The organism is Salegentibacter lacus (genome assembly GCF_020164555.1).
GTDB classification, from domain to species: domain Bacteria; phylum Bacteroidota; class Bacteroidia; order Flavobacteriales; family Flavobacteriaceae; genus Salegentibacter; species Salegentibacter lacus.
Genome location: NZ_JAIQZB010000007.1, coordinates 115,343 through 173,013, shown reverse-complemented (window position 1 = coordinate 173,013; position 57,671 = coordinate 115,343). Strand labels below are relative to the sequence as shown.

Here is a 57,671-nt window from a genome sequence, read left to right as displayed (position 1 = left end):
CTAATGCAGGCTACCCAGCTTATTTTTGTTACCGGCCTTGCCGGTATCTATTTAAAGCTTAACAATAATGCGGGTTTTAATGCGATCCTCTTTTTCATCTTTTTCTTTCTAGCCCAAATTAGCGGCTTCTTTTTTGATACCAATGGTTTGAGTCTTTTTTCACTCTTCTTTTATTTTGTTGCTTTTTTTGGATTAAGCCGGGAAGCCTTGCAACATACGCGAATGGAGACTGCCAGTAAAACGATACTGGTGTATTTTTTTCTTCTAATTTCGGTGAATACCTATTTACTGTTAACGCACGTGATTGAACTAGAAAGATTTATGAGTAGTGAGCTTGAATTTGATATTTACATAGCTTACTACAGTATTTTGCTAATTATGGGTATTATTTCTCTTATCTATTATTTGAATTCCTATTCTAAAAAATCAATTTATTTTGTGACGCTGGTACTTACATTTATATTTTCAGACGTTTTTAGAGATTCATCGCATTTTTATATGAAGGATTCTGCTATTTTAATTACCGGTAATTTGCTCTGGTATATCGGCTTAATCTCTAGTTTGCTTTTCTTCCTTACTCCAGAGCGAAAACTGCGCTTGCTTAACCTTCTTTAAAAGTCTAAAGATTTTCCTGTTTATTTTTTAACAGAAAAAACAAAGCTGTTAAATATGTGCTTTTCTTTTAAATACAGAAGTGAATTTTAGTCTCTGAAATTGGCAAAATCAATACATTTGTCGCCCGAAAATTTTGCATTTTTCAGTTTTAAGACGAAATAGCATAAATCTTTTCGATTATCATAAAAAATTAAAACAGAATGAAATCATTTATTGGTACCGGTGTGGCTTTGATAACTCCTTTTCAGGAAGATTTATCTGTAGATGTACAAGCACTGGAAAACCTGGTAGAGAACCAGATTGAAAATGGAGTAGATTACCTGGTGGTTTTGGGAACTACCGCCGAAAGCGCCAGCCTTAATAAAGAAGAAAAACAGCTTGTAATAGAGACTGTTGTAAAACAGAATAATAAACGCCTGCCCCTTGTTTTAGGAATGGGCGGAAATAATACCTACGCCCTTTGTGAAGAATTAAAAGTCACAGATCTTTCTGCTTTCGAAGCTATTCTTTCGGTCTCACCTTTTTATAATAAACCAACCCAGGAAGGGATTTATCAGCATTTTAAAGCCGTATCTGCCGCTTCACCGCTTCCTTTGATACTTTATAATGTACCGGGAAGAACTGCATCTAATATGCTTCCGGAAACAATAAACCGTATCGCGAGAGATTTCGATAATGTAATTGGAGTGAAAGAAGCTGCGGGAGATATGGTACAGGCAATGAAATTAATAAGCCTGGTACCAAAAAATTTCCTGGTAATTTCAGGAGACGATATGCTTACTTTGCCTATGGTCTTAGCGGGTGGAAGAGGAGTGATTTCGGTAATAGCGCAAGGATTCCCTGCGGAATTCTCTAAAATGGTTTCTCTGGGATTAGAAGGGAAAGCATCTGAAGCATACGCACTTCATTATAAATTGCAACGATCTATAGACTTGATTTTTGCTGAAGGAAATCCCGCCGGAATTAAAGCTTTACTTGCTTTAAAAGGAAGTATTCAAAATTACCTAAGATTACCATTGGTGAAAGCTACACCTGCACTTCAGCAGCAAATTGAAGATTTTCTGAAAAATTTTAAATAAACTAGTGGGGAGTATTTAAATCTCGAATATCGAGTGAATTTTAAAAACTAATTACAGAGACTGTCTGAAAAGTTTGGTTTCGTCAAGCTGAACTTGTTTCAGCTTCTAACATGTTTTGAATATCAACATTTTAGATTCTGAAATGAATTCAGAATGACGATTTAAATTCTTTTCAGACAGTCTTATTTTTTCAGCTTGGACCTTAATTTCCCCATTTTCAGTATAATAAAAAGGGAGTTAAAAGGTTATCTAAGGCGGTAACACAAAGTTTTTTTTATACTGAAGAAAAATGTACTTTTGCCAGATGTTTTTACAAATGATGAAGAAAGCAATTTTATTAGCAGCAGTTGTAATGTTAACTGTGTCCTGCGGGGAGTATCAAACCTTACTTAAAAGTGATGATGCCGGAGCGAAGTATACCTATGCTGAAGAGTTATACAACGAAGCCCAGGAAGAAAATAGCAAGAAAAAGTATCGCAAAGCCCTTAGGTTGTTTGAACAGATTGTTCCGCAGTATCGCGGTAAACCACAGGGAGAGAAACTTAGTTTCTTATTTGCTAATACCTATTACCAATTAGGTGATTATTACCTTTCTTCTTACGAGTTTGAGCGTTTTCAGCAATCTTATCCTAATAGTGATAAGGTGGAAGAAGCAGCTTTTAAAAAAGCAAGAAGTTTTTACGAACTTTCTCCAAGATACGATCTTGACCAAACCGATACTCATAAAGCAATTGCAGAACTTCAGGCTTATTTAAACACGTATCCTGAAGGCGAACACGCCGAGGAAGCCAACGATATGGCTGCCGAATTACGTATAAAATTGGAAAAGAAGGAGTATGAAATTGCTAAGCAATACCATTTAACAGGAGAAGCCCGTGCCGGTAACTACCAGGCCGCGATCACCTCGTTTACAAACTTCCTTTCTAATAATCCCGGGTCTCCTTTTAGGGAAGACGCTCATTATTATAGATTCGATTCGGCCTATCAATTGGCAGTGAACAGTTTTAGGGATCTAATGGAAGAGCGACTTAAACAAGCCCTGGAATATTACCAGGAATATAAAAAATATTACCCGGAAGGCGAATATACTGAAGCGATAGAAGCTTCAGCTGAAGACATAAAATCACGCTTACAAAATTTTTAATAGTAGAAGAAAGATGGATATTAAAAAGACAGACGCACCAATTAACACAGTTACCTTCGATAAGAACAAGGTAGACGCGCCAACAAGTAATATATACGAGGCTATTTCAGTGGTTGCGAAAAGAGCAAACCAAATCAATTCTGAGATCAAAAAAGAATTGTTGGAGAAGCTTGACGAATTTGCGACTTACAACGACAGTCTTGATGAGATTTTTGAAAATAAAGAGCAAATTGAGGTTTCTAAGTTTTACGAAAAACTTCCAAAACCACACGCTCTTGCTATCCAGGAATGGTTAGATGGTAAAATCTATTACCGTAACACTAAAGATTCTGAAGAAGCAGAAGCTTAATTAAGATGTCTGTACTAAAAGGCAAAAAAGTGCTTATGGGCATAAGCGGTGGTATCGCTGCTTACAAATCTGCATTTTTAGTACGATTATTTATTAAAGCCGGTGCACAGGTAAAAGTTGTGATGACGCCGGCTGCAAAAGAATTTGTTACTCCGCTTACGCTTTCTACCTTATCTAAAAATGAGGTTTTTTCTTCTTTTACCGAAGATGATGAAGATGAGCAATGGAACAATCACGTAGAACTCGGCCTTTGGGCCGATTTTATGGTTTTAGCCCCTGCTACAGCCAATACTTTATCCAAAATGGCATCGGGCAACAGCGACAACTTTTTGCTCGCAACATACCTATCGGCGAAATGCCCGGTTTTCTTTGCTCCGGCAATGGATTTAGATATGTATAAGCACCCTTCCACCAAAAAGAGTTTTGAAAGCCTAAAATCTTACGGAAACATTATGATTCCCGCCGGCACCGGTGAACTTGCCAGTGGATTAAAAGGCGAGGGGAGAATGGCAGAACCCGAAGAAATAATCAGTTTTCTTGAAACGCATTTTTTAGAGAATCTACCCTTGCAGGGAAAGAAAGTTTTAATTACTGCCGGCCCAACTTATGAAGCCATAGACCCTGTTCGCTTTATAGGAAATCATTCCAGCGGAAAAATGGGATTTGAACTCGCTAAAAAAGCGGCTGCGCTTGGAGCTGAGGTGATCCTGGTTTCAGGTCCTACACATTTGGAAATTGAAGATCCAAAAATCAATTTAATTAGAGTGGTTAGCGCACGTGAAATGTATCTTGCCGCACACGATTATTTTGAAAATGTTGATGTCGCTATTGCTGCTGCAGCGGTTTCAGATTATAAACCAAAGATCGTTGCCGCACAAAAAATTAAAAAGGCTGAAGAGAACTTAAGCCTGGAACTTACCAAAACCCAGGATATATTGTTGTCCATGGGCAAAAAGAAAACCCACCAGAAATTGATAGGTTTTGCTTTAGAAACAAATAATGAGCTGGCACACGCCAGGGAAAAACTCGTTAAGAAAAACCTCGATTTTATCGTGCTTAATTCTTTAAACGATCCCGGTGCAGGTTTTAAAAAAGACACCAATAAAATTACTTTGGTCTATAAGGATTCCGAAAAGGCTTTTGATTTAAAAACGAAGACCGAGGTCGCTACCGATATTTTAAACGAAATTGTACATTTGTTAGATGCGTAAATTACTGTTGATTATCCTTTTAGTTACCGGGATGCCTTTTGTGGCCGCCCAGGAACTCAGTTGTGAAATAGTAATTAATACCGATCAAACCGGGCAAAGCAACCTTTCAGTTTTTAGGACCTTAGAGAATTCGCTGCGCGAGTTTGTCAACCAAACTTCATGGACAAATAAGGAATTTAAGCCTCAAGAACGCATCAACTGTAGTATGTTTATCACTATAAACGATTTTGAAGGCGAATCTTTCAGTGGAACAATTCAGGTGCAATCTTCAAGGCCGGTTTACGGATCTAGTATGATTAGCCCGATATTAAATTTTAACGATGCGCAATTCAGCTTTAATTATCGCGAATACCAGCCTTTAAATTACAGCCAGAATTCCTTTTCAAATAACCTTGTTTCCGTAGTTTCATTTTATGTCTACACTATTTTAGGAATGGACGCCGATACTTTTGCTCCTGAAGGCGGCACAGAATATTACCAGGAAGCCAATCGTATAGTAAATACCGCACAACAAAGTGGCCGAACTGGCTGGAGTGGTGCCGATGGGCAAAGCTCACGTTTTCGATTAAATTCTGATCTACTCTCAAATATGTTTGCTGAATACCGTACTGCTTTATATGAATATCACCGGATGGGACTGGATGTAATGCATAAAGATCCTGAAGCCGGAAAATTGGCTATTGCTGATGCAATTGAGAATTTAACTACAATGAATTCCAGGAGGGCAAATTCTTTACTACTTAGAAGTTTTTTTGATGCTAAAGCTGATGAGGTAACCCAAATTTTTAGCGATGGCCCCGAAATTGATCGTCCGGGTTTAAGTGAGACTTTAAGCGGCCTGGCACCAAGATACGCTCGAAACTGGAGAAACCTGCAATAAAGAATTTTTACTCCATAATCGAGATTTAAATACGCTATCCTTCTATCCAGATGCCTCTAAATTCCAAATCTTTCCTTTTATTATTGTTTGTGTCTTTACGAAAGTTTATTGTTGATTAGGAGTAATTTCTCCCGTATATTTATCGCAAATTTAGTTCACATTGCTCACAGCTCTATCCATAAAAAATTACGCCTTAATTGAAGATATAAATATTAAACTTCAGGAAGGATTTACCATTATTACAGGAGAAACCGGTGCCGGAAAATCGATTATGTTGGGCGCACTCGGACTTCTCTTAGGTAACCGCGCCGACTACGGAAGCATTCGTGATGCTGACAAAAAATGCGTGATAGAAGGAAGTTTCAATATCTCTAATTATAAGCTGAAAGATTTCTTTGTTTCTGAAGATCTGGATTATGAAGAAAATACCATAATCAGGCGGGAAATTTTGGCTTCAGGGAAATCCCGCGCTTTTGTAAACGATACGCCGGTAAAACTCACTTCTTTGAATAAACTGGGAGAATATTTAATCGATATCCACAGTCAGCACGAAACTTTAAGTTTGGGAAATAACGATTACCAGTTTCAGGTAATTGATACTATTGCCAATAGCGAAACTTTGCTTTTAGAATATAAAACCGAACTAAAAGCCTATAAAAAGTTACAAAAGCGTCTTGTAGAATTAAAAGAAGAGCAGGCGCAGGCTACTAAAGAATACGATTACAATTTATTTTTACTGAACGAACTTGAAGAGGCACGTTTAGAAATCGGGATGCAGGAAGAACTCGAAACCCGTTATGAGGAGTTGAGTAATGTTGAAGAATTAACTGAGAATTTAAGTTCCGCTTTAAATTTACTGGAGCAGGAAGAAATTGGAAGTTTGGATAGCCTAAAACAGGCTCGTGCCTCTTTGTCCAGAATTGCCAATTTATCCTCAAATTATGAAAATCTACATCAGCGCATAGAAAGTGTGATTATAGAACTTGACGATCTTTCTTCAGAAGTAAGTGATGCGCTGGACAGGGTAGAAGCCAATCCTGAAGAACTTGAAGCCACAAATCAAAAACTTCAGTTGATTTATAATCTTCAGAAAAAACATTCCGCAGAAAATATTGAAGAATTACTGAAGATCAAGGACGAACTTCAGGAAAAAGTTTCGGTAAGTGAAAATGCCGAAAATACGCTTTCAGAATTAGAAAATGCAATTGTAAAGCAGGAAAGTAAATTGGGCGCTATTGCTACGAAATTACACGAAAAACGAAAAGCTATAGTCCCGGCCTTTATTAAAGAAGCCGAAAACTTACTGGGTGATTTAGGAATGCCTAACGCCCGATTAAAAATAGATTTAAAAAAAGCTCCAAATTTTCTCGCTAACGGTCAGGATGAATTAAACTGGTATTTGGCTGCGAATAAAGGCGGCGATTTTAAGGAAATTAAAAAAGCAGCTTCCGGTGGGGAACTTTCCAGAATTATGTTGGCTGTAAAAAGTATTCTTGCAGCGCAAAGCAAACTTCCTACCATTATTTTTGATGAAATTGATACGGGAGTTTCAGGAGATATTGCGCAGAAAATGGCGGGAATTTTACAACGAATGGGGAATGCGATGCAGGTAATTGCCATTACCCACCTTCCGCAAATTGCCGGGAAAGGAAACAGTCATTTCAAAATATTTAAAGAAGATTCGGCGAATGCCACCACCACCAAGATTGAGGAATTAAAAGACAGCGAGCGGGTAGAAGAGCTGGCGATGATGCTTGGAGGTAAGAATATAGGAGATTCGGCGCGGGCTCACGCACGTGCGCTACTGGATTAAAACTATGTCCCGAAAGTAATTTTGTTATATTTACTGCCTCAATAAACAACCAATAAAATTAGATCACTATGTCATATAACCTGTTAAAAGGAAAAAAAGGAATTATTTTTGGTGCTTTAGACGAAAATTCTATCGCCTGGAAAACTGCTGAGCGCGTTAAAGAAGAAGGCGGGGAGTTTGTACTTACCAACGCTCCAATCGCTTTAAGAATGGGAACTATTAAGGAACTGGCTGAAAAAACCGGGGCTGAAGTAATTCCTGCCGATGCCACAAAAATCGAAGACCTGGAAAACCTGGTTGAAAAGTCTATGGAGATCCTTGGCGGAAAAATTGATTTTGTACTTCACGCCATCGGAATGTCTGTAAACGTTAGAAAAGGGAATCATTATACTGATCAGAATTACGATTTCACCCATAAAGGCTGGGATATTTCTGCGGTTTCTTTTCATAAAACAATGCAGGTACTTTACAAAAAAGAAGCGATGAACGAGTGGGGAAGTATTGTAGCGCTTAGCTATATGGCCGCACAACGTGTATTTCCCGATTATAATGATATGGCAGATAACAAAGCGTTTTTAGAATCTATAGCGCGTAGTTTTGGTTATTTCTTTGGGAAAGATCATAAAGTGAGAGTGAATACCATTTCACAATCTCCAACCCCAACTACCGCAGGACAGGGTGTAAAAGGATTTGACGGCTTTATTGCTTACGCTGATAAAATGTCACCGCTTGGTAACGCTACTGCGTTAGAATGCGCTGATTACACTGTAAGCTTGTTCTCTGACCTTACCAAGAAAGTAACGCTTCAAAACCTTTTCCATGATGGTGGGTTCTCAAATATGGGAGTTAGCCAGGAAGTGATGGAGTCTTTCGTAAAAGGGCAGGAGAATAAATAATACATATTTAACCGCTTACTAAAAAGCCTTTGCCCAACTTTACTCTGAAATAGATTCAAGGTGAAGTTGGGTTTAATTATATTTAGTAATTAATTAAAAACTTCAGATTTTGAACCCGGAATATTCTTTTGTAATTCCTGTTTATAACCGGCCCGGGGAGGTTAGGGAATTGTTAGAAAGTATGCTTCAGCTAAAGTTTGATCGTGATTTCGAGATCGTGATTGTAGAAGACGGTTCCAGTATCTCTGCTGGGGGAATCGCAACAGAATTTCAGCAGAAACTCAATATAAGCTACTATTATAAAAAAAATACCGGACCCGGAGATTCTCGAAATTTCGGAATGCGAAAGGCCAAAGGTAATTACTTTCTTATCCTGGATTCTGATGTTTTATTACCTGAAAATTACTTGCAGGAAGTAGATAAATTTCTTCAGGAAGATTACTGTGATTGTTTTGGGGGACCGGATGCTTCCCATCCTTCTTTCAGCAAAACTCAAAAAGCCATAGATTACTCCATGACCTCCTTTTTCACTACCGGTGGGATTCGAGGTAAAAAGTCTTCTGTAAACGATTTTCAGCCCAGGAGTTTTAATATGGGGATTTCAAAAAAAGCCTTTGAGGCTTCCGGCGGCTTTGGGAAAATTCATCCCGGCGAAGATCCAGACCTTTCGCTTCGACTTAAAAAACTGGGTTATAAATTATGTTTAATTCCAGATGCCGTGGTGTTTCATAAGCGCCGCATAGACTGGTCAAAATTTTATACCCAGGTGCAAAAATTTGGGATGGTGAGGCCTATTTTAAACAAATGGCATCCGGGCTCAGGAAAGATCACATACTGGTTTCCGGCGGTTTTTAGTTTAGGATTTTTAATGGCTATTTTACTTTTAAAGCTTGGAATTTGGTGGTTATTCCTTTTATATGTACTATATTTTGTGATTATTGCCACAGATGCCACTATAAAAAACAAAAGTTTAGAAATTGGTTTCCTGGCCGTTTACGCCACTTTGGTACAATTTTTTGGGTATGGGTACGGTTTTATAAAATCCCTGTGGCATATTCATATATTAAAACAGGATCCGGAACACGAATTCCCAAATTTATTCTTTAAAAATGTTTAAAAACATAAGATTTAAACGAATTTCTATTAAAAAATCCAGCTTAAAAAGCTTTGGGTTCTTTTTGTTATTTTCTTCCTTCATCTGGTTTTTTGTTCAAATTTCTAAAGAATATACCCAGGTAATAGATATTCCCGTTTCTTATGTAAATGTTCCAATAGATAAAAGTATTTCTAAAGAGCGTCCCGGAAATTTACAAATGCGAATTCAGGATAAAGGCTTTGCTATTTGGTATTACCAGATCTTTAGACCCGAGGTAAAATTAGATCTCAGCAAAGCTTCAGAAAAAGATGGCGAATTGGTTTATAATTTTGAAGCTAACCGCGAAGTATTGGAAGAGCAGGTAAATATCAATTTCGAAAAAGCTCGTTTTATTCAGGAAAGCCTTGCGATAGAATTTCAACCCAAGAAAAATAAATGGGTAAAAGTTACGCCTAGTATAGATTTAGGCTATGCAGTGGGTTATTCGGCCAGTGAGCCAGTAAGTCTGCAACCGGACTCTGTGCAGGTTAGCGGTCCCGAAGATATTATTGACACCCTGCAAAATTTAAATACAGTTTATTTAAAGATTAACGACATTAATACCAATGTTTCCGGTAGGGTGAAAATCGATACTTCTAACCTTGGAATGTTGAGCTTCTATAATAATGAGGTAACCTATAGCCAGGAAGTAGAGAAGTTTACTGAAGGTAGTGTAAAGGTGCCGGTAGAAATTTTAAATTTACCCGAAGACACCAATATTTCTATATTTCCGAAGGAAGTATTAGTGTATTTCCAGGTGAATTTAAAGCAATATGAAATGGTGAAAGCCGATAATTTTAGAGTGGTTTGCGATTTTAACGATATAGATGACGGCGACGACTTTATTATAGCCAGTATAGCAGAATCACCTTCGTTTGTTAGAAACCTTCGGCTAAACGAACGTAAGATTCAATTTGTAATAAAACGATGATGATAGTTGGACTTACCGGAGGCATAGGCAGTGGCAAAACCACCGTAGCGGGCTTTTTTAAAGAAAAAGGCATTCCGGTTTATATAGCCGACGATGCAGGTAAACGCCTTTTAGAAACTTCAGCAGAAATCAGGGGAAAAGTAGTAGCTTTAATTGGCGAGAAAGCTTATTCTGGTAACACTCCCAACCGCAAACATATCGCTTCCGTAGTATTTGACGAATCAGATAAATTGGAAGCCCTTAATAGCATAATTCACCCGGCCGTAGCTAAAGATTTTGAAACCTGGAAAAACGAACAAAATTCGGTTTACGTACTTTACGAAGCTGCAATTCTTTTTGAAGCCGGTGGTTATAAAAAATGCGATGTGAATATTTTAGTTACTGCAAGTAGGGATGAAAAACTAAGAAGATTACAGCAACGCGACAATAGTTCTCTTGAAGAAATTGAAGCCCGAATGGCTAAACAATGGAGTGACGAACAAAAGAAAAAACTAGCCGATTTTGAAATTGAAAATCACGATTTAGCCCTTACAAAATCTCGGGTTGACGAATTACACGAGATTCTCTTAAAACGAGGTAAAAATAAGTAGAAGTTTTGTTAACATTTGGTTAAACGCTTCAAGCCCTAAATGTTAAAATCTTACTTTTGGGCACATGAATAAAAAGCTTTTTTTACTACTCGTTATCTTGATGAGTCTCTCCCTTATCGGTATTATTTTCGTACAGGGATACTGGATTAAGAGCACCGTAGATGATAAAGAAGCACAGTTTACCTACGATGTAAAACAGGTACTCTTAAGAGTGGTTAATGAAATTGAAAACCAGGAGATTGAAGATTACTGGATGAAATTTAAAGATGCCGACAGTACTAACAGTCGGTTGGAATCTGCTACAATTACCGAATATTCTTACGTAAACGAAAACAAGTTAAGAAACCAAACCTTGTTTCATTCTGATGCCATTCTGGAAGAGGATTACAAGGTTTCTTCCGGTTTTATAGAATCGGCCCGCGATAGTATCCCGTTCACCAAGCTCATCAATAAAAAGGTGACCAGTATTGTGAATAACCGCGATAATATAGACGGCAGTGGCCTTAGTTCTCAGCAGCAAATAGAGCGTATTATTCGTATGGATGAATACGAGAAGAATTTGCTTAAAGAATATATTGCCGAGCATACCAGTAGGCTTCCGCTGCACCAAAGAGTGAACGAAGCTACTATAGAAAGACTTTTAGCCCAGGAATTGAGCAATCGCGATATCAATTCAAATTTTGAATATGGCGTTTATAGCAATAGTATTTCTACAAATCTACACAGCGATAATTTTTCCCTAAGTCACCCCGCCACTTATGGGGTTCCGCTTTTTGCAGACGATATGGGCAATAGTAATTACCAGTTGCTGGTTAATTTTACCGAGAAGAAAAAGGTAGTGCTCTCGTCTATTACTTTAATGGCGTCATTATCGATTATCTTTACTCTTATTATTGTAATTGCATATTCCAGCGCATTATCTCAATTAATAAAACAACGGCAGATCTCACAGATCAAAACCGATTTTATTAATAATATGACCCACGAGTTTAAAACACCCATTGCCACTATAAACCTGGCTTTAGATGCAATTAAAAACCCGAAGGTTAGCAGCGACGAAGAAAAGAAAAAGCGCTATCTTAAGATGATTCGTGACGAAAATAAAAGAATGCACGCCCAGGTAGAGAATGTATTACGAATTTCTAAACTGGAACGAAACGAGCTGGACCTTAAAAAAGAAAGAATTCAGCTACATGAGTTGGTAGAAGATGCCATTGCCCACGTAGAACTTATTGTAGAAGATCGCGGCGGTTACGTAACCACACATTTTGGAGCATTGCGTTCTTCAATTTTAGCAAACCAGGATCACTTTACCAATGTAGTGGTGAATATGCTGGACAATGCGGTGAAATACTCACCCGAGGAGCCTAAAATTGATATTTATACTGAAAATGTAAAGAACTACATCATTCTTAAAATTCGCGACCAGGGCGCGGGAATGACCAAGTTGGTTCAAAAGAAAATATTTGAAAAATTTTATCGCGAACATACCGGCGATATCCATAACGTGAAAGGACACGGCTTAGGTTTGGCTTATGCCAAGCGAATTATAGAAGACCATCACGGGCAGGTTTCGGTAGAAAGCGAAAAAGGAAAAGGAAGCACATTTATAATTAAATTACCTCTAATATCTTAAATATATGGAAACTGAAGACAAGAAAATTTTGTTAGTAGAAGACGATCCAAACTTTGGAACAGTCTTAAAAGATTATTTGGCGATGAACGATTACGAAGTAACGCACGCCAAAAATGGAATGGAAGGATTTGAAAAGTTTAAAAAAGACGATTTCGATCTTTGTATCCTTGATGTTATGATGCCTTACAAAGACGGCTTTACGCTGGCTAAGGAGATAAGGGAGAAGAATGAAGAAATCCCAATTATCTTCCTTACCGCCAAAGCGATGAAAGAAGACGTGCTTAAAGGCTATAAAGTTGGGGCAGACGATTACCTTAACAAACCTTTTGACAGCGAAGTATTGCTTATGAAGATTAAAGCGATTATGCAGCGTAAAGCTACAGATAGCGTGGCAGATTCTAAGCAATTTGAGTTCGAGATTGGTGGTTTTCACCTTAACTCTAAACTAAGGTTCTTAACCTTTAAAGAAGAGGAGCCGCAAAAACTTTCTCCAAAAGAGAACGAGTTGTTGCGTTTACTTGCCCTGCACGAAAACGATTTGATGCCAAGAGAGCTGGCGCTTACTAAAATTTGGAGAGACGATAACTATTTTACCTCCAGAAGTATGGATGTATATATCGCCAAACTGCGTAAATACCTTAAGAAAGACGAGAATGTTGAGATTTTAAACATTCACGGTGAAGGATTTAGATTGGTGGTAAAGAATAACGAAAATGCCGAAGCATAAAGCAAGGTAATTTCAGTTTCCGGGAATAATGAGAGTGACTAATATTTAATTTAGTCTCTTTACTGTTTACCTTCATCCTGAACTTGTTTCAGGATCTAGGTTGTAAAGAACTTAGATGATGAAATACCCCGAAGCTTCGGGGCAGCACGTAGCGAAGAGACTTTAATATCCAAAAAGTCATTCTCATTGTTTTCCTACCCGGAATTTTTTTAACAAATCTCTCTCGATCACTAATTGGTCTGGTATTTTTATGCCTTGTTTTAATTACGGAAATCCGTATAATTAACGTAATTTTTAAATCTTTCACGCCACAATATTTATCTTTACTGCCGGAGGCGCTAATATCCGGCTATGAAGCATTGTTACTCAACACATCCCGGTTTTATTTTTCGGCTACAGCCGTTTGGTGCTACTACTGCGTTTTTTCTACTCTTTTTTTTACTGAATTTTTCTTTTGGGTTTGGGCAAGGAATTACTATTTCCAGTAATGGAGATGAAGGGCCTGTTTTCACTCAGCAACAAACTATTCCCTTAACTTTTGAATTTGAAGAACCAATTACTGGTTTTGAGGAATCTGACATTAATGTGGATAATGGAACCCTTTCTGATTTTTTTGTAACAACTCCCGAATTTGAATGGATAGAGAGTTATGATGTTGATGATTTTGAGGTGAATCTGGCAGATGCGCCAAATATTGAAGCTAAGACTGATCGAGTAATACTTTCAGTTGCTACTAATAGTATAGGAGAAATATTCGTACTTACTTTTGGAAATGGAATAATTAAATATGATTTAGATGGAAATAGAAGCACTTTTAATAACGGTGATGATTTAGAGAGTCCGTTAGATATTGCATTTGATAGTGAGGATTATTTATACGTAGCAGACAACGGTCAAGCGCGCCAAATAAAAGTTTATTCTCCCGACGGAAATTTTTTACCAAGTAGAACAATTGGAAGCGGTAATGCCGGAAGTAGTGAAAATAACTTCTATGGTCCAATAGGATTAGCATTTGATTCTGAAGATAATTTATATGTGACAGATGCTTACAATGGACCTTCACAAGATGAATTCGACAGATATTCGGTTAAAATTTATTATTCGAATGGTGATTATGTCCGATTCATTGGGGATAACGGATATGAATTCAATAATCCCTACCGAATTGCTGTAGATGATGATTTGAATGTATATGTTAGTGATGCTGGAGGTGATAACGGTAGAGTTTTAGTGTTTGATTCAGAGCAAAATTTTATTGATATCCTAGAAGGTGCAGATGATAATTTAGGATCACCAGGAAGTATTGTAATAGACAATAATTCAGGATTTATTTATATAGCCGATTTGGGCGAAGAAATAAGTATTGGACAATTTTTACTTGCTCAACAAAACCCCGAGAATTTATTAGATGTTTTCCCGGATATAGTTGAGGGAATCGAAAATGATGAATACGAGATAAAAGTATTCGATGAATCCAGAAATTATATTGAATCAATTTCTAATAACATAGATTTACCTATAGATTTAGCTTTAGATTCTTGTGGTAAATTATTAGTGTTGAATGCATACTTTTCAGGAGAAATATTTGATACAATATTTGGTCCTATACCTGATATTTATCTTGATTTTGATATTGAATTTTACAACCGTTTACCGAATATTTTTACTGCAAATTTAGAAATTGATGAAGAATGTTTAGTATCAGAAGTTAGTGTCGCAGCAAATGTTGGCGAAGATGCCGAATGCAATAATACCCCGGCCAGCGGAGATACTTTTATTTCCACCTGGGATCAAACTAAACCGGTTAGAGATATTTGTGTGGAAGATGATATTACAGTTCCAAGCGGTTTTGTTGTTCCAGACTATATTGACAATGGTCAAGTCAGTTTTAGTGATAATTGCGGTGTAGAAAGTCTAACATATTCACAAACTCCTGAGGAATCAGAAACCATAACCCAAAATACAACGGTTACCATAACTGCTACCGATAAAGCGGGAAATGTTTCTGATGTTTGTTCTTTTGATTTGGTGGTAACCCAGCAAAACAGCCCTCCTGATGCTGAAGATGATATTTACGAAGTAGATCAGGGTGGAATACTTACGATATCTGCACCGGGTGTGCTATTAAATGATAATGATCCTGACGGGGATAACCTCACCGCACATTTAAGGCTAACTGTTGCAAATGGGGATTTTAGTTTTGCTTCCAATGGTTCATTTACTTACGAACCAGATCCAGGTTTTGCTGGAGTAGATGTTTTCACTTATGAGGCATATGATGGCGAAGAATTTTCGGGTGAAGTAACAGTTACCATTACAGTTAATTCAGTCAATTCTGCACCCTTAGCCGATGATGATAATTACACAACAAATCAGGACGAGATTTTAAATATAAGTTCACCCGGTGTTTTAGGAAATGATGAAGATGCAGATGGTGATCCTTTAACTGCAATTTTGGTGGATGGGTCTCAAAATGGAACTTTAGATTTTAATTCTGACGGTTCATTTTCATACGAGCCTGCTCCCGGTTTTTCAGGAGTAGATACCTTCACTTACAATGCAAACGATGGGGAAGTTAATTCTAACACAGCAATAGTTACAATCACAATAAACTCCATAGATCCCAACGCACCGGAAATAGATTGTGTAAATCACGAGGTTTTCCTCGATGCAAATGGGCAGGCCACTTTAGATCCTGAAGATATTTTTGCTGGCGAGCGGGGAAATTTGGTGTTAAGTGCAGATATCGAAGATTTTGATTGTTCCAATCTTGGCGAGAATACCGTGATTTTAACCGCTACAGATCCTGATACAGGCTTAAGTAGCAGTTGTCCTACCGAAGTTTTGGTGTTGGATGATATTTTACCCGTAGCAAATTGCGTTTCCGGTTATGTAGTGAATTTAGATAACAATGGCACCGCAAGCATAAACCCCGAAGATCTGGACGATAATTCAACCGATAACTGCGGAATTGTTTCCTGGGCATTAAGTCAGACAGAATTTACTACCGCCGATATAGGGGAGGTGCCAGTAACTTTAACCGTTCGGGATGATGCCGGGAATATAGATTCCTGCGAGACCACGGTGGAAGTGCGTGACGAAGCTTCAGGAGAGTTTGAATGCCGGGAAAATATTGAAGTTTTTCTTGATGAAAACGGCGAGGCCAATCTCAACCTCCAGGATCTCTACACCGGTGACGCCAGCGGAATTAACCCGACTGCAAGTCGGTTAAATTTTACTTGCGAAGATTTGGGCACTGCTATTATTCAGTTAGATTATTCCGGGGAGCAAACCGGCAGTTGTATGATAAATGTAGATGTTAGCGATGAACTTCCACCAGAGATCGATACAAACCTGGTAGAACTCACACTAAACCCCGAAGGTTTCGCCTACCTGGAAGAAACCGATATTCTAGCCGAAGATAACTGCAGCGAGGAACTTATTTTTCGTTTTGGTAAATCGGTTTTCACCTGTAAAGATATAGGTGCAAATACTGTGAATGTTGAGGTTGAAGACGCCAGTGGAAATGTAACTGAGCGAAATATCCAGGTTAAGGTAAACGGCGAATCCTGTGAGATTCCGGAAGAGGACGGAATTGAATTTCTTTTTCTCTACCCAAATCCCAATAACGGTATTTTCACCATCGCCACTCCCGAAGGAATGTCTATTGAGTATATACGAGTGTTCGATTCCCGGGGGCGGTACATTCTGCAACAGAATTACAACGCCAATGCCCGCTTTTACAGGATGACCATCCAGGGCGTTGAAGAATCGGTCTACACCCTACAGATTTTCACCAATGAAGGTGTAATGATCAAACGAGCGATTATTAAAAGATAGTTTTTTTAAGTAGGCACTTTTTAAGTGAGCAGTCTCAGTTGGGAGGGGTTGTTGTTTGGAGTTACCAGTCACTTCGATTCCGACGGGAGGAGGAAGTATCGAGAAGTGCAATACAGTTAGAACTTACAACGGTTCTCGATACAGCGGTATTTCCGCTTTCAGCTCCAATACCGCTACTGGAACTGACGGCCAGAGATTGTGGAATAAAATATATTAGTGCATTCGTGGCTGAACAACAAACCCGAAACCACAAACAATAAACAGAAAACAGAAAACCGGGAACTGAGAACTCCACAACAGACAACCCACAACTGACAAAAACTTTTATATAAAATTTAGCATAAAAAATCATTCATTCCTCTGAATGTTTTAATAGTTTTCAGCAACAACTGATTATTGCTAACTATTTAAACCAAAAAGATGAAGATTCAGAAAGTATTGGTGGCCAATCGTGGGGAAATCGCGATTCGAATTTTTAGGGCCTGCACCGAAATAGGAATTAGAACCGTAGGGATTTTCACCTTCGAAGATCGCTACTCCCTCCACCGTTACAAAGCTGATGAATCTTACCAGATCGGGCCCGATAAGGAGCCTTTAAAACCTTACCTGGATATAGAAGCCATTATCAACCTCGCCAAAAAGGTGGGTGCCGATGCCATTCATCCCGGTTACGGATTTCTTTCTGAAAATGCTAATCTTGCACAGGCCTGTAAAGACAACGATATTATTTTTGTTGGTCCCGAAGTATCGGTTTTAAAGAGTTTGGGCGATAAAGTCACCGCGAAAACAGTAGCGGTTAAGAATAATGTTCCCGTGATTCAGAGTAACGAGAAGGAACTCGAAAGCCTGGATATAGCCATAGAAGAAGCTAATAGAATTGGTTATCCCATTATGCTGAAAGCTGCCAGCGGGGGTGGTGGCCGTGGAATGCGTGTATTACGCGAGGAATCCGAATTAAAAAAGGCTTTTTCAGAATCTAAACGGGAAGCGCTCAACGCTTTTGGGGATGATACTGTTTTTATAGAAAAATTCATTGAAAACCCCAAACACATAGAGATCCAGATCGTGGGAGATAACCACGGCAATATGGTTCACCTTTTTGAAAGGGACTGCTCAGTGCAGCGCCGCTATCAAAAAGTAATCGAATTTGCACCTTCGTATAATCTTAATCAAACCACCAAGGAGAAACTTTATGAATATGCCGTGAATATTTGTAAAGCGGTGAATTATAATAATATTGGAACAGTCGAATTTCTGGTAGATCATGATGGAAGTATCTATTTTATCGAGGTGAATCCACGAATTCAGGTGGAACATACCGTTACTGAAGTAGTAACCGGAATAGACCTGGTTAAAGCGCAGTTGTTTATTGCCGGCGGATATAAGTTGAGCGACGAACAGATAAAAATTAAAGATCAGGCTTCACTTAGCACCAACGGTTTTGCCCTACAGTGTAGGATTACTACCGAAGATCCAGCAAACGATTTTCAGCCCGATTATGGTACGATTACCACTTATAGAAGTGCTTCCGGATTTGGAATTAGGCTTGATGCCGGGAGTTTGTACCAGGGCGTGACTATTTCGCCATTTTTCGATTCTATGCTGGTAAAAGTTTCCGCTAGTGGGAGAACCCTGGATGGTGCCTGCCGGAAAATGCGCCGGGCTTTGGCCGAATTTAGAATTCGTGGAGTAAAAACCAATATTCCATTTTTAGATAATATTCTTCAACATGAGAGATTCAGAGATGGAAGTGTTACGGTAAATTTCATCGCCAATAATCCTGATCTTTTTAAGCTGAAGGAAACCCGTAACCGCGCTACCAGGATGGTTGAATTTCTTGGCGATGTTGTGGTAAACGGAAATCCAGATGTAAAAGGCGTAAAAGAAAAACCAAAACTTATTAAAGCTGAAGTTCCTGCGTTTGATCCGCACGCAGCTTATCCAAAAGGAACCAAAGATTTGCTTACCGAACTCGGTCCGGAGAAATTTGCCGAATGGTTAAAAAACGAAAAGAAAATTCATTTTACCGATACTACTTTTCGGGATGCGCATCAAAGTTTGCTGGCCACCAGGATGCGAAGTATCGATATGCTGAAAGTGGCTGAAGGTTATGCCAAAAATCATCCTGAAACATTTAGTATGGAAGTTTGGGGCGGTGCTACTTTTGATGTTTGCCTCAGATTTTTAAATGAAGATCCCTGGGAACGCCTGCAATTACTGCGTAAAGCAATGCCGAATATACTGCTGCAAATGCTAATGCGCGGTTCTAACGGTGTTGGTTATACCGCTTATCCCGATAATTTAATCGAAAAATTTGTAGCGGAAGCCTGGGAAAATGGGGTGGATATTTTTAGGATTTTTGATTCCCTAAACTGGATGAAATCGATCGCGCCCTGTATAGAATATGTGCGCAAAAACACTTCTGGACTTGCCGAAGCTTCAATTTGCTATACCGGTGATATACTTGACAAAAACAGTAAGTATAATTTGGAGTATTATCTTCAGCTGGCAAAAGATATTGAAAATGCCGGGGCACATATTTTGGCGATAAAAGATATGGCGGGTCTGCTAAAACCTTATGCTGCCGGCGAGCTGGTTTCCGCATTAAAATCAGAAATAAATATACCCGTGCATTTGCACACACACGATACTTCGTCTATACAAGCGGCTACTTATTTAAAAGCGATAGAGTCCGGGGTAGATGTTGTAGATGTGGCGCTGGGTGGACTTTCCGGACTTACCTCGCAGCCTAACTTCAATTCCCTCGTGGAAATGACCCAATCCAGTGAGCGTAAAGCCGATTTCAATATGGAAAAGCTCAACGAATACTCGCATTACTGGGAAGCGGTGAGAAAATATTACTTTCCGTTTGAAAGCGGACTTAAAGCCGGGACTGCTGATGTATACAAACACGAAATCCCCGGTGGGCAATATTCCAATCTTAAGCCCCAGGCCGAGTCTTTAGGTTTAGCATCCAGGTTCCACGAGATCACTGCCATGTATTCCAAAGTAAATAAACTTTTTGGCGATATTATAAAAGTTACACCAAGCAGTAAGGTGGTGGGCGATATGGCGCAATACCTGGTGAGCAATAACCTGAGTATAGAAGATGTGATGGAAAAAGGCGAAAACCTTTCTTTCCCACAATCGGTAGTGAATTTCTTTAAAGGCGATTTAGGGCAACCTCACGGTGGTTTTCCGGCTGAGGTGCAGAAGATCATTCTAAAAGGCCAAAAACCGTATACCGATAGGCCTAATGCGCATTTAGAGCCTATAGATTTTGAAAAAGAATTTAAAGACTTCTGCGATATTTTTAAGGAAGGAATGGGCCGAAAACTGGAAATGACCGATTTCCTTTCCTATAAATTATATCCAAAAGTATTTACCGAATATTTTAATCATTACCGAAAATTTGGAGAAGTGATGAATATCCCCAGTCCTAATTTTTTCTACGGAATGCAACCCGGCGAAGAGATTACGGTGGAAATGGATAAGGGAAAAACTTTGCTTATTGAATTCCTTTCTGTAGGAACCGCAGATGAAGACGGACTCGTTGATGCGTTCTTTAAAGTAAACGGACAAACCAGGACGGTGAAAATTCAGGATAAGTCGGTTAAAGTAGAAAAGGTAGTGCATCAAAAAATAGATAAGGAAAATGATAAGGAAGTCGGCGCACCTATACAAGGTTCTATTTCTTCAGTTTTAGTCGAAAAAGGACAGAAGATTAAAAAGAACGAACCTTTATTTGTGATTGAAGCGATGAAAATGGAAACCACCATCACCGCCACAAAAGACGGCGAAATAGATGAAATAATTCACAAGGAAAGCACCATGGTCTTTGCCGATGATTTAGTAATTAAACTTAAATAAAATGTAACCAAATTTTTGGCCTATCGAAAGTTTAACGTCCGATTTGAAGCGAAAACCACGTAAAATTTTAGGCTGTTTGAGCCAAACGGATTTTTGAAGTTTAACCTATTACGCTGGCGAGTTCCTAAAATTTAGTGGTTGAGCAATAAATCTAGTTAAAGTTTCGTAAGCCTAGACTTTTTTGTTTCTTTTTTGGGCAATGCAAAAAAGAAAAAGTAAGACAATTTTATATTTAAAATATTTAGTATAAACACCAAACAACAAACCCCAAACATAAAAACGCGAAGCAAAATGTTTCACCACACGCATCCCTATGAACCTTTTATCCCAGAAAACGCTACAAAACTGATCGTTGGTACTTTACCGCCACCACGGTTTACAGAAGGGCAATTTAAGGAAGGTGACGTTGATTTTTGTTATGGAAGCCGTGATGGACTCTTATGGATTGTACTCGATAATATCTTTGAACTCGATCTTAAATTCGAAACTACTGAAGAGGCTGTGAGACAGCGTAAGGAATTTCTAAAAAAACGGGGGATAGGCATTTGCGATATGGTAGAAAGCAGCCGAAGGGAAAAAATAGACGCTTCAGATCTTGGAATGCAAGAGGTGGAGCTTAGGAATATGATTGGAATTTTAAAAGAAAACACAAAAATCGACACGCTACTTTTTACCGGCGGAAATTCTAAAAACGGTCCTGAATATTTTTTCCGAAGACACTTAAAAAAGATAGATAGTGATATCCGGTTGAAAGTGATTTCTAATGAAGTTCCCAGGGTACATCAATTTATACTGGACGGCCGCCTTATCAAAACCGTATCGCTAACCGCACCTTCCGGTTCCGCCAACCGGGCTATTGGCAGTATGGAACTTTACAAGCAACTCAAGCAAAAAGATAAAGATTTTAATACTATAGATTTCAGGGTTATGCAGTATAAGGGGTGGTTTTGATTTTATGGTTTCACGTCATGTTGAACTTGCCCGCCTGAAGGTTGGGGCAGGTTCGGAGTGATGAGTCATCCGTCATGCTGATTTCTATTTCAGCATCTAACATGAATGGAACCGAAGACTTCATTTCAGCATCTAACAACAATATAACCGAAGAATCTCATTTAAATCTAGACCCCGAAATAAATTCGGGGTGACGAATATATAAAAACAAAAACCCTGAATCTAAAAGCATAAACTTTCAAATTCAGGGTTTCCAGACGTAGTCAACTTACAACTACTGTAACTCTTTCTTGTCCTGTTCGGCCATCGTGGTAGGTTTCACCTTAAATTTTTTACGTTTAGGGCGCAACTTGCCGTGAGTGCCTATAGCAATTTTTCCTCTTTTTGTTTTTTTATCACCACGACCCATAATTACTTTTTGTTTTGTTGGTCTTTTATGGTCTTTTCGTCATAATCCACCTCATTTGTCCGCTTCTTTGTGTCTCCGGTTGGATTGGTTGGATTTTCCTGATCTTTAGTTCTTTCTTTTTTATTTTCTTCAATTGGGCCTCCCATAATTCTTGTTTTTTTTGATTCAATTCTAAGATAAGAAATTAGAGTGTAAAAACCTCCTAAGAGCATGTTAGAATTTGGTTAAACCGGCCTGATGCTTTTTACAAAATCGGCTATCTTATTTTTGCCATTTTTGTTGAGGTGTTTAATAAATGCCGAACCAATAATAGCTCCCTTAGCGTATTGAGTTGCCTGCTGAAAACTTTCGGCATCGCTAATTCCAAAACCAACCACCTGCGGATTTTTAAGTTGCATATCATTTACCCTTTTAAAATATTTTTTTGTCTCATCACCAAAGCCGCTGGTAGAACCGGTAACGCTGGCTGAGCTTACCATATAAATAAAGCCGTTGGAAACCGAATCAATAAACCGAATGCGCTCTTCGGAAGTTTGTGGTGTTATTAGAAATATATTTTGAAGTCCGTTTTCCTCGAAAATCTGCATGTATTGTTCATTATAAACATCAACCGGAAGATCAGGGATTATAAGTCCGTCAATGCCTGTTTCTGCACATTTCTTACAGAATTTCTCCACGCCATACTGAAGAATAGGATTAAAATATCCCATAATAATCAGCGGAATTTCAACTGAATCCCTAATTCCCTTAAGTTGTTCAAAGAGTTTATTGGTGGTCATTCCACTTTTCAGGGCTTTGGTAGAACTTTCCTGAATGGTAGGCCCATCAGCCAACGGATCGCTAAACGGTAAACCAATTTCTATAAAATCCACACCATTTTTTTCCAGTTCCTGAAGAATCGAAACCGTATCTTCGGTTTCAGGATAACCCGCCGTAAAATAGATAGACAGTAGTTTTTGCTCTTCCTGAAGTTTTTTATTTATTCTGTTCATTTTCAATATTCTTATAAATTGTCATTCTGTCCCGAAACTTTGGGATATTTCAGAATCTAATTTGTTTTCAATTTTTTCGCCACGAATACACTAATATGTTTTTCGTCATTGCGAGGGCAGCGCCCGTCGCAATCTTTTTTTTATTCTGGTACGTCATTCTGAACTTGTTTCAGAATCTAAGCTGATATATCAAACTCATCTTAGAACCTGAAACAAGTTCAGGTTGACGATAACTCATATTTTATTTTAAACTTTTATAATAATTCCCCCTTTGGGGGCTAGGGGGCTTTTTACAAATCAAAATAGTCAATATAAGTACTCAAATCTTTATCTCCACGTCCGGAAAGATTGATCACTACAATATCATCCTTTTTAAACTTTCGGTCTTCAAAAATCGCCAGGGCGTGAGAGGTTTCAATAGCCGGGATAATACCTTCCAATTTGGCCAGTTCAAGCCCGGCATCCATTGCTGCTTTATCGGTTATCGAAATAAATTCTCCACGACCACTCCTAAATAAATTAGCGTGCATTGGGCCAACTCCCGGATAATCGAGCCCTGCAGAGATGGAGTAGGGTTCGGTAATTTGCCCGTCGTCGGTTTGCATTAGCAGGGTTTTACTCCCGTGGATAATTCCTTCTTTTCCCAAAGCTGAAGTCGCAGCGCTTTCACCACTTTGTATGCCTTTTCCAGCCGCTTCAACCGCGATAATCCCAACCTCAGGATTATCTAGATAATGAAAATATGCTCCGGCAGCGTTGCTTCCGCCACCTACACAGGCCACAACATAATCCGGATTTTCACGACCTTCTTTTTCTTTCAGCTGTACTTTAATTTCTTCAGAAATCACCGCCTGAAACCGCGCTACCATATCGGGATAGGGGTGAGGCCCCACCACCGAACCAATAATATAATGCGTGTTCAGCGGATTGTTGATCCAATCCCGAATTGCCTCATTGGTAGCATCCTTTAGCGTTCGGCTACCCGATTTAGCCGGAACCACCGTGGCACCCAGCATTTTCATTCGGGCCACGTTTGGCGCCTGTCGCTCAATATCAACCTCGCCCATGTAAACGATACATTCAATGCCCATAAGCGCGCAAACAGTAGCGGTAGCCACACCGTGTTGACCCGCACCGGTTTCAGCGATAATACGATCTTTTCCCAGGCGTTTTGCCATTAAGATCTGGCCGACAGTGTTATTCACTTTATGTGCACCGGTGTGGCAAAGATCTTCTCGTTTTAGATAGATTTTTGTGCCATATTTCTCACTAAAACGCTTGGCATAATAAAGTGGCGTCGGCCGCCCCACATAATCACGCAGCAGATCTTTAAATTCTTTCTGAAAAGATTCTTCTTTCATAATATCCAGGTATTGCGAACGCAATTCCTCTACATTTGGATAGAGCATTTCGGGAATAAAAGCTCCCCCAAAATCGCCGTAATATCCTTTTTCGTTAGCCTGATAGCTCATTTTTATTTGTTTTATTTGTAGTGCCACGAGTGCACTAGTTTTTTTATTCAATTGGAAACTTGTGATTTACGTCATCCTGAATTTATTTCAGCATCTAAATTTTCAAAAATTTCAAATTCTTTTTTTTGCCGAATACACTAATATTTTAATTCGTCATTACCGAAGTTTTTAAAACTCCAAACTCCAAAACTGACAACCGAGAACTCATAACCGAGAACAGACAACTCAAAACCACTTAACAAATTTTTCCAGCTTTTCAACATTTTTAAAACCCGGTTTCTCTTCAAATTTACTATTTACATCTATGGCATAAAGCAAATTTTCTTTTCCATTTTGCTGAAAATAAGCCTTTAGTTTTTTGATTTCCTCAACTTCCTCCGGCCCGATTCCCCCGCTGAGGAAAAAAGGTTTTTCCGAAGGATATTTTTTTAAAATCTCCCAGTTGAAAGTGATCCCATTTCCGCCTTTGTTTTGTCCTTTAGTGTCAAAAAGGAAATAATCTACAACAGCTTCATATTCTTCTAAACGATTAAAATCGAAATTGTCTTTTACAGAAAACACCTTAATTATTTCCAACGGAGTTTCCATCAAGAGTGTTTTTAGTTCAGCGCAAAATGCCGCAGACTCATCCCCGTGAAGTTGAATCGCATTAAGATCGTGTTTCTTAATTTTTTCAAGGATAACATCGATTTCTTCATTGACAAAAACTCCGGTTTTCTTAATTGCTGAAGGGATTTCCGGGATTTCGGCATCAAAATATCGAGGGGTTTTTTCATAAAAGATAAAACCCATATAATCAGGCTGAAGTTTTACAACTTCGCTGATGTTTTCGGGATCTTTCATCCCGCATATTTTGAGTTTTAGATTTTTCATTTTTACTTTTTGTTAACCACCTCCCCCTTCGGGTACTCCTACTTAAAAAGGAGGAGAGCTGGTGTTGGTTTTCGTCATCCTGAACTTGTTTCAGGATCTAACATGATGTTAACAGCCTAGACCCTAAGTACTCAATTCTTTCACAAACTCTGCCGCTGCTTTACCTGGATTATTTGTTTTCATAAAATTCTCCCCGATTAAAAAACCTTTATAGCCATATTGCTGCAAATCTTTAATCGCTTCAACCGAGCTGATTCCACTTTCCGAAACTCTCACGAAATCTTCCGGTATCTTTTCTGAAAGTTCTTTGCTGATTTCGGTGCTGACTTCAAAAGTCTTTAGATTTCGGTTATTTACACCCAGCATATCCAAACTAGGCATAATAGACTTTTGTAATTCTTCTTCATTATGAACTTCCAGCAATACCTCCAGGCCAATGCTTTTTGCAAACTCTGAAAGCGATTTTATTTGCTCCCTTTCCAAAACCGCGGCAATAAGTAGAATAACATCAGCTCCGTGAGCTTTTGCTTCCAGAAGTTGATATTCATCAATAATAAATTCCTTTCGCAACAATGGCATTTTAACCGCAGCACGGGCATAAAGCAAATCGTCTAGAGATCCCCCAAAATATTTGCCATCAGTAAGAACCGACATTCCTGAAATACCTGCTTCTTCATAACCTTTGGCTACATCTTCCACATTTAAATCCTGGTTGATGACTGATTTTGAAGGGGAACGTCTTTTATGTTCGGCAATAATCCCGGTTTTGCTGATTGTTAGCTTTTGAGCCAAAGAAACTGTTTGACGCTCAAAAAGCGCCGATTGCTCCAATTGCGAGATAGGCACTACTAGCTTTTTTAAAACCAGTTCTTTATGTTTATCGGCTATTATTTTGTCTAAAATGTTCATAATTATGTTATGCGTTCTCAGTTATGAGTTCTCTGTTTTTCCTTAACGTCATCCTGAAATTGTTTCAGGATCTAAGTTGATTGATAATGGATTACTTACTCAACTCCTGCAATTTCTCCAATGCTTTTAAAGCTTTCCCCGAATTTATAGATTCCCGGGCAGTTTCAAAACCTTCTCTGGCACTAACTTGATTTGCAGTGGCGATGGCCATTCCGGCGTTGGCGCAAACCACATTGTTTTGTGCCTCGGTGCCTTTTCCTTTTAAAATATTTACGAAAATTTCAGCTGAACTTTCTACAGAACCGCCCCCGGCAATATCTTTTTGTTTTAAGGTTTCTACTCCAAAATCTTCCGGACTTATCATTCCTTCAGAATTATTGGAAATGGTTTTTGTGTTTCCGGTGAGGGAAATTTCATCATAACCATCCAGGGCGTGCAAAATAGTGAAATTCTTATCGGTGTTTTGATACAAATAGCCATACATTCTGGCCAGTTCCAGGTTAAAAACCCCTACCAGTTGATTTTTTGGAAACGCAGGGTTTACCATTGGCCCTAGCATATTGAAAAAGGTTTTTACCGCCAGGGATTTCCTGATAGGCGCCACGTTTTTCATTGCCGGGTGGAATAGGGGAGCGTGCAAAACGCAAATTCCCGCTTCAGCTATACATTTTTCCAGAAATCCGGCGTCGTTACTAAATTTAATTCCAAGGCTTTCCATCACGTTAGAACTTCCGCTTACCGAAGAAACCCCATAGTTACCGTGTTTTGCCACATTTACACCGGCGCCGGCGGTAACAAAAGAGGAAGTGGTTGAAATATTAAATGTATTTTTCCCATCACCGCCGGTTCCGCAAAGATCTATTGGGTTATAATCGCTTAAATCTATGGCCACGCAAAGTTCTAAAAGCGCATCCCTAAAGCCCTCAAGTTCTTCTATGGTGATGCTACGCATCATATAAACCGTAAGAAATGCGGCAATCTGACTTTCATTATATTCTCCGTTAGAAATGCTGAAAAGCGCCTGCTTAGCTTCATCTTTGGAGATGGTTTCGTGGTTTATGAGCCTGTTTAATAGTTCTTTCATAAGTTTAACTGTTTACCCAATTCTGAATCATTTTCTTACCATCTGGAGTTAACACCGATTCGGGATGAAATTGAACGCCACGCACATCAAATTCGCGATGGCGAAGGGACATAATTTGTCCGTTTTCATCATAAGAAGTTGCTTCCAGGGAATCGGGGAGTTCTTTTAAAACTACCCAGGAATGGTAACGGCCAACCTGCATCGTTTTTGGTAAACCTTTAAAAAGCGGCTCATCGTCGACACAAAGATCCATCCTTGTGGCTATACCGTGATAAACGGATTCTAAATTGCCTAATTTTCCGCCGAAAACTTCTCCTATGGCTTGTTGGCCGAGACATACGCCCAGAATACTTTTTGAAGAGGCGTACTTTTCTATAATCGGTTTCAGTAAACCAGCTTCTTCAGGAATTCCCGGTCCGGGAGAGAGCAGGATCTTATCGTATTTCTCAACGTCTTCCAGCTCTAACTGGTCGTTTCTAATTACCGTGACCTCGCAATCCAATTCTTCGAGATAATGCACAAGGTTGTACACAAAAGAATCGTAATTATCTATAACTATTATTTTTTTCATTCTGGTGTGAAATTCTTTATTATCAACTTCTTAGATCCTGAAATAAATTCAGGATGACGTATTGTTTTTAAATATCTTCAGCAATATCAAGGGCTTTGGTTAATGCCCCGAGTTTATTGTAAACTTCCTGTAATTCGTTTTCTTCTACAGATTCTGAAACCACTCCTGCGCCGGCCTGGTAATGCAATTGATGATCTTTGCTGACGAACGAGCGAATAATAATCGCGTGATTAAAGTTTCCGTGGAAATCCATAAAACCTATTGCACCGCCGTAGGCATCACGGTTTACGTTTTCGTACTTTTCTATAAGCTTCATCGCGCTGTGTTTTGGTGCGCCGCTTAAAGTTCCTGCCGGAAAAGTATCCGCTACTACCTGCATTGTCGGGGTATTTGGATCTTTGGTTCCGGTGACTTTACTTACCAAATGGATAACGTGGGAGAAAAACTGAATCTCCCTGTATTTCTCCACTTTTACATTGTTCCCGTGCCGACTAAGATCGTTGCGGGCAAGATCTACCAGCATTACGTGTTCGGCATTTTCTTTTTCATCTGCAGCGAGTTTTTTGGCTAATTCGGCGTCTTCCTCATCGTTTCCGGTGCGTTTAAAAGTTCCGGCGATGGGATGAATTTCTGCCTGTCCGTCCTGAACCACTAATTGCGCTTCGGGAGAACTTCCAAAGATTTTAAAGTTTCCGTAGTCAAAATAGAAAAGGTAGGGGGAAGGATTTACGCTTCGTAAAGCTCTATAAACATTAAATTCGTCTCCTTTAAATTTTTGCGAAAATCTGCGGGAAAGCACAATTTGAAAAACATCACCACGATAGCAATGCTTTTTTCCAAGTCTTACATTTGCCTTAAATTCTTCATCAGTCAGGTTGGAAACCGGTTCCTGCTGACGTTCAAAATTATAGGTCGCGAAGTTTTTAACCTTAATAAGTTGTTCGATTTCAGGAATTTTTGAATCGGTATTGTAGCTGTGATCAAAAATATAAGCTTCGTTATTGAAATGATTAATCGCAATTATATTCTGATACACCGCATAATAAATATCCGGAAGCTTAAGATCTCCATTTCGTTTTTTGATCTCCAGATCTTCAAAATACCGAACCCCATCGTAAGCGATATAACCGAAAAGCCCATTATTGATGAATTTAAAATCGGAATCTTCAGTTTTAAATTGTTTTGAAAATTCCTGGATTTTAAGCGGCACGTTTACTTCGGGAGTAATTTCAGTAGTATTCTTACTTCCGTCAGGAAAAACTTCAGTAATAACTTCATTCTGAATTTTAATCGAAGCAATAGGATTGCAGCAGATATAAGAAAAACTATTGTCGTTGGCGTGGTAATCACTACTTTCCAGTAAAAGGCTGTTGGGGTACTTGTCCCTCACCTTAAGGTAAACACTCACCGGAGTAATGGTATCGGCCAGTAGTTTTTTATGAGTGGTGGTTAGTTTATACATAAATATTTTTTTGTCACTTCCGCGTAGGTGGAAGTCCATTTTAAATTGATTTATTTTTTTAAAAAGCTTTCATTTTTTGATTTCCGACTTCTCGGAAATGACAAAAAACTGAATAAAAAAAGGCTTGTCGTGAGACAAGCCTTTTGTATGAATTTATACTATAGCGATGTTACTTCACGACGTTTGACGTAAATCTTTCCACCACCAGGTATTTGCTATTCTGTTTTTCATTAGTCCAAAGATAGAAAGCATATTTAAATAAACAAGTGAAATTCTAAAAAAGAAAGCCGGAAAAGCAATTTTAACTTTTCCGGCTGGAATTGTGCAATGCAACTAATTAAAATTTCAACTCAATATTTAAATCGAAATTATCGTAAATCGTCTGATCTCCAAGTCCGCTAAAGAAACTGCCGGAGTTATATTTTACATTGTATTTAGAGCGGTCTATACTTAATTTTGTAGTTGCAGTATTGTTACTCCAATCTAAATCGAACGTCACCGGATGCGTGTTTTCTTTTATAGTAAGATCGCCAACCACACCATAAGTACCATCGTCTTTTTTAGCTACACTGGTAATTATTAGCTTTGAAGTTGGATGGTTATCCACACCAAAGAAATCGTCTGAATTTAAATGACCTTCCAGTCCAGCTTTATCGTCACCTTTAAGATCGGTAACGGTAATTGTGGTCATATCCATTACAAATTCACCACCAACTATTTCTTCGTTTTCAAACTGGAATTTTCCATCTTTTAAATCGATAGTTCCTGAATGCGAACCTAAAACTTTTTTTCCTTTCCAGGCGATATTACTAGCCTTTGCGTCTACTTGTTTTTCCATAATTATTTCAATTTTTCTTTTTCAATTTATTTTCTCAATAGCAATTTCTCTCCCTTCGTAATTAAAATTTCAATGCTACGTCTAATTCAAAATTATCGTAGATGGTTTTGTCTCCAAGGTTATCAAAGAAACTTCCTGAACCATAACGAACATCGTATTTAGAACGGTCTATAGTTAATTCAGTAGAAGCTGAATTTTCTTCCCAATCCAAATCGAAAGTTACCGGATTAGTTTTATCTTTAATAGTAAGATCGGCTACCACACCGTATGTTCCATTACTCTTTTTGGCTACACTTGTAATTACCAATTTTGAAGTTGGATGGTTGTTTACACCAAAGAAGTCATCAGATTTTAAATGACCTTCTAATTTTCCTTTGTCTTCACCGGTAAGATCGGTAACGGTGATAGAACTCATGTCTATTACAAATTCCCCTCCGGTAAGTTCACCGTTTTCCATAGTAAAATGTCCATCTTGCAGGTTTATGGTACCGTAGTGAGAGCCGGTTACTTTTTCACCTTCCCAGTTAATGTTGCTTTCTTTTACATCAATTGTTTTATCCTGAGCATTCACTGTTGTGAATGATAAAAATGATACAAGAAATGCAGATGCAAATACAGTTTTTAAAAGATTCTTTTTCATAGCAATTTTAGATTTAAATTAATTTGACTTTAGTTTATATTAAATGGAATAATTCTTCTTCATGTTTTCTAACTTTTTTTGCGTGTTGCAATTGGTCTTCTTCACTTCTATAACCAGCGGTAGCAATTACGGCAGTAGTTAAATTTGTTCCTGAAATTCCCAGTATTTCATCGAACTTTTGCGCGTCAAAACCTTCCATAGGGCAGGTGTCAATTTTTAAATTTGCTGCTGCAGAAAGTAAATTTCCAAGCGCGATATAAGCTTGTTTCTGCGCCCAAACAGATTGTTGTTCTTCGGTCTTACCTAAAATATTAGAGGTTAACATATCTTTTAATCCGCTTAGATCCTGCACCTGAACTTCTCGAATTTTACTAATATTCTCCAGATAAGCATCAATATAAGCCTCATTCAATTTCTTAAGTCCTGCGAAGACAAATACGTGTGAAGCATCAGTAAGTTGAGACTGGTTCCAGGCTGCTGCCTTTAGTTTTTCTTTAGTTTCCTTATCAGAAATTACAAACACCTCGTAAGGCTGAAGCCCGTATGAAGATGGTGAAAGCTGAATGCTTTTCTGAAGCTTTTCTACATCTTCCTGACTTAATGATTTGTCAGCATTAAATTTTTTTGTGGCATAACGCCAGTTTAAATTCTCTATATAATTTTCCATAGTTATTTTCTTATTTTATTTAAGCAATTAGTAACAATTTCAATTTCTTCCTCAGTAATATCCTGAATTAGCTCTTTTTCTACTGCATCTACTTTAGGGTCGATTTCTTTTAAAAGTTCCAGACCTTTTTCAGTAATACTTATTTCAACCTTTCTGCGATTGGCTTCGCAAACAATACGTTCAGTAAGTTCTTTGGCGATAAGCTTATCTACCAGCCTGGTGGTATTGCTCATTTTAGATACCATACGTTCCTGAATAGTGCTAAGGTTTGCCGGTTTCCCTTTTTGTCCTCTTAAAATACGTAACACATTAAATTGTTGAATAGAAATGTCGAAAGGTTTAAGTGCCGCCGCTACATTCTCATCTATAAGATTAGCGGTAACCAGAATACTAAGACTTAGCTTTCTTGCTGGTGGTAAATTATTTGTTTTTAATTGGTCTTCGATTTTCATTTGTCTAAACAACATTTGTAGGTACAAATATAAGTCAGTTTTGGGATTTAGATCAAAAGGAAATGTTAAAATTTTGAACTGGATTCCTGTGGAATGAAACCGTAGTTTTTAAAACTTTCAATATATTTACACTGAAATTTGATGGAACAATAATAGATCTCCTTCTTCAAGGGGATTCAAAAAAATAAGATTTTATGAAAGAACTCAATCAGGAAGAATGGCAATCACAGCTGGAAAAAGATGATAAAGCAGTGATTTTAGATGTAAGAACCGAAGAAGAGGTAGAGGATGGTTATATCCCAACCGCTAAAAACATTGATATTTATAAGGGTCAGGAATTTGTAAATGAAGTTGAAAAACTGGACAAGGATAAAAATTATTATATCTATTGCCGTTCCGGAAAGCGAAGCGCGCAAGCCTGTACTATTTTAGACCAGATGGGTTTTGCCAACACTTATAACCTGAAAGGCGGATTTATGGAATGGGAAGGCGAGAAGGCGGAGGATTAAGTTTTAGAAAGCAGTAAAGATTAGTTTTTACTGCTTTTTTATTAATTAGACTTATCTATTAGCAACCATCTCGTCCCTATACTGAGAATAGTTAGGATTTCGCCATTTGCTATACTGGTTATGCTATTATCCTGCATATCGTCCAGGGTATCTCCATTTAAGAAATTAAGAGCCGTGGTACTACTTCCCTTACCTATTAAGACAAGTTCCCTGCCTTTATTGTTAGATGCATCAGGGATTGTTATTGAGGATGGATTATTGGTGATTCTTAAGTAAGAAACTTCGTCCCCGATACTATAGTTTCCTGACGAACCTCCGGTACTAATATAATTTTTGGTGTGATTGTGTTTCCATTCGGCGTTTCCATCATTATCTAAAATTAAAACCTGGTTTTCTTCACCGCGTGTATCAGGGAATCGATATTCTTCAGCCTCAGTTCTTCCTATTCCAACGGGACCTGCAAAATAGCCCGCGAAAACCCTGGAACTTGGGTTACCTAAGGCACGGGCGAAAATTCCGTAGATCTTACCTCTACCGGTAACTTCGCCAATTTCTGTATATATTCCATAATTAGAGCTGTTAGCACCCTCTGTTCTCCCCACCGAATTATAAATTCCGTAGATATCGGTACCGCTGGATCCCTGGGAGGTTGTATTATAAAAACCATATCTTTCCCCGTTACCATCACCGGTTACGTGATTTTTAATTCCGTATTTTATATGATTAGTTTTACTGCGATTTCTTATTTCAATTCCGTATGTATTTCTGGTTTCGGCTGAATTATTGTTATCTATTTCGAGGCCTTTTTTGATATCCTGGGCGTCATCGGGATTTATCGCAATTTGAAGTTTACTGACAATATCTTCGGTTCCTATTCCTATATTTCCTTCTCTAAATATATTATCTTCGATATTACCCGGACTTTCAGTAGTACTCACTTCATAGAAATTCGCCGCTTTAGCATCTGAAACGATAGATTTCCATTTGCTTTCCTGATGATGCCAGTAATAAAAGCCTGATGGGAAATTATTAAAATCCTCACTAAGAAAAATAAGCATACCGTGTTGCGCACTCCCGGGATTTTGGGAAGGGAATTTCTTTATTCTTGGGATGAGAATCCCATCTATATTAGCCGGACTGTCTTTATCGGAAGCAACGATATCCAGTTGTGCTCCTGGTTCGGTAGTTCCAATTCCTACCTGAGAGAAAGCCGTTGTTGCTAAAATTAAAAAATAAAAGAGTATAATTTTTTTCATCCTACTAAAAATACCGTTTAAGTAACTGAGTCTTTTTTAGTTAGGGTATGTTTTGGATTTTTAAATATACCTTCTGAAAAACTTTTTCTTAGGAATCTTCTAATAATAAGGGTTTTCCCTATCCCTGGGCTTCCTTAACTTTATTCTGAAGCATTTTTATCTCGTCCCTGTGTTTGGCCGCAGCCATAAAGTCTAAATCTTTAGCTGCTTTTTCCATGGCTTTTCTCTTCTCTCGAATTCTCTTTTCCAGATCGGGTTTGCTCATATAGGCAACCTCAGCTTCGGCGGCTTTAGTTGTTAATGGTTTTTCTGCATCATAGACATCTAGTTTTTCTTTAATCAAGGTGCTATTTTCAAGCTTTTTAACCAATGGGGTAGGTCGAATGTTATTTTCGGTGTTGTAGGCAATCTGTTTGGTCCTTCGATATTCAGTTTGATCGATGGTTTTTTGCATACTGTCGGTAATTTTATCGGCATATAAAATCGCCTTACCCTCTACGTGACGGGCTGCACGACCAATGGTTTGGGTTAGTGACCGGTTACTTCTTAAAAATCCTTCTTTATCGGCATCAATTACCGCTACCAAGGATACTTCTGGAAGATCCAGACCTTCTCTTAGTAAGTTTACTCCAATTAGCACATCAAATAACCCGCGTCTTAAATCCTGCATAATTTCTACCCTCTCCAGGGTGTCAACATCAGAGTGGATATATCGGCACCTAATATCAATACGGGTGAGATACTTGGTAAGTTCCTCGGCCATTCTTTTGGTAAGGGTTGTTACCAGGGTTCTTTGATCTTTTTCGTTTCTGGTATGAATTTCTTCAATAAGATCATCAATTTGGTTTAAGCTGGGTCGTACTTCAATCACAGGATCTAGAAGTCCGGTTGGCCTTATAACCTGCTCCACATACACACCTTCAGATTTTTGTAATTCGTAATCTGCTGGAGTGGCACTCACATAAATCACCTGATTCTGCAGTGCCTCAAATTCTTCAAACTTAAGTGGCCGGTTATCCATCGCGGCTGGAAGTCTAAATCCGTATTCCACCAAAGTTTCTTTCCTGGATCTATCCCCACCATACATCGCGTGCACCTGCGGAATGGTTACGTGACTCTCGTCTACTACCATTAAAAAATCATCCGGGAAATAATCTAAAAGGCAGAAAGGCCGGGTGCCGGGTTGCCTGCCGTCAAGATATCTTGAATAATTTTCAATACCGGAACAATAGCCCAGTTCTCGAATCATTTCCAGGTCAAAATTGGTTCTCTCGTCCAGGCGTTTTGCCTCCAGGTGTTTCCCAATATCCCTGAAATAATCTACCTGTTTTACAAGATCGTCCTGAATGTGGTGAATGGCATTTTGCATCACATCGGGAGAAGTCACGAACATATTGGCGGGATAAATATTTAGGCGTTCGTATTTTTCAATAATATCGTTGGTGCCGGGATCAAAAGCTTCAATTTCTTCAATTTCATCTCCAAAAAAGTGAATTCTAAAAGCATTGTCGGCATAACTTGGGAACACATCTACCGTATCTCCTTTTATTCTGAAATTTCCGTGGGAGAATTCAGCTTCCGTACGGGAATAAAGACTTTGAACAAGCTGGTGTAAAAACTTGGTGCGGGAAAGTTGCATGTCCCTTTCAATCGAAACCACATTTTTACGGAATTCAACAGGGTTACCAATACCATATAAACAGGAAACCGAAGCCACCACAATCACGTCTCTTCTTCCGCTTAAAAGGGAAGAAGTTGTACTGAGTCGTAACTTTTCAATTTCTTCATTTATAGAAAGATCTTTTTCAATATAAGTTCCCGAGGTAGGAATAAAAGCTTCTGGCTGATAATAATCGTAGTAACTCACAAAATACTCCACGGCATTATCTGGAAAGAATTGCTTGAATTCTGAATAAAGCTGGGCGGCGAGGGTTTTATTGTGCGCCAAAACCAAGGTGGGTTTTTGGACCTCCTGAATTACATTAGCTACCGAAAAGGTTTTCCCAGATCCCGTTACCCCAAGCAGGGTTTGATACTGGTCGTTATTATTGATTCCGGTTACCAGTTGTTCTATCGCTTTAGGCTGGTCTCCGGTGGGTTTGTAATCTGATTCTATCTTAAATTTCATTCCTGCTCCTGACTTGTTCTAACGAAACTAATCAATAATCCTGCCTATTCAAACCGATAAACTTTTCCTTAACGTTTTTAGTCCTAAAGCTTTAGAAACGAAAATAGAATTTGCTAAAATGTCACCTTTTAAGATTATAAATCACGCTTTTTAAGTAAGCTATAGGAAAGAAAAACAAAGATGGCAGTCCAAAATATTACAATTAGTAACTGGTCCCAATGAATACCGTAATCTTTATCAAATTCAGATCCTAGTTGAGTGGCGGCAGTTTGTACGGCAGATAACCTGGAGAACGGTTCTTTAATGAGATTGCTCATAGACTCCAGCGGAAAAAATCGTGCGATATTATCGGCAATTTCAGAATCTCTGAAAATCTGCCATTTTAAAACGCCGTAAACAATACTTTCTAAAATCCACCATATAAACAGAAAGCCAAGCGCGAAAGCTGATCGTTTGATCAAAATTCCTAAGAACATACAAAAGGCGAAGAATCCTGTAAGTTTCACGAAATAAGCGATCATATATTCCATATCTGAAAAGATGATGGAAGCTTCTGTGAAATCTGAAAATGACAGTCCTAAAATCAACGAAACGATGAATAGAAATAAGGTCGAGATCAAAGAAAACACCGTAACGGTTAAGAATTTTGAAGCGATAAATTCCTTCTTGCTCAGTCCGTCAATCAGGTTCTGTTTTAAGGTCCGGTTGCTATATTCGTTAGACATCATCGAGACGATTACAATGGCCAGGAAGAGTTTTAGCAAAGCTGCGATATAGGAATTAAAATGCCAGATATAGGGAAAATTGAAAATTCCCTGATCGGCAACGCGAAAGTTTATCGCCCCTAAATTGAATTCAATAGAAGCAATTAAAGCGATAAAAGTTATTAAAATGAAATAGGTGAAAACCAGTATTTTTGCCGAGCGGCTATAGCGTAATTTATGATATTCTATCTCTAAAAGTCGTAGCATTATACAGATGTAGTTTGATTGGTTAATTGAAGGAATTGCTCTTCCAGGCTTTCTTTGCGTTTTACCAGGTAGGAAAGCGAAAGTCCTTTTTCAAACAAATATTCGTTAATAGTTTCAGCTTCCATTGGCTCTCTAAGAATAGCCGTGACTATATTTTCTTTTTCTGAAACATTTTCTATTCCGGGATGGGCAATAAGTAATTCCTGGAGCAATTGCATATTTTTTGCCTGCAGTTCAAAGAAACCGTGGCTGGCATTTATAGCATCTACAGGCCCGCTGTAAAGTTTCTTCCCGTTTCTTATAATCACCACGTGAGAACAGACTTTTTCAACTTCATCAAGTAAATGCGAAGCGAGTAAAATAGTAGTTCCACCGGCAGCAATTTTCCTGATGATCTCCCGAATTTGATGAATTCCCTGCGGATCCAGTCCGTTTGTTGGTTCATCTAAAATTAGAATTTTCGGATCATTAAGCAGGGCAGAGGCAATGGCCAGGCGTTGTTTCATCCCCAAAGAGAAAGTTCTGAATTTACTGTCTTTTCTATCCAGCAATCCTACAATTTCCAGTTTTTCGTCAATTTTACTTTTCGGAACATCTTTAATTTTACAAACCAGCGCCAGGTTTTGAGCAGCGGTCATATATGGGTAAAAATTGGGATGTTCTATAATGGCGCCCACTTTCTTTAGGGCCTCGTGCGTATCCATATTACCGCTAAACCAGGCAAATTCTCCCGAAGTTTTGTTTACTACGTTTAGCACCATTCCGAGCGTGGTAGATTTTCCACTTCCGTTAGGGCCTAAAATACCATATACGTTGCCTTTTTCTATGGTGAAAGACAGGTTGTCTACCGCGGTTAGCGTGCCATATTTTTTAGTAAGGTCTTTAAGACTTAGAATTGTTTCCAAAATTGAAGAAAAGTTTAAAGTATGACGACGAAGTTAGACAATTGTTACAGATTTCGCTTTATAAAGCTTATTTTTGATGAAAATCCAACTTAATATGGAAGAAAAGCTGATGTCAAAGAAAAAACCTTCATTTGCAGTAAATGAAAGGTTAAACCGATATCTGGCCAAGCATAACCGTAATACCAAAATTCCGGTTTTCTATGACGATTTGCTACGCTTTTCTGGTTCCGTAGTGGTTTACGATCAGCACGATGAAGATACTTTTTGGGTGCGCTGCTATTACCCCGATTTTGAACGGGAAGAAATTGATAACAGCCTGAAGCAGGTTTATACCATTATGCATTCTGACGGAAGTGACGACTCGCTGGAATTCCTGAATGTTGATGCGATTGATTACTGCACCTTCGGAAATTCGAAACCTTTCCGTATAAAAGTGCGGAATATTCTGAATGATAGTTTTACTTATTTCTATGTGAAAAAAGCTGATGCTTCCCGAATCTACGGACTTGAACTGGAGCATTTACTTTCTCCGCACCGAATAAATTTCCTGGTTTATAAAGACACTTTAATCGAGGAACATATTGCAGGCATCCCAGGAGACGTTTTTATTGAAGATCATTTGCCAACTTGCAATAACAGGGCACAAACACAAATAGCCAAACAATTTGTGAAATTTAACGAGAGGTGCACGGTAAGACTTTTAGGTGATATGCGCTCATATAATTATGTGGTAATTCCCACCCACGATTTTGATCACGTAGAATACCAAATCAGGGCGATTGATTTTGACCAGCAATGTTTTGAGGGAAATTTAAAAGTATATCGTCCGCAGTTTTTTAAGGAGAATTTAAAAATGGTGGAGTTGGTTCAGGAGAAACTCCAGGAATCTTCAATTGAGCAATATAGAAAAGAAGAGCGTTCACTACTTGCTAAAAGGATTATCAATACCCGGCCACGATATAAAGAATTATTGCGTTGTATGATTAACGATCACGTTTCTACTCAAGCGAATGTAAAAACCCTGAGAAAGGATCTTTACCAGTATACCAAGGATATTAAATTCAAACGGGCAAGCACAATGGGCCAGATTCTAAGAACTGCCCTGGATTTTGTACGAAGAAATTACGAAGATGTCAATATGAAACGCCTACTGGAAAGTTCATAAAATAAAAAAAAACCTCTAAGCTATCTAAAAGCCTGAGGTCTTGATTCTTTCTTATATCTAATCAGCTTAACTTTTTTCCTCTTTATTAAAATAAACCAGGTAATAATACATTTGTTTTTCTTCATCCCAGCCTTTTTCCACAAACTTATCGGCCGATTCAGCGTTTACAAAATCCATTTTAATCTGAATATGGGTATCCAGGTTGATAACGCTCTTAATTTTCTTTCGCGCATCGGTTACCGCTTTGTTGGCGATAGGGAAATTAGTAAGATCTTCAATTTTGTATTTTGGCGCTTTTTCGGTTTTATAATGCTGAAATTCAGGTAGTAGTTCGGGATTATCAATGACTGAATTCAAAAAATTACTTTCTTCAAAGTCATCGTTTTTTGCGAAGTAATCCATGCTTCGGTTCATAAACATCACCTCTTCTTTTTTGTCTTCCGCAGGTAAAACCACATCTTTGGCGAAGTTCTTACAGAAGTTCAGGTAACTTTTGGTGTTGTAATTCTCATCGCGCATTACATCTACACCCAAAAAGTTCTCCAACCAGTATTTGGTGTCGTATTTATTAGAATCTACCGAAAGGATTTTATAACCTTCCTCGCGATTTTTATTGAAAATAAGCGCGCCTTTATCGAGTTTGTTGAGGTTAATTCCCTGCTGAACGATCATTTCTAAAATGCTGCCATTTTCTTCAAACTGAAGAAAATCATGTTTTAATTCAGATTTAAAAATCCCAATCCCGGAAACCTTTTCATTATCTATTTGCAGGTTTTCAAAATAAACAACATAAACTTCCCCGCTTTTAATATGCGGATGTGAAGATTGCTCAAATAAGAGCGTAGTGATTTTTTTTGAAGCCTCGTGAATGTTACCCGGATCGTCAAATACCGCATTCGCCAGGTTATATAATTCGTTGAATTCAAGATCGGTTTCGTGAGAAAAATTGAAATAATTTTCCTCTTTTTCTCTAAATGGTTTTAGAAAATATTCCTTAATCAAAGGAGTGATCTCATCGTTTAACTGATAAGGGGCAGCAGAGAGAAAAATGTTCTCGTTTCGGCTTTTGTTCCCAACTCTGTGAATAGAAAGGGATTCAATTTGCGCATTAAAAAGGTTGATCATTCAGTATATAATTTTTGTCATTTCCGAGAAGTCGGAAATCTATTTTTAATTTATGAAGCAAAGAATTCTAAATTCTATCAAGTTAGAAGCTGAAAATAAGTTCAGCTTTACGGCAGCTTTCGAAATTACGGTTATTTGAGATCCCGAAGCAAGTTCGGGATGATTACTTCGCAATCAATTCCAATTCTCGTCAAAAGAAAGATCGTCGTAATCGTTAGTATTAAAACCCTGATCAAACATATCACCGCCGCCAGCATCTTCATCATCTTCCCCAACAAAATCCTTATCTGGCGCTTCATCAGGAAGTTGACCGTGAACAAACATTAGGTTTGGATAATCCCTTCCGGCTTCAATTTCGCCTACCTGGGCAAGTTCAATTAAGAAGGTCCACATTTTAAGGAAGTCGTAAATATAGATTACTTTTCTATTGTCTTCATCTAAAATAGACTCAAGACTGGTTTCGTTCATTAAACGAACTTCACCGCCCATATCAAACTGAGAAAACTCTTCACCTTGCTGCCAGTCATCATCGCTTAAATAGAAAGAAGCCATCTCTGTTCCATCAAAACCAAAAGATTGTAAAATGGTGTTATGAAGGTCTTCCAGGGTGTTTTCCTGCAGTATTTCTATATCTCTAAACACATCTTCCTCAGCATCAAGAATTACTCTAAATCGGTAAACCATAATATCAAATTTTAAGGGGCAAAGTTACAAAGTTTTCAACTTTCTGCCCGCGGCAAAGCATTCCAATAATAAATAAAACTGAAATCCGAACAATACCGAGGCAATCACGAGATGAAGTGGTTGGGAAAGGAACGGGAAATCAAAATTATACATCGCAATTCCTGTAGCAATTTCTAATAAGAGAAATAGTATAACCCAGTTTATTTTTCCAAACTGAAGCTGGAGTTTTCGGTTTTTCCACCAGAGTGCTGCGTTTACAAGGAGAACAAGGATAGAAAAACTACGATGAACATAAAAATTAAGATCAGGATTGGCCAGCCATAATTCTTTTGCATCGTAACCCAGCATTTTCACTTGCTCATCAACTAACTGTCTCACCTGGGTTCCTAAAACAACCTGAATAAGTGTTAGGGCAACTGCTAAGATCATTAAGTTTCTAAAGCTTCTATTTTGAACTTTGTTCTTAATTTTTTCTTCTGCGATAAATAATAAGTAAAGTAGCAAAGCTACAATTACCAGGGCCATCACCATATGAATTGTAATCCTGACGGGAGATAATACCGAATATACTACGGTTGCACCAAGCCAGGCCTGAAAGCCCATAAGGAAAACGCTGAGCCACGAAAGTATAGTAATTCGTTTTCTTTTTTTCCATTTTCTAAAGGAGAGAACCGCCATTATGAGCACAGCAAATCCGGCTAAAGCTCCGGCAAGCCTGTTGATATATTCAACCCAGGTATGCGTAGGATTAAAAATGGCATAATCGTGTTTTGTGTAAGTTTCCCAGTTTTCTTCAGAATAATTTTCTGCGGAAGTGAAATCAGCGGCAGCGACTTTTAATGTTTCGTCTACGATAATTACCTGACCTTTCTCATACTCCCGATCGGCCTGAAACTCGAGTTCTGAAACTTCTGTTGGTGGAATATAATAACCGAAACACTTTGGCCAATCGGGGCAACCCATTCCGGAGCCCGTCATTCTAACCACTGCACCGGCAACAATAACCAGGTACACCAGGATCAGGGAAATTTTAACCGATTTTCTATACATTTTTATTCAAGCTTTATTTTTTACTGCAAACTGCTTACTGAACTTACTGCCTAGTGAGACTGCTCACTGCCAACTGATAACCCAAGTTCTTTTCCTTTTTTCAACATCAACTCCCTGGCGGCTTCGTGCTCATTTGGAATTTCCCCTTCCAGAATCGCTTCTTTAATCGTTTCTTTTATAATGCCTATCTCTCGCGAAGGTTTTATATTGAATGTTTCCATAATTTCTTCACCACTTACCGGAGGTTGAAACTGGCGAACATGGTCGCGTTCTTCCACCTCTTTCATTTTGGTGCGAACCACTTTAAAATTATTGTGATATTTTTTAAAACGATTAGGGTTTTTGGTAGTGATGTCAGCCTCGCAAAGCGTCATAAGGTCTTCAATATCTTCACCTGCGTCAAAAATAAGTCGGCGTACTGCAGAGTCGGTAACATCGTTATCCACAATAGCAATAGGGCGGGAGCTCATCAGCACCAGTTTCTGGACATATTTCATCTTATCGTTAAGCGGTAATCGAAGTCGTTTAAAAAGTTTAAAAACCATTTTAGCACCAACAAACTCGTGCCCGTGAAAGGTCCACCCAATTTTCTTATGGAACTTTTTAGTTGGTGCTTTTCCAATATCGTGTAATAGGGCGGCCCAGCGAAGCCAAAGATCATCAGTATTTTCAGAAATATTATCTACTACTTCCAGCGTATGCCAGAAATTATCTTTGTGTTTCTGACCTTCAATTTCATCTATGCCTTCCAGGGCGGTCAATTCAGGCATAATGATATGAAGCAAACCGGTTTTATGCAATAAAGAAAATCCTTTGGAAGGTTTTTCGGCCAGCATAATTTTATGCAGCTCGTCTGTAATCCTCTCCTTCGAAATAATTTTAATGCGTTTTTTATTTCGGGTAATTGCATTCAAAGATTCTTTTTCAATCTTAAAATTAAGCTGCGTGGCAAAACGAATCGCCCTAAGCATTCTTAATGGATCATCAGAATATGTGATATCGGGATCTAAAGGAGTTTTTATGATTTTGGAATTTAAATCTTCAATTCCTTCAAATGGATCTAAAAGATTTCCGAAGTTACTTTCATTTAAACCCAGTGCGAGAGCGTTTATGGTAAAATCACGCCGATTTTGATCGTCTTCCAGACTTCCGTCTTCTACAATAGGTTTCCTGCTGTCTTTCTGGTAGCTTTCTTTACGAGCACCTACAAACTCGATTTCCATATCGTATGCGCGTAGCATTGCTGTGCCGTAGTTTTTGAAAACCTGGACTTTGGGTTTGTGAGGAAGGATTTCAGCGACCTTTCGAGCCAATTCTATTCCGCTTCCTACCGCTACGATATCAATATCTTTAGGTTCTCCACGCTGTAGAATATGGTCGCGGACAAAACCGCCAATCACATAACTTTCGAGTTTGAGTTCTTCTGAGGCCTGGGTAATGACTCTAAAAATATTGTGAGATAAGGCTCCTTTATAATTCTTCACTATTGTAATTTCTTTGTAAACTTTTAAATCGTTAAAGCCCTTTCATTTTGAGCTCTTTTGCGGGGATTCTTAGGGAACGTCATCCTGAATTTATTTCAGGATCTAAGTTGTTAATAGTTAAAAGATCTTAGAAGCTGAAACAAGTTCAGCTTGACGTCAAAAATGTTATTTAATTCCACTTATTTCCTAATCACTTTTACCTTTCCGTCGTTGCTTAATTTAATGATGGCAGAAGGTTTGTCCGATTTTTTATTTTTTTGCAAATTTACTACATAGTCCACACCTTCTAAAATTTCGGGGCTTATTTCAGCAAAGGATTCAGGGGTTTTTTCACCACTGATGTTAGCCGAAGTAGAAACGATTGGTTTCCGAAATCTTTTTGCCAAATCATTACTAAATTTATCCTTGGAAACCCTAATCGCCAAAGAATTATCAGCTGCGATAAGGTTCTCGGCTACCCGAATTGGATCATCGTAAATTATTGTGGTGGGTTTGCGGGCAAATTTTAGAATATCGTAAGCCACTTCCGGCACATCTTCTATAAACTGGTTTAGCATTTTATAGTCTGAAACCAGGCAAATCAACGCCTGACTTTCCTTTCGTTTTTTTAGTGCATAAACTTTATCTACCGCTTCAGCATTGGTAGCATCACAGCCAATTCCCCAAACCGTATCGGTAGGGTAGAGTATAAGTCCGCCGCGTTTTAAGGTGGCTAATGCGTTTTGCATTTCAGTTTTAATATCTTCCATAAAGGACGTTTTTGTATTCTTGTAGTGTTTGTTTGGCCATTTTTTTTGTAGTGAAATTTTCCACCACTTTTTTATGGGCATTTTCAGTAAAACGAGGGATTAGTTCCTGGTTTTTCTCTAGAAATAGTATATGTTCAGCTAATTTTTCAGCGTCAAAAGCATCGGCTAAAAGTCCGTTTTCCATATGGGTCACAATTTCGGGAATTCCGCCCACATTTGTAGCGATTACAGGAACTTTATGGTAAAATGCTTCGTAGATCACATTTGGAACACCTTCGGAATTCGAAGTCAAGAGTAAATAATCTAACTGCGGAATCACAGTCGATGCATTTTCTATAAATCCCAAAAAGCTAATATCCGTATCTAAATTATTTGTTTTTAGCTGCTTAAGTAAACCTGGAGTCTCAGAAGAAAATTGACCGATTTGAACAAAATGAAACTTCAATTTTTCGCGTTGCTGAAGTGTTTTTTCGGCAGTTTTAATAAATGTAGCCAGATTTTTCGCCGGAATATGATTCCCGATATTTGCTACGAGGATAACATCTTTAGCAAGTCCCAGTTTTTCCCGAAGATCAATTTTTGCAGCAATATTTTTTTGCTTTTCAAGATTAAGTCCGTGATAGATTGTCTTTAACCGACTTTGGTTTTTTAGCGTTTCCGCAGTAATAGTTTTGGTTCTTTCTGATACACAAAAGATGCGTTTCAGCTTTGGATAGTGGTATTTAAAAAGGGTTTGCTTTCGGTTTTTGATAGGAAACGAGGTTTTCTTACTAAAAACCATAGCGGGTAAATTATAAAATTTATCGGCTAAAACCACCAGGGAAAGTGCTTTAGGATCGTGAATATGAATAAGATCTATTTGTTCTTTTTTACAAATTCTGCCGATTTTCAAACTATACCGAAGATCGAAATTAAAGCTAAGCGATGCCGTTTTGAAATTTAAACTGGTGTTTTTTAGTTTTTTATGAAATAAACCTTTCCCGACACAAAGTATAAGATTTTCGACCTCAGGATGATTGTTTTTAAATTCTTCACATAGCAGTTCAATTTGGTTTTCGCCGCCTCCCCAATTTTTAACGGCAGAAACATGCAAGATTTTTAGAGTAGCTTTCAAAAACAATTAGTTTATTCAGACAGCTAAGGTAAATAAATCTGCATATTTGCACGTTTACTCGATAATCGAGATTTAAATGCTTTAAGACCTGTTTGAATCATTCAGGCGGGCCTGTCTCAAAATTTAAATAATTGTTTACTATGAATGCCTCGTGAGCTTGCTCCAAGGTAGTATACTATTTCAAAATATGAATTTAGTTTAAAAAAGAAGCTTAGCCTAAGTGCTTTTTTAAACCGTTTGATTTTTATAAAAGCTGTTTCTTTGCAAAGAAGTAGTATTTAAAAATGATGTTGAATTATGAATTTGAGATACCTTTTCAAATCGGGTAAAAATCCTAAGTTTCCTTATTATGTTTCAAATTATGCACGACTCATGGTGCCTCGATTTTTTTTTATAAAAAGGTTGAAGAAAAATTTGCAGCTTATAGAATATAGAGATGATGCAACTTATATAGAAAACAGAGTAAATTACTACAATAAATTAGAAACTGATCAAGTTTTGCCGGACTCTCTGGAAAAACTGGGATATCTTAAAAGATCAAAAAAAGTAAAATCTGTATATTTTTTAGATGCTCACCAAATTATTTCCTGGTTTAATAAAGATTACAAATGGAGCTTTCTACCCGGAGATATAACCTATATTCCCCAAATTCCTTCTATTGTTAAAAGCCGGCCAATTTGCGATTCTAATCAAAACTCTATTTTGCTTAAGTTAGTGAAGGTTCGGCATTTTATCTTTATTAAGGATAGGCTGAGATGGGAAGAAAAAGAAGATAAATTAATCTTTAGGGGGAAAGTTGATAATAAACCTCATCGAATTGATTTTATGGAGAAATATTTTGGACATCCACTTTGTGATCTAGGGAATATTACAAAGAAAAATATTCTGCCTGAAAACTGGAAGGTTGAAAAGTGCTCATTATATGATCATTTAAAATATAAATTTATTCTCGCTTTAGAAGGGATTGATGTTGCCAGTAATTTAAAATGGATCATGTCGTCTAATTCTATAGCTGTTATGCCCACCCCTAAATACGAAACCTGGTTTATGGAGGGAAAACTGATACCCGATTTTCATTATATTCATATAAAAGATGATTATTCCAATCTGGAAGAGAAGCTAAACTATTATATAAATAATAAAACAGAAGCTCAGAAAATTGTTGATAATGCTAATGAATATGTATCCCAGTTTTTTGACGAAAAGCGAGAGAAATTAATTGGTCTTGCTGTTATGGAAAAATACCTACAAAAAACAGGACAAATTTAAGATGGTTTTCTAGCCAAACTAATGTTATGGCCTAATTTTAAAGCAATAATAATAGAAATGAATTTTGTATTTAGCCCGGAATATCTTTCAGATAAAGAGAAATACGTAGCGCTCATAAAAAATTTCGACAATTTAGGGAAAGACTTTGGTAATTCCCGAAGAAATGAGATAAAGAAATTTAATCTGGAAGGGGAGAAGATCGTTGTAAAATCATTTAAAGTTCCCAATATCATAAATAAAGTAGCTTATAAATACTTAAGAAAATCTAAGGCTCGCAGGTCTTTTGAAAATGCTACTTATTTAAAAGAGCACAATTTAGGAACTCCGGCCCCTATTGCCTATGCCGAAGAAGAAGGTTTACTCTATGGTAGCAGCTATTATTTATGTGAAGAGGCTTTGTGTCAGCTCACAATTAGAGAACTTATTCACGATCCGGGTTATCCTGATCGTGAAAATATTCTTAGAGAATTTGCCCGGTTTACATTCAAGTTACACGAAAATAACGTCAATTTTTTAGATCATTCTCCCGGAAACAGTTTAATTGAAAAAACGCCGGAAGGATATAGGTTTTCTTTGGTGGATTTAAACCGAATGGAATTTAAAACCATGGGTTTTGAAGATAGAATGAAGAACTTTCACAGGATTACTCCAAGTAGAGAGATGGCTGTAATAATTGCAAATGAGTATTCGAAATTGATTCCGCAGGAAGAATCTTTGGTTTTCGATAAATTATGGGGTTATATTCAGGAATTTCAGAAAAAAGCATTGAGAAAGAAAAGATTAAAAGCAAAACTGGGATTGTAAAGATTAAAATGATTTACTCTAAATTTCTTTTTCTAAGCCAATGGTAGAGAACAGTATTATAATTTTCAAAACCATCTAAGTAACTTATAATGTATCCTTCTTTTCCCTTTAAGATTTGTTTTTTTAAAAATAAAGTAGATAGAAAGCTTCGGAAAGGATACCAAAAGAAATCAATAATATAAACAGGCGTATTAATATTTTTTGAATAGGCTTTTTCTTTAGCAAGATGCATTAACGAACTGGTATATTGATCATAATTGCATAGCATTGGGTTGTTTATTCTATCGTTAAGAATTTCTAATTTTACATATCGGCTCAAAACACCATAACCATTCATAGCAGTAGAGGTTAAGCCGGCTACCCCGTCCAGAAAGCCTAATCTTAGGATATATTCGTTTAGAAATCTGTAACCGGGCTTAAACATAAGCTCAAACCATCCCGCTTTTTTTTTCTTTTTAAACAACTGTTTTGATTGTAGGGAAGAATATTGGTTTTTTTTCTGAAAGAAATGTGCTAAACTCCTATAGGTATAATGTAACATTCTTCCTTTAAGTTCTCCTATACTACCATTACAGATAAGTTCTTCGTGCACAAGACCTTTATAATGACAGGATTTTCGGTTAAAAAGTCTGAGTTTTAGTTTTTTTCCATTGCTTCCGTGGTGAATAAAACGGTTGATGAAAAAATTCTTAAAAAGCATTTTATAAGCCTGATGCTCGGGATTGTTAATTGCCTTTAAAATTTCTTCGCGAAGTTGGTAAGTTATTATTTCATCGGCATCAAGGACAAGAATCCAATCATTTTTGGCTTTTGAAATTGCAAAGTTCTTTTGGTTGGAAAAATTATCAAATTTCCGCTGCAAAATATTGCATTTATATTTCTTCGCGATTTCAATGGTATTATCCTCACTATATGAGTCTATAATAAGAATTTCATCTGCAAATTGCGAGCAGTTGATAGCTTGCGCTATTAAATCTTCCTCGTTATAGGTGGGGATTAGAACCGTAATCTTTGCTGGCATTTATTTTTGTAAAGGAATTCAAATCGCTAAAATTACGTATTTTTGACTTAAATACAATTTAGCAATGCCTATTGATACTTCTATAATTCTAAGCACTTACAATGCTGAGGAATGGTTGGAAAAAGTTTTATGGAGTTATACCGTGCAATCTTACCCTAATTTTGAAATCGTTATTGCAGATGATGGGTCCAACGAAACTACAAAACAACTTATTGAGAGATTTAGAAAAATCACAGCTTTTAAAATAAAACATGTTTGGCATCCCGATCGTGGTTTTCAAAAATCAGAAATCTTGAATAAGGCGATCCTAGCTTGTGAAAGCGATTATATTATAATGAGTGATGGAGATTGTATTGCACGTGAAGATTTTGTAGAAGTACACGTGAAATATAGAAATCACGGATATTTCCTTAGTGGTGGCTATTTTAAATTACCTATGAGTATTTCCAAAGATATTTCAAAAGAAGATATTCTAACGGGTAGGTGTTTCAATCTTGATTGGTTGAAAAGTAAAGGGCTAAAAACAACCTTCAAAAACAGCAAAATCAGCGCAAAAACCTGGAAAGCACTTTTATTAAATAAGTTAACACCAACATCTCCTACCTGGAATGGCCATAATGCCTCGGGATGGAAAAGAGACATTCTTGAAGTGAACGGTTTTGATGAGCGAATGCAATATGGCGGACAGGATAGGGAGTTAGGTGAAAGGCTGGTTAATTTGGGAATTAAAGGTAAGCAAATAAGATATTCTGCTATTTGTCTTCACCTGGACCATAAGCGGGGCTATAAAAACCAGGAATCCATTGAGAAAAATAGAGCTATACGTAAAAAAACCAGAGATGAAGGTTTAACAACTACCGATTTCGGAATTAATAAAGTTTCTACTCATAAATCTTTTTAGTTCTGGTAGAATATAGAAAGGAGACAATTCTTTGTATAACTCAAGGCTTTCTTTATAAAGTGACTGCTGAGTTTTATTTTTAAGTAATTCCGGTTTTATCTCGTTGAGATGAATAGATTGGTTCTGCGGCTCATTTTCAAAAGTACCCCAGGATTCTTTTGGGATAAAGGGGGAAAAAATAGTGAAAGTAGGTTTCTTAAAAGCTTTTACGATATGAACACTGCCACCTTCATTGGCAATCATACCATCACAATGATAAGCTATCTTTATAAAATCCCTTAAGCCTTCACAGAATACGCTTTTATATATCTTTTCTGAAGGTTTTATTTTACTGATTATACAGCTAGCTTCTTCCAGTTGGGATGGCATATAATTGAATAAAATATTTACTTGATAGTTATCGGCTACAAAATTTATTAGTTCCACTATATAAGACTCAGGTAAGGATTTATACCTATTGCTACCCAGAAGGCCAAAAATTATGGTCTTTCTCGATGAATCCAAGCTTGATAGCATCTTTTTGCCTTCCTCAATTTCTTTTTGTGTTAGAAAGATTTGAGGATTTATTAGTAAATCTTCGCTACTGTCCAGAACCTTTATAAGGTTGAGACGCTCATCTATAGCCTTGCCGTAGGTAGATGTTTTTTCTGTTAGAAAAGAAACCTGGTGAGTATAAGCACCTGGAAGAGTTCTTTTTTTATAACTGATTCTTTTTTTTGCACCGCTAAATAAACTTAGAAACTGACTTCCTAACTTAACATAAGGATCAATAATCACATCAAATTTTTCCTTTCTTAAGAAATGTGCAATCCTGCTTAGACTTATTATTTCTTTGAGTTTATACTCTTGAATAACAATTAGCCGGTCTATATGAGGATTGTTATCCAGAACCGGTGCTGCATATTGATTACAAAGGAAAAAGATAACAGAATTTGGATAGGTTTTCTTGAGATTGGCCGGGATAATTGAAGCAATTAACACATCGCCAATTCTCTTATTTTGAATTATTAAAATCTTCATTCGTTCCTCATCCTGTTATCTAGTTCCCTCGGCAATTAAACCGCTACATTATATTCCCTTAAAGCGTCATTGAGAGAAGTCTTTTTGTTGGTAGACTCTTTTCGTTTTCCAATAATAAGGGCACACGGCACATTATATTCTCCTGCAGGGAATTTCTTGGTATAACTTCCTGGAATTACAACCGATCTTGCCGGAACAATGCCTTTCATTTCTTTAGGCTCATCGCCGGTAACATCTATAATTTTAGTGGAAGCAGTAAGAACGACATTGGCTCCCAAAACAGCTTCTTTTTCAACTTTCACACCTTCAACAACAATACTTCTTGAGCCTAAAAATGCGTTGTCTTCAATAATTACAGGAGAAGCCTGTAAAGGTTCTAAAACCCCGCCAATTCCTACACCACCACTTAGGTGAACGTTTTTACCAATTTGGGCACAACTTCCTACAGTTGCCCAGGTATCTACCATCGTGCCTTCGTCTACATAAGCCCCAATATTCACATAACTCGGCATCAGAATTACTCCGCTGGAGATATATGCTCCGTGTCTTGCAACAGCATTCGGAACTACACGAATTCCTTTTTCTTTATATCCTTTCTTCAACGGAATTTTATCATGGTATTCAAAGATACCAGCTTCCAAAGTTTCCATTTTTTGGATGGGGAAGTAAAGCACTACACCTTTTTTCACCCATTCATTTACCTGCCAGCCGTTTTCGGTAGGCTCGGCTGTTCTCAGTTTTCCCGCGTCTAATAGGGAAATAACTTCGCGAATAGCTTTTATGGTTTCTGTATCTTTTAGTAAATCCCGGTTTTCCCAGGCTTCATTGATCTTAGCTTCTAAATGATCCATTTTTATCGATTTTTAGCAAATATAATAGCTTAAGGCTAATTTTTGGTGGTAAAGCAATATAAACATTACCTTTGCGCAAATTTTGAAGATGGCTCGTATTATGGCATTAGACTTTGGGACAAAACGCACCGGTATAGCGGTTAGCGATGAACTCAAAATGATTGCCTCAGGACTTACCACTGTGAAGACACCGGAACTTCTGGATTTTCTCGATAAGTATTTTAAAGAGGAAAACGTAGAATTGGTGCTGGTGGGAGAACCCAAACAAAAAGACGATTCCGCTTCAGAAAGTGAAGTATATATTCAGGAATTTTTGAAGGTTTTTATTAAAAAATTTCCTGAAATGCCGCTAAAAAGGGTAGATGAAAGGTTCACCTCCAAAATGGCTTTTCAGTCTATGATAGACAGTGGACTTAAAAAGAAAAAACGCAGAGATAAAGCGCTTATAGATGAAATAAGTGCAACAATTATTCTGCAAACTTATCTTTACGAGTAACTGAGTTAGAATACGAAAATATTAGAAGCTGAAACAAGTTCAGCTTGACGTTAAAAAAATGAATAGTGAATAATGATTAATGAATAATTTTTAGGTTGAGGTAATGAAAACCGACTTAATTAAACGTTCCAATATTTTTGCACATAGATGTGTGAAATTGGCAATACAACTTCCGAAGAATAAATTAGGAAGCCATATTGAAGGTCAGTTAATCCGGTGTAGTACTTCAGTCGCAGCCAATTACAGGGCAGCATGTTTAGGACAATCAAAAAAAGCTTTTATTTCAAAATTAGGAATAGTAATTGAAGAAGCTGATGAACGTATTTTCTGGATTGAATTTGCTAAAGATGAAAATTTGATTAATGTAGAAGATTCAAAAGATTTAGTGATTGAAGCTAAAGAGTTGACATCAATTTTTATAGCATCAAGAATCACCGCGGTAAGGAATTTAAATTCCGGAAAATAAAATTATAAATTATTCATTATAAAATATACAATTAAAAAGAATGATTTTACCAATTGTAGCTTACGGAGATCCGGTTTTACGCAAAAAATGTAAAGAAATACCGGAAGATTATCCGAAACTGGATGAATTGATAGAAAATATGTGGGAGACCATGTACAATGCCTTTGGGGTTGGCCTTGCTGCACCACAAGTTGGTCGTCCCATTCGTTTGTTCCTAGTAGATTCCAGCCCGTTTGCTGAAGATGAGGAATTAGAATTACTGGAAAGAGAAGAGCTTAAAAAGTTGAAAAAGGTGTTTATAAACCCCAAAATCGTTGAGGAAGAAGGCGAAGAATGGGCTTTTAACGAAGGCTGTTTAAGTATTCCTGAAATTAGGGAAGATGTATTTAGAAAACCGAAAATCGTGATAGAATATCAGGATGAAAATTTTGAATCACATCGCGATACTTTTACAGGCTTAGCCGCGAGGGTAATTCAGCACGAGTACGATCATATTGAAGGAATTTTGTTCACCGATAAACTTTCCAGCCTTAAAAAGCGTTTGCTAAAGGGAAAACTTTCTGGCATTTCAAAAGGAAAAATAAAGATCGATTATAAGATGCGCTTTCCTGAAATGAAAAAAGGGCGTTAAATCACTTTGATAATTAATACTGGCAGCTGATATTTGCCTGCCAAAATCAATATCCTCGGAGTTTGTTCACGAGGAATGAATAAGAAAACTATTTTATAATATAGAGGCAAGCCCGCCTGAATGATTAGGGAGACCTCGTGAAAATACACCCTTAATGAGGGAATAAAAAACTACTATGGGATTAGATAAAATATTAGCGATTTCGGGAAAACCCGGTTTATATGAATTAACGGCGCAAAGTCGTGGCGGATTTATTGTAAAATCAATTCCTGAGGGAAAGAAAATGGCGGTGAACATTCGTCACAATGTTAGCTTATTGAGCGAGATCGCAATCTATACGTACACCGAAGAAGTTCCGCTTGCTGAAATCTTTGAAAAGATGAAAGAAAAGGAAGATGGCGGTGAAGCGATTAGTCACAAATCTAATAAAGCTGAATTGGAGAATTATTTCGCCGAAGTTTTGCCAGATTATGATGTAGATCGTGTTTATGCCAGCGATATGAAAAAGATTTTTCAATGGTATAACCTGTTAATTAAAAACGGGATCACCGATTTCTCTTCAGAAGAAGAAAAACCAGCCGATAAAGATAAATCGGGGGAAGAAGAGTAAGAATTTAAATATTTCTTCTCATTGCTCTTTCGTAATGACATTCAAAAAAACCTCACAGTTTCAAAACCTGTGAGGTTTTTTGTTTTGAAAATACGTCATCCTGTTTCAGGATCTTACATGATGATATTTCAGCGAAATTCTAATCCAAAATTCCCAAAAACTTCAACCCAAAGATAAAAGCGCCTTCCCGTTGGCCATCCATATTGGAAACCACATAATCTAATCTTAGCAACCTGTATTTACCAAAACCAAGATTGTCTATTCCAACCGAATATTCAGAATAAGGTTTTTTGTCTTCGGTATACAGCGCACGGGCACCAATTACCAAATTGTAATTCAACTGATTTAAAAAGGGTATTTTTCCTAAAACCCAACCTTTAAAATCGTGTTCGGCGTGAGCTTCAGCATAAGTTTTATTGGTGCTCATCGCATAATAGGGCAGGAGATTGAATCTTGATAGATTGCTAAAGCCATTATTTACCCTGGTCTGGTTGCCAATAAAATGCCGGTAATCTACAAAGGCCATATCTTCAGCATTTAAAAAAGTTCCCCCGTTTAAATTATAACCAAATTCCCCTTTATTACCCAATTTAAAACTTTGTGTTACCGAAGCTTTAAATTGATCGAAATTGTATCCTTCTACACTCGCGCCAAAACCTTTTTCATAGCCTAGATAAAGGGTAGGATATTTTTCGTTATTAATATTGAATTTTCCACTTGGGTAGCTCATATATTTTTGTCCAAACCTAATTCTGGTATTCAGATTAAGTTTAAAAATATCGTGTTCCCTAAATGGCACCGAACCAAAATTATCAGGTTGCAGTGGATTGTTCGAGGTATATTGAACATCATCATTATCAATAATTACCTGATCTGTGGTGTTGATTAATGGGTTTCTGTTTTCATAACTAAAATCTCCAAAAAAGTAGAGGCCGTTCATTATTTCCTGCTGATAAGAGACTTCAGCAAAAGAACGTTCGTAAATTTTCAGGTAGTTTCGTTCAAAAAATATGGTGGTAATATCGTTTAGTCTTTCAGAAATAGGATTTCTGTCATTAATTTGTGCGGTTTCTATTCCGCCGGAAATACTTAAAACAGGCCTACTGGAATTATTAAATTGTTTCTGAAATCCTCCTTTGATCCTAAGGCGGTCATCACTAAACCCGTAATTAAGCGTAGAATACAAACGCCAGTATTTTCCGGAATTCTCATCCTCTTTGTCGTTTTGCCTGTAAGAAATTGTACTCGAAGTATTCCAGCCCTGCACCGTATTAAAATGCGTACCCATCAGTGGGGAACTGATATTGAAATAGCGGTCTTTATGCGAATCTTGCCAGGAATAGCCGAAAATGGGATCGGTTAAGTTGAATTTATTCCGTACTCCGTCAATCGAATCCAAATAGGGTTTTGAATTTCTAAGGGTTTGTATGCTGTCTTTTTTTACGTAATCGTTAATTTCCTCATCGGTTAAAGGCACCGGGCGTAATTTTTCCCAGTAAGTAGAATCTTTTTTATTGGCAGCTTCAGCAAAAGACATAATTTCACTCCCAAAGCTTTGGTTACTGAATTCAGGTTTAAAATTATAATCGCTGTAAACCGCGGTAAACCTTCCATCTCCTGAAATTCCGAACATCGCAAACCTAAAATCAACTGTTTGTGAAATTTGAACGTAAAACCCGTTCTCTTCTGAAAAGCGATAATTCTGTTTGAAATCTAAAGTCTCTATGGGCGGTACCTGTATGGCCTGGCCGGTAGTTTGCAACTCTACGCCAAAGATTTGCCAAAGGTCTTCAACAATATAAATATGGCCGGAAAAAACCCGGTCTTTTTCCCGTTTCGGACTCACTTTTATCTTGTTGATGAGGTTCCCATTTTCATCATAAAAAATTCCATCTAACTTATAATCGTAATAGTTAAAAGCATATTCTGCGATTGGAGAAACCATTTCACTATTAATCTCAATGGTATTTTCATAAAATGAAAAATAAGATTCCTGCGCCGAGTTTAAACTGAAACCATTATCGTCGCCACTCACTTTAGAAGCAATAATCTTTTCCTTAAAATCATCGGGACGTTTGTATGAAATTTCAGAAATTGTTTCACTTAAATAAACGATACCGCTTCGGGTAGAGTCGAGTCCGCCGCCAAGATCGCCAACTTCCTGTCCCAGTATTTTTTCCGGGGCATTTTTAATTCGCCATAATCCGCGGGAATAATAATCGGCGGTATAAGCTTCAAGTTTTTCGGCGTTTCGTTTTCTGAAATCTATCGCTTTTCTGATTATCGCGTTTGCGGGATTTTCACCTGAAGAAATATTTACTTCATCCAGACTGGTAGTTTCGGGTATTAAGCTTATATCTAATTCGTGGGGAAATTCTTCAATTGAAATAGTTTTTTTCTGAGTTTGATAACCCAAAAACTGAAAGACTAAATTGTAATCTCCCGGCCTATTTATTTTTAGTTCATAAACGCCATTTTCATTAGTCGTAGTTCCAAATCTCCCATCTTCAGTATAAATATTGACATAGGGGAGCGTTTCGTTTTCCGTATCGGTAACCTTGCCGGTAATTTGGGCAGTTAAGTTAATTGATGAAAGAATAAGAAAAATGATGATGATTTTTTGATGCATGATGATGAATTTAAGAAGTGGCCAAATTAGGCAAAATAATTATGCTTAGTCTATTTATCTGTTTGCTAAAGCTGTACTTTTTTCTGAAATAATCCCCACAAACCCAGGGCAGGTCCTATAGCAAGCAAACTTAAACTATACACCGGTTCCAATTGATTCAAATAAGTAATTAACTGGATACTCACAATAGTAATGGCAAAACCTATGGAATTTACAATGGTAAGGGCTGTGCCTTTAATTTCCGGTGGGGCGTTTCTAGCTACCAATGTTGAGAATAGAGGTGAATCGGCGACTACCATAATTCCCCAAAAGCATAAAAATGAGATGAGTATTGTTGCTGAAGGCTGTAGAAAAATGAAAGGAAAAATTATACAACATAAACCCGATAGGAGTAAAGCGGTAGCAGCGGTTCGTTTTATCCCGGCAATTTCTGAAATATAACCACCCAAAACACAGGAAAGTCCGCCAATTCCAATAATTATAAATGACCAAAACGGAATATCAAAATTACTTTCGGGAAACGAAATTTTATAAGTCGCTAAAATAATTGGAACAAAAGCCCAAAAAGTATAGAGCTCCCACATATGCCCGAAATAACCAAAAGCGGCGCTAAGCAGATTTTTATTCTTAAAAACGCTAAAAACAGCATCAACTTTAAACTTGCCCTTTGCTTTTCTAAATGGGCCATTGGGAACAAATAGAAAAATTAAAAGTCCACCCAGAAATGCGAAACCGGAAGTGGCGATAATCACATAACGCCAGGGCAGCTCTTCTGTACCGGTGAAAGTCTTTATAAAGTGTGGGAAAGCTGTACCCAAAACCAGGGCACCCACCAGATAACCAAGAGATTTCCCGAGACCTTTGTCATAGTAATCTGCAGCGATCTTCATCCCGACGGGATAGATCCCTGCCAGGGAAAATCCCGTGAGGAAACGGAGTAGGAGTAAGCTGTTTAAATTATTGTTTTCGAGAATAATCCCCAGGTTAAAAATTGCACCAAAAACAGCAGAAATGAAAAAGAGTTTTGAAGGAGAAAATCTATCGGCAAAGCTTAGAAAAGCAAAAATGAGCGTGCCCAGAATAAAACCGAATTGCACCGCAGAGGTTAAATGCCCTAAAGCTTCGTCATTTAAATTAAAGTTGAGGTAAAGCTCGGGCATCACGGCATTACCGGCAAACCAAAGCGAGGTGCAGCAAAACTGGGAAAAAACGATTAGCGGTAGAATCTGTTTTGCCGGCTGCATCCAGGAATTATTTGTATTCTTTCTTGATCCTGTCTAATTTTCTTTTGCTTTCACGATCTTTAATAGTTTCCCGTTTATCGTAGAGTTTTTTACCTTTTGCCAGCGCAATTTGCATTTTCGCTAGACCGCGATCGTTAATAAAAACGCGCAGAGGGATAATGGTAAGTCCGGAATTCTTTACTTCTTTTTCCAGCTTTCGTAATTCACGGCGTTGTAAGAGAAGTTTCCGCTCACTTTTAGGGTTGTGATTAAAATGTGTGGCGTGAGAATATTCTTCAACGTGCATATTAATCACGAATAATTCGTTGTTCTGAAACTCACAAAAACTCTCGGCGATAGAAGCTTTTCCCTGCCTGATGGCTTTTATCTCGGTCCCGGCCAGTTTAATCCCGGCCACGTATTTATCGAGGATTTCATACTCAAATCGGGCCTTTCTATTCTTTATATTTATGGTATTGCTGGTCTTCTTCATAAGAAACAAAAATAGGAAGCTTTCTTTAGAAAAAGGCTTAAGAAGCTTTTAAAATAGCTAATGAATATTATTATATTTACA

Annotated in this window: 54 protein-coding genes (1 of these 54 cut by a window edge); 25 read left to right on the top strand and 29 right to left on the bottom strand. The window is 37.7% G+C overall.

The window, feature by feature from the left end; genetic code table 11:
• From LB465_RS07550 to LB465_RS07475, 16 genes are all read left to right on the top strand, one after another.
• Positions 1 to 615 carry the 3' portion of a hypothetical protein gene (locus tag LB465_RS07550; RefSeq protein ID WP_224468843.1) on the top strand. The gene continues 84 nt to the left of window position 1, outside the view, so the window shows 615 of its 699 coding nt (coding positions 85–699); its start codon lies off the left edge, out of view; its stop codon occupies positions 613 to 615.
• A gap of 200 nt (positions 616 to 815) precedes the next feature.
• Positions 816 to 1,694 (top strand): 4-hydroxy-tetrahydrodipicolinate synthase, encoded by an 879-nt coding sequence (gene dapA, locus LB465_RS07545; RefSeq protein WP_224468842.1) that lies wholly within the window; start codon positions 816 to 818, stop codon positions 1,692 to 1,694.
• Positions 1,695 to 2,013: 319 nt separating this feature from the next.
• Complete coding sequence (locus tag LB465_RS07540; RefSeq protein WP_224468895.1) at positions 2,014 to 2,838, top strand: outer membrane protein assembly factor BamD; 825 nt, start codon at positions 2,014 to 2,016, stop codon at positions 2,836 to 2,838.
• 13 nt (positions 2,839 to 2,851) lie between these two features.
• On the top strand, positions 2,852 to 3,187 hold the full coding sequence (locus tag LB465_RS07535) for a DNA-directed RNA polymerase subunit omega (RefSeq protein WP_224468841.1): 336 nt from the start codon (positions 2,852 to 2,854) through the stop codon (positions 3,185 to 3,187).
• Between the two features lie 5 nt (positions 3,188 to 3,192).
• A complete protein-coding gene (gene coaBC, locus LB465_RS07530) occupies positions 3,193 to 4,398 on the top strand; it encodes a bifunctional phosphopantothenoylcysteine decarboxylase/phosphopantothenate--cysteine ligase CoaBC (RefSeq protein ID WP_224468840.1) in 1,206 nt (401 codons plus the stop codon).
• Positions 4,391 to 5,278: a type IX secretion system protein PorD gene (gene porD / locus LB465_RS07525; protein ID WP_224468839.1), complete on the top strand. Its 888-nt coding sequence runs from the start codon at positions 4,391 to 4,393 to the stop codon at positions 5,276 to 5,278. Before coaBC ends, porD begins: the two co-directional genes overlap by 8 nt.
• Before the next feature lie 160 nt (positions 5,279 to 5,438).
• Positions 5,439 to 7,091, top strand: coding sequence for a DNA repair protein RecN (gene recN / locus LB465_RS07520; protein ID WP_224468838.1), 1,653 nt, complete (start codon positions 5,439 to 5,441; stop codon positions 7,089 to 7,091).
• 68 nt (positions 7,092 to 7,159) lie between these two features.
• Entirely contained in the window at positions 7,160 to 7,987 is an 828-nt protein-coding gene (locus tag LB465_RS07515) for an enoyl-ACP reductase FabI (RefSeq protein WP_224468837.1), read from the top strand.
• A 109-nt stretch (positions 7,988 to 8,096) separates the two neighbouring features.
• Positions 8,097 to 9,104, top strand: coding sequence for a glycosyltransferase (locus tag LB465_RS07510; protein WP_224468836.1), 1,008 nt, complete (start codon positions 8,097 to 8,099; stop codon positions 9,102 to 9,104).
• Positions 9,097 to 10,053, top strand: coding sequence for a CdaR family protein (locus tag LB465_RS07505; RefSeq protein WP_224468833.1), 957 nt, complete (start codon positions 9,097 to 9,099; stop codon positions 10,051 to 10,053). Before LB465_RS07510 ends, LB465_RS07505 begins: the two co-directional genes overlap by 8 nt.
• Positions 10,050 to 10,643, top strand: coding sequence for a dephospho-CoA kinase (coaE, locus tag LB465_RS07500; protein WP_224468831.1), 594 nt, complete (start codon positions 10,050 to 10,052; stop codon positions 10,641 to 10,643). The genes LB465_RS07505 and coaE overlap by 4 nt, the downstream gene beginning before the upstream one ends.
• A 64-nt stretch (positions 10,644 to 10,707) precedes the next feature.
• Entirely contained in the window at positions 10,708 to 12,279 is a 1,572-nt protein-coding gene (locus LB465_RS07495; protein WP_224468829.1) for a sensor histidine kinase, read from the top strand.
• A 4-nt stretch (positions 12,280 to 12,283) separates the two neighbouring features.
• Complete coding sequence (locus tag LB465_RS07490; RefSeq protein WP_224468827.1) at positions 12,284 to 13,006, top strand: response regulator transcription factor; 723 nt, start codon at positions 12,284 to 12,286, stop codon at positions 13,004 to 13,006.
• Positions 13,007 to 13,357: 351 nt separating this feature from the next.
• The gene (locus LB465_RS07485) at positions 13,358 to 16,846 is read left to right on the top strand and encodes an Ig-like domain-containing protein (protein WP_224468824.1); all 3,489 of its coding nucleotides are present in this window, start codon (positions 13,358 to 13,360) and stop codon (positions 16,844 to 16,846) included.
• Positions 16,847 to 17,266: 420 nt separating this feature from the next.
• Positions 17,267 to 20,716: a pyruvate carboxylase gene (locus tag LB465_RS07480; protein WP_224468822.1), complete on the top strand. Its 3,450-nt coding sequence runs from the start codon at positions 17,267 to 17,269 to the stop codon at positions 20,714 to 20,716.
• 291 nt (positions 20,717 to 21,007) lie between these two features.
• Positions 21,008 to 21,667, top strand: a complete 660-nt coding sequence (locus tag LB465_RS07475) for a uracil-DNA glycosylase family protein (RefSeq protein WP_224468820.1) — start codon at positions 21,008 to 21,010, stop codon at positions 21,665 to 21,667.
• Between the two features lie 274 nt (positions 21,668 to 21,941).
• On the opposite strand, the gene LB465_RS07470 is transcribed toward LB465_RS07475, so the two are convergent.
• The 13 genes from LB465_RS07470 to LB465_RS07410 all read right to left on the bottom strand — a co-directional run bounded on the left by LB465_RS07470 (position 21,942) and on the right by LB465_RS07410 (position 32,036).
• A complete protein-coding gene (locus LB465_RS07470; protein ID WP_224468818.1) occupies positions 21,942 to 22,076 on the bottom strand; it encodes a 30S ribosomal protein THX in 135 nt (44 codons plus the stop codon).
• A 2-nt stretch (positions 22,077 to 22,078) separates the two neighbouring features.
• Positions 22,079 to 22,222, bottom strand: a complete 144-nt coding sequence (locus LB465_RS07465) for a hypothetical protein (protein WP_176728208.1) — start codon at positions 22,220 to 22,222, stop codon at positions 22,079 to 22,081.
• A 78-nt stretch (positions 22,223 to 22,300) separates the two neighbouring features.
• Entirely contained in the window at positions 22,301 to 23,068 is a 768-nt protein-coding gene (trpA, locus tag LB465_RS07460; protein ID WP_224468816.1) for a tryptophan synthase subunit alpha, read from the bottom strand.
• A 290-nt stretch (positions 23,069 to 23,358) separates the two neighbouring features.
• Positions 23,359 to 24,540, bottom strand: coding sequence for a tryptophan synthase subunit beta (trpB, locus tag LB465_RS07455; protein WP_224468814.1), 1,182 nt, complete (start codon positions 24,538 to 24,540; stop codon positions 23,359 to 23,361).
• A 225-nt stretch (positions 24,541 to 24,765) separates the two neighbouring features.
• Positions 24,766 to 25,413, bottom strand: a complete 648-nt coding sequence (locus LB465_RS07450; protein ID WP_224468811.1) for a phosphoribosylanthranilate isomerase — start codon at positions 25,411 to 25,413, stop codon at positions 24,766 to 24,768.
• Positions 25,414 to 25,536: 123 nt separating this feature from the next.
• Positions 25,537 to 26,322, bottom strand: a complete 786-nt coding sequence (trpC, locus tag LB465_RS07445; RefSeq protein ID WP_224468809.1) for an indole-3-glycerol phosphate synthase TrpC — start codon at positions 26,320 to 26,322, stop codon at positions 25,537 to 25,539.
• Positions 26,323 to 26,413: 91 nt separating this feature from the next.
• Positions 26,414 to 27,406 carry an anthranilate phosphoribosyltransferase gene (gene trpD / locus LB465_RS07440; RefSeq protein ID WP_224468807.1) on the bottom strand — a complete coding sequence of 331 codons (993 nt, stop codon included), beginning with the start codon at positions 27,404 to 27,406 and terminating at the stop codon, positions 26,414 to 26,416.
• Between the two features lie 4 nt (positions 27,407 to 27,410).
• A complete protein-coding gene (locus LB465_RS07435) occupies positions 27,411 to 27,977 on the bottom strand; it encodes an anthranilate synthase component II (protein WP_224468804.1) in 567 nt (188 codons plus the stop codon).
• A 67-nt stretch (positions 27,978 to 28,044) separates the two neighbouring features.
• A complete protein-coding gene (locus LB465_RS07430) occupies positions 28,045 to 29,439 on the bottom strand; it encodes an anthranilate synthase component I family protein (RefSeq protein WP_224468801.1) in 1,395 nt (464 codons plus the stop codon).
• 337 nt (positions 29,440 to 29,776) lie between these two features.
• A complete protein-coding gene (locus LB465_RS07425; protein WP_317198424.1) occupies positions 29,777 to 30,277 on the bottom strand; it encodes a YceI family protein in 501 nt (166 codons plus the stop codon).
• A 61-nt stretch (positions 30,278 to 30,338) separates the two neighbouring features.
• A complete protein-coding gene (locus tag LB465_RS07420; protein WP_224468799.1) occupies positions 30,339 to 30,917 on the bottom strand; it encodes a YceI family protein in 579 nt (192 codons plus the stop codon).
• A gap of 34 nt (positions 30,918 to 30,951) precedes the next feature.
• Positions 30,952 to 31,584 carry an NAD(P)H-dependent oxidoreductase gene (locus LB465_RS07415; RefSeq protein ID WP_224468797.1) on the bottom strand — a complete coding sequence of 211 codons (633 nt, stop codon included), beginning with the start codon at positions 31,582 to 31,584 and terminating at the stop codon, positions 30,952 to 30,954.
• A 2-nt stretch (positions 31,585 to 31,586) separates the two neighbouring features.
• On the bottom strand, positions 31,587 to 32,036 hold the full coding sequence (locus LB465_RS07410; protein WP_224468795.1) for a MarR family winged helix-turn-helix transcriptional regulator: 450 nt from the start codon (positions 32,034 to 32,036) through the stop codon (positions 31,587 to 31,589).
• Between the two features lie 194 nt (positions 32,037 to 32,230).
• Here LB465_RS07410 and LB465_RS07405 point away from each other — a divergent pair, with 194 nt between their 5' ends.
• Positions 32,231 to 32,545 (top strand): rhodanese-like domain-containing protein, encoded by a 315-nt coding sequence (locus LB465_RS07405; RefSeq protein ID WP_224468793.1) that lies wholly within the window; start codon positions 32,231 to 32,233, stop codon positions 32,543 to 32,545.
• Between the two features lie 41 nt (positions 32,546 to 32,586).
• Here LB465_RS07405 and LB465_RS07400 read toward each other — a convergent pair whose 3' ends face one another.
• From LB465_RS07400 to LB465_RS07385, 4 genes are all read right to left on the bottom strand, one after another.
• Positions 32,587 to 33,801, bottom strand: coding sequence for a hypothetical protein (locus tag LB465_RS07400; protein WP_224468790.1), 1,215 nt, complete (start codon positions 33,799 to 33,801; stop codon positions 32,587 to 32,589).
• A gap of 118 nt (positions 33,802 to 33,919) precedes the next feature.
• Positions 33,920 to 35,929: an excinuclease ABC subunit UvrB gene (uvrB, locus tag LB465_RS07395; RefSeq protein ID WP_224468788.1), complete on the bottom strand. Its 2,010-nt coding sequence runs from the start codon at positions 35,927 to 35,929 to the stop codon at positions 33,920 to 33,922.
• Positions 35,930 to 36,063: 134 nt separating this feature from the next.
• A complete protein-coding gene (locus LB465_RS07390; protein WP_224468786.1) occupies positions 36,064 to 36,900 on the bottom strand; it encodes an ABC transporter permease in 837 nt (278 codons plus the stop codon).
• The gene (locus tag LB465_RS07385; protein ID WP_224468784.1) at positions 36,900 to 37,805 is read right to left on the bottom strand and encodes an ABC transporter ATP-binding protein; all 906 of its coding nucleotides are present in this window, start codon (positions 37,803 to 37,805) and stop codon (positions 36,900 to 36,902) included. The genes LB465_RS07390 and LB465_RS07385 overlap by 1 nt, the downstream gene beginning before the upstream one ends.
• 94 nt (positions 37,806 to 37,899) lie before the next feature.
• On the opposite strand from LB465_RS07385, the gene LB465_RS07380 reads away from it, so the two are divergent.
• A complete protein-coding gene (locus LB465_RS07380; protein ID WP_224468892.1) occupies positions 37,900 to 38,970 on the top strand; it encodes a hypothetical protein in 1,071 nt (356 codons plus the stop codon).
• A 66-nt stretch (positions 38,971 to 39,036) separates the two neighbouring features.
• Here the strand turns inward: LB465_RS07380 and LB465_RS07375 are convergent, their stop codons facing one another.
• The 6 genes from LB465_RS07375 to LB465_RS07350 all read right to left on the bottom strand — a co-directional run bounded on the left by LB465_RS07375 (position 39,037) and on the right by LB465_RS07350 (position 45,176).
• Positions 39,037 to 40,095 (bottom strand): nucleoid-associated protein, encoded by a 1,059-nt coding sequence (locus tag LB465_RS07375; protein ID WP_075326257.1) that lies wholly within the window; start codon positions 40,093 to 40,095, stop codon positions 39,037 to 39,039.
• Between the two features lie 174 nt (positions 40,096 to 40,269).
• Positions 40,270 to 40,779: a plasmid pRiA4b ORF-3 family protein gene (locus tag LB465_RS07370; RefSeq protein WP_224468782.1), complete on the bottom strand. Its 510-nt coding sequence runs from the start codon at positions 40,777 to 40,779 to the stop codon at positions 40,270 to 40,272.
• Positions 40,780 to 40,803: 24 nt separating this feature from the next.
• The gene (locus LB465_RS07365) at positions 40,804 to 41,829 is read right to left on the bottom strand and encodes a COX15/CtaA family protein (RefSeq protein ID WP_224468780.1); all 1,026 of its coding nucleotides are present in this window, start codon (positions 41,827 to 41,829) and stop codon (positions 40,804 to 40,806) included.
• Positions 41,830 to 41,879: 50 nt separating this feature from the next.
• Entirely contained in the window at positions 41,880 to 43,313 is a 1,434-nt protein-coding gene (locus tag LB465_RS07360) for a CCA tRNA nucleotidyltransferase (protein WP_224468778.1), read from the bottom strand.
• 179 nt (positions 43,314 to 43,492) lie between these two features.
• A complete protein-coding gene (locus LB465_RS07355) occupies positions 43,493 to 44,062 on the bottom strand; it encodes an L-threonylcarbamoyladenylate synthase (RefSeq protein WP_224468775.1) in 570 nt (189 codons plus the stop codon).
• Complete coding sequence (locus LB465_RS07350) at positions 44,049 to 45,176, bottom strand: glycosyltransferase family 4 protein (RefSeq protein WP_224468773.1); 1,128 nt, start codon at positions 45,174 to 45,176, stop codon at positions 44,049 to 44,051. The genes LB465_RS07355 and LB465_RS07350 overlap by 14 nt, the downstream gene beginning before the upstream one ends.
• Before the next feature lie 414 nt (positions 45,177 to 45,590).
• Between LB465_RS07350 and LB465_RS07345 the strand changes: the two genes are divergently transcribed.
• Both LB465_RS07345 and LB465_RS07340 read left to right on the top strand, forming a co-directional pair.
• Complete coding sequence (locus LB465_RS07345; protein ID WP_224468770.1) at positions 45,591 to 46,445, top strand: glycosyltransferase family 90 protein; 855 nt, start codon at positions 45,591 to 45,593, stop codon at positions 46,443 to 46,445.
• 57 nt (positions 46,446 to 46,502) lie between these two features.
• Complete coding sequence (locus tag LB465_RS07340; RefSeq protein ID WP_224468768.1) at positions 46,503 to 47,249, top strand: lipopolysaccharide kinase InaA family protein; 747 nt, start codon at positions 46,503 to 46,505, stop codon at positions 47,247 to 47,249.
• Positions 47,250 to 47,262: 13 nt separating this feature from the next.
• On the opposite strand, the gene LB465_RS07335 is transcribed toward LB465_RS07340, so the two are convergent.
• Complete coding sequence (locus LB465_RS07335; RefSeq protein ID WP_224468765.1) at positions 47,263 to 48,270, bottom strand: glycosyltransferase family 2 protein; 1,008 nt, start codon at positions 48,268 to 48,270, stop codon at positions 47,263 to 47,265.
• Positions 48,271 to 48,334: 64 nt separating this feature from the next.
• Between LB465_RS07335 and LB465_RS07330 the strand changes: the two genes are divergently transcribed.
• On the top strand, positions 48,335 to 49,171 hold the full coding sequence (locus LB465_RS07330) for a glycosyltransferase family 2 protein (protein ID WP_224468763.1): 837 nt from the start codon (positions 48,335 to 48,337) through the stop codon (positions 49,169 to 49,171).
• Here the strand turns inward: LB465_RS07330 and LB465_RS07325 are convergent.
• The gene (locus tag LB465_RS07325) at positions 49,118 to 50,191 is read right to left on the bottom strand and encodes a glycosyltransferase family 9 protein (RefSeq protein WP_224468761.1); all 1,074 of its coding nucleotides are present in this window, start codon (positions 50,189 to 50,191) and stop codon (positions 49,118 to 49,120) included. The two genes, LB465_RS07330 and LB465_RS07325, sit on opposite strands and share 54 nt — an antisense overlap.
• 35 nt (positions 50,192 to 50,226) lie before the next feature.
• Positions 50,227 to 51,042, bottom strand: coding sequence for a 2,3,4,5-tetrahydropyridine-2,6-dicarboxylate N-succinyltransferase (locus tag LB465_RS07320; RefSeq protein WP_224468759.1), 816 nt, complete (start codon positions 51,040 to 51,042; stop codon positions 50,227 to 50,229).
• Between the two features lie 88 nt (positions 51,043 to 51,130).
• Here LB465_RS07320 and ruvX point away from each other — a divergent pair, with 88 nt between their 5' ends.
• From ruvX to LB465_RS07300, 4 genes are all read left to right on the top strand, one after another.
• Positions 51,131 to 51,538 (top strand): Holliday junction resolvase RuvX, encoded by a 408-nt coding sequence (ruvX, locus tag LB465_RS07315; protein WP_224468757.1) that lies wholly within the window; start codon positions 51,131 to 51,133, stop codon positions 51,536 to 51,538.
• A 103-nt stretch (positions 51,539 to 51,641) separates the two neighbouring features.
• Positions 51,642 to 52,004 carry a four helix bundle protein gene (locus tag LB465_RS07310; RefSeq protein WP_224468755.1) on the top strand — a complete coding sequence of 121 codons (363 nt, stop codon included), beginning with the start codon at positions 51,642 to 51,644 and terminating at the stop codon, positions 52,002 to 52,004.
• Positions 52,005 to 52,044: 40 nt separating this feature from the next.
• A complete protein-coding gene (def, locus tag LB465_RS07305) occupies positions 52,045 to 52,635 on the top strand; it encodes a peptide deformylase (protein WP_224468753.1) in 591 nt (196 codons plus the stop codon).
• Between the two features lie 175 nt (positions 52,636 to 52,810).
• Positions 52,811 to 53,245 carry a DUF5606 family protein gene (locus tag LB465_RS07300; RefSeq protein ID WP_224468751.1) on the top strand — a complete coding sequence of 145 codons (435 nt, stop codon included), beginning with the start codon at positions 52,811 to 52,813 and terminating at the stop codon, positions 53,243 to 53,245.
• 139 nt (positions 53,246 to 53,384) lie between these two features.
• Here LB465_RS07300 and LB465_RS07295 read toward each other — a convergent pair whose 3' ends face one another.
• The 3 genes from LB465_RS07295 to smpB form a co-directional block, all read right to left on the bottom strand.
• Complete coding sequence (locus LB465_RS07295; protein ID WP_224468749.1) at positions 53,385 to 55,874, bottom strand: DUF5686 and carboxypeptidase regulatory-like domain-containing protein; 2,490 nt, start codon at positions 55,872 to 55,874, stop codon at positions 53,385 to 53,387.
• 65 nt (positions 55,875 to 55,939) lie between these two features.
• Positions 55,940 to 57,118, bottom strand: coding sequence for an MFS transporter (locus LB465_RS07290; RefSeq protein ID WP_224468747.1), 1,179 nt, complete (start codon positions 57,116 to 57,118; stop codon positions 55,940 to 55,942).
• A gap of 7 nt (positions 57,119 to 57,125) precedes the next feature.
• Positions 57,126 to 57,590 carry an SsrA-binding protein SmpB gene (smpB, locus tag LB465_RS07285; protein WP_037320176.1) on the bottom strand — a complete coding sequence of 155 codons (465 nt, stop codon included), beginning with the start codon at positions 57,588 to 57,590 and terminating at the stop codon, positions 57,126 to 57,128.
• Positions 57,591 to 57,671: the final 81 nt, after the last annotated feature.

Bases quoted from the DNA above. Each gene is read 5' to 3' on its own strand.
- LB465_RS07400 (WP_224468790.1), bottom strand. From the start codon at position 33,801: ATGAAAAAAATTATACTCTTTTATTTTTTAATTTTAGCAACAACGGCT.
- LB465_RS07325 (WP_224468761.1), bottom strand. From the start codon at position 50,191: ATGAAGATTTTAATAATTCAAAATAAGAGAATTGGCGATGTGTTAATT.
- LB465_RS07515 (WP_224468837.1), top strand. From the start codon at position 7,160: ATGTCATATAACCTGTTAAAAGGAAAAAAAGGAATTATTTTTGGTGCT.
- uvrB (WP_224468788.1), bottom strand. From the start codon at position 35,929: ATGAAATTTAAGATAGAATCAGATTACAAACCCACCGGAGACCAGCCT.
- LB465_RS07405 (WP_224468793.1), top strand. From the start codon at position 32,231: ATGAAAGAACTCAATCAGGAAGAATGGCAATCACAGCTGGAAAAAGAT.
- LB465_RS07380 (WP_224468892.1), top strand. From the start codon at position 37,900: ATGGAAGAAAAGCTGATGTCAAAGAAAAAACCTTCATTTGCAGTAAAT.
- LB465_RS07480 (WP_224468822.1), top strand. From the start codon at position 17,267: ATGAAGATTCAGAAAGTATTGGTGGCCAATCGTGGGGAAATCGCGATT.
- smpB (WP_037320176.1), bottom strand. From the start codon at position 57,590: ATGAAGAAGACCAGCAATACCATAAATATAAAGAATAGAAAGGCCCGA.
- LB465_RS07310 (WP_224468755.1), top strand. From the start codon at position 51,642: ATGAAAACCGACTTAATTAAACGTTCCAATATTTTTGCACATAGATGT.
- LB465_RS07390 (WP_224468786.1), bottom strand. From the start codon at position 36,900: ATGCTACGACTTTTAGAGATAGAATATCATAAATTACGCTATAGCCGC.
- ruvX (WP_224468757.1), top strand. From the start codon at position 51,131: ATGGCTCGTATTATGGCATTAGACTTTGGGACAAAACGCACCGGTATA.
- LB465_RS07320 (WP_224468759.1), bottom strand. From the start codon at position 51,042: ATGGATCATTTAGAAGCTAAGATCAATGAAGCCTGGGAAAACCGGGAT.
- LB465_RS07355 (WP_224468775.1), bottom strand. From the start codon at position 44,062: ATGGAAGATATTAAAACTGAAATGCAAAACGCATTAGCCACCTTAAAA.
- LB465_RS07475 (WP_224468820.1), top strand. From the start codon at position 21,008: ATGTTTCACCACACGCATCCCTATGAACCTTTTATCCCAGAAAACGCT.
- coaE (WP_224468831.1), top strand. From the start codon at position 10,050: ATGATGATAGTTGGACTTACCGGAGGCATAGGCAGTGGCAAAACCACC.
- LB465_RS07465 (WP_176728208.1), bottom strand. From the start codon at position 22,222: ATGGGAGGCCCAATTGAAGAAAATAAAAAAGAAAGAACTAAAGATCAG.
- LB465_RS07300 (WP_224468751.1), top strand. From the start codon at position 52,811: ATGGGATTAGATAAAATATTAGCGATTTCGGGAAAACCCGGTTTATAT.
- LB465_RS07435 (WP_224468804.1), bottom strand. From the start codon at position 27,977: ATGAAAAAAATAATAGTTATAGATAATTACGATTCTTTTGTGTACAAC.
- LB465_RS07370 (WP_224468782.1), bottom strand. From the start codon at position 40,779: ATGGTTTACCGATTTAGAGTAATTCTTGATGCTGAGGAAGATGTGTTT.
- def (WP_224468753.1), top strand. From the start codon at position 52,045: ATGATTTTACCAATTGTAGCTTACGGAGATCCGGTTTTACGCAAAAAA.
- LB465_RS07375 (WP_075326257.1), bottom strand. From the start codon at position 40,095: ATGATCAACCTTTTTAATGCGCAAATTGAATCCCTTTCTATTCACAGA.
- LB465_RS07470 (WP_224468818.1), bottom strand. From the start codon at position 22,076: ATGGGTCGTGGTGATAAAAAAACAAAAAGAGGAAAAATTGCTATAGGC.
- LB465_RS07430 (WP_224468801.1), bottom strand. From the start codon at position 29,439: ATGTATAAACTAACCACCACTCATAAAAAACTACTGGCCGATACCATT.
- LB465_RS07425 (WP_317198424.1), bottom strand. From the start codon at position 30,277: ATGGAAAAACAAGTAGACGCAAAGGCTAGTAATATCGCCTGGAAAGGA.
- LB465_RS07340 (WP_224468768.1), top strand. From the start codon at position 46,503: ATGAATTTTGTATTTAGCCCGGAATATCTTTCAGATAAAGAGAAATAC.
- LB465_RS07415 (WP_224468797.1), bottom strand. From the start codon at position 31,584: ATGGAAAATTATATAGAGAATTTAAACTGGCGTTATGCCACAAAAAAA.
- coaBC (WP_224468840.1), top strand. From the start codon at position 3,193: ATGTCTGTACTAAAAGGCAAAAAAGTGCTTATGGGCATAAGCGGTGGT.
- trpD (WP_224468807.1), bottom strand. From the start codon at position 27,406: ATGAAAGAACTATTAAACAGGCTCATAAACCACGAAACCATCTCCAAA.
- LB465_RS07295 (WP_224468749.1), bottom strand. From the start codon at position 55,874: ATGCATCAAAAAATCATCATCATTTTTCTTATTCTTTCATCAATTAAC.
- LB465_RS07450 (WP_224468811.1), bottom strand. From the start codon at position 25,413: ATGAAAAATCTAAAACTCAAAATATGCGGGATGAAAGATCCCGAAAAC.
- LB465_RS07535 (WP_224468841.1), top strand. From the start codon at position 2,852: ATGGATATTAAAAAGACAGACGCACCAATTAACACAGTTACCTTCGAT.
- trpB (WP_224468814.1), bottom strand. From the start codon at position 24,540: ATGAGCTATCAGGCTAACGAAAAAGGATATTACGGCGATTTTGGGGGA.
- LB465_RS07485 (WP_224468824.1), top strand. From the start codon at position 13,358: ATGAAGCATTGTTACTCAACACATCCCGGTTTTATTTTTCGGCTACAG.
- LB465_RS07365 (WP_224468780.1), bottom strand. From the start codon at position 41,829: ATGTATAGAAAATCGGTTAAAATTTCCCTGATCCTGGTGTACCTGGTT.
- porD (WP_224468839.1), top strand. From the start codon at position 4,391: ATGCGTAAATTACTGTTGATTATCCTTTTAGTTACCGGGATGCCTTTT.
- LB465_RS07410 (WP_224468795.1), bottom strand. From the start codon at position 32,036: ATGAAAATCGAAGACCAATTAAAAACAAATAATTTACCACCAGCAAGA.
- LB465_RS07490 (WP_224468827.1), top strand. From the start codon at position 12,284: ATGGAAACTGAAGACAAGAAAATTTTGTTAGTAGAAGACGATCCAAAC.
- LB465_RS07420 (WP_224468799.1), bottom strand. From the start codon at position 30,917: ATGAAAAAGAATCTTTTAAAAACTGTATTTGCATCTGCATTTCTTGTA.
- trpC (WP_224468809.1), bottom strand. From the start codon at position 26,322: ATGAACATTTTAGACAAAATAATAGCCGATAAACATAAAGAACTGGTT.
- dapA (WP_224468842.1), top strand. From the start codon at position 816: ATGAAATCATTTATTGGTACCGGTGTGGCTTTGATAACTCCTTTTCAG.
- LB465_RS07505 (WP_224468833.1), top strand. From the start codon at position 9,097: ATGTTTAAAAACATAAGATTTAAACGAATTTCTATTAAAAAATCCAGC.
- LB465_RS07335 (WP_224468765.1), bottom strand. From the start codon at position 48,270: ATGCCAGCAAAGATTACGGTTCTAATCCCCACCTATAACGAGGAAGAT.
- LB465_RS07495 (WP_224468829.1), top strand. From the start codon at position 10,708: ATGAATAAAAAGCTTTTTTTACTACTCGTTATCTTGATGAGTCTCTCC.
- LB465_RS07540 (WP_224468895.1), top strand. From the start codon at position 2,014: ATGAAGAAAGCAATTTTATTAGCAGCAGTTGTAATGTTAACTGTGTCC.
- LB465_RS07330 (WP_224468763.1), top strand. From the start codon at position 48,335: ATGCCTATTGATACTTCTATAATTCTAAGCACTTACAATGCTGAGGAA.
- LB465_RS07290 (WP_224468747.1), bottom strand. From the start codon at position 57,118: ATGCAGCCGGCAAAACAGATTCTACCGCTAATCGTTTTTTCCCAGTTT.
- trpA (WP_224468816.1), bottom strand. From the start codon at position 23,068: ATGAACAGAATAAATAAAAAACTTCAGGAAGAGCAAAAACTACTGTCT.